The organism is Mesorhizobium sp. M0862 (assembly GCF_040319795.1).
GTDB lineage: Bacteria > Pseudomonadota > Alphaproteobacteria > Rhizobiales > Rhizobiaceae > Mesorhizobium.
In genome coordinates, this window is the sequence record NZ_JAMYOJ010000004.1 from 340602 (window position 1) to 384227 (window position 43626).

Annotated in this window: 45 protein-coding genes and 1 pseudogene (1 of these 46 cut by a window edge); 15 read left to right on the forward strand and 31 right to left on the reverse strand. The window is 63.6% G+C overall.

Annotated elements, in window-relative coordinates:
* The 12 genes and pseudogenes from NKI15_RS08705 to NKI15_RS08755 all read right to left on the reverse strand — a co-directional run.
* On the reverse strand, positions 1 to 457 hold the beginning of the coding sequence (locus tag NKI15_RS08705; RefSeq protein ID WP_023752948.1) for a vWA domain-containing protein. It extends 680 nt beyond the left edge of the window; only the first 457 of its 1137 coding nucleotides appear in the window; the start codon lies at positions 455 to 457; its stop codon lies off the left edge, out of view.
* A gap of 2 nt (positions 458 to 459) precedes the next feature.
* Positions 460 to 629: pseudogene (locus NKI15_RS31970) on the reverse strand (ABC transporter ATP-binding protein); the annotation flags it as partial.
* Between the two features lie 63 nt (positions 630 to 692).
* Complete coding sequence (locus NKI15_RS08710; RefSeq protein ID WP_023741753.1) at positions 693 to 1574, reverse strand: AAA family ATPase; 882 nt, start codon at positions 1572 to 1574, stop codon at positions 693 to 695.
* 7 nt (positions 1575 to 1581) lie between these two features.
* Positions 1582 to 2586 (reverse strand): xanthine dehydrogenase family protein molybdopterin-binding subunit, encoded by a 1005-nt coding sequence (locus NKI15_RS08715; protein ID WP_023699673.1) that lies wholly within the window; start codon positions 2584 to 2586, stop codon positions 1582 to 1584.
* Between the two features lies 1 nt (position 2587).
* Positions 2588 to 3955, reverse strand: coding sequence for a xanthine dehydrogenase family protein molybdopterin-binding subunit (locus NKI15_RS08720; RefSeq protein WP_352459569.1), 1368 nt, complete (start codon positions 3953 to 3955; stop codon positions 2588 to 2590).
* An 11-nt stretch (positions 3956 to 3966) separates the two neighbouring features.
* Positions 3967 to 4449, reverse strand: a complete 483-nt coding sequence (locus NKI15_RS08725; RefSeq protein WP_023707708.1) for a (2Fe-2S)-binding protein — start codon at positions 4447 to 4449, stop codon at positions 3967 to 3969.
* Between the two features lie 60 nt (positions 4450 to 4509).
* On the reverse strand, positions 4510 to 5304 hold the full coding sequence (locus NKI15_RS08730) for an FAD binding domain-containing protein (protein WP_023705625.1): 795 nt from the start codon (positions 5302 to 5304) through the stop codon (positions 4510 to 4512).
* A gap of 16 nt (positions 5305 to 5320) precedes the next feature.
* The gene (locus NKI15_RS08735) at positions 5321 to 5764 is read right to left on the reverse strand and encodes an SRPBCC family protein (protein WP_023696209.1); all 444 of its coding nucleotides are present in this window, start codon (positions 5762 to 5764) and stop codon (positions 5321 to 5323) included.
* Between the two features lie 113 nt (positions 5765 to 5877).
* Positions 5878 to 6705 (reverse strand): AraC family transcriptional regulator, encoded by an 828-nt coding sequence (locus NKI15_RS08740; RefSeq protein WP_023690785.1) that lies wholly within the window; start codon positions 6703 to 6705, stop codon positions 5878 to 5880.
* Between the two features lie 149 nt (positions 6706 to 6854).
* On the reverse strand, positions 6855 to 7625 hold the full coding sequence (locus NKI15_RS08745) for an SDR family oxidoreductase (RefSeq protein WP_031194897.1): 771 nt from the start codon (positions 7623 to 7625) through the stop codon (positions 6855 to 6857).
* Positions 7626 to 7663: 38 nt separating this feature from the next.
* The gene (locus NKI15_RS08750) at positions 7664 to 8662 is read right to left on the reverse strand and encodes an ABC transporter permease (protein ID WP_023673048.1); all 999 of its coding nucleotides are present in this window, start codon (positions 8660 to 8662) and stop codon (positions 7664 to 7666) included.
* Between the two features lie 41 nt (positions 8663 to 8703).
* Positions 8704 to 9444 (reverse strand): ATP-binding cassette domain-containing protein, encoded by a 741-nt coding sequence (locus NKI15_RS08755; RefSeq protein WP_023682237.1) that lies wholly within the window; start codon positions 9442 to 9444, stop codon positions 8704 to 8706.
* A 466-nt stretch (positions 9445 to 9910) separates the two neighbouring features.
* Between NKI15_RS08755 and NKI15_RS08760 the strand changes: the two genes are divergently transcribed.
* Complete coding sequence (locus tag NKI15_RS08760) at positions 9911 to 10900, forward strand: sugar-binding protein (protein WP_023673050.1); 990 nt, start codon at positions 9911 to 9913, stop codon at positions 10898 to 10900.
* 180 nt (positions 10901 to 11080) lie between these two features.
* On the forward strand, positions 11081 to 11863 hold the full coding sequence (locus tag NKI15_RS08765; protein ID WP_023690787.1) for a FadR/GntR family transcriptional regulator: 783 nt from the start codon (positions 11081 to 11083) through the stop codon (positions 11861 to 11863).
* Positions 11864 to 11882: 19 nt separating this feature from the next.
* Here NKI15_RS08765 and NKI15_RS08770 read toward each other — a convergent pair whose 3' ends face one another.
* Positions 11883 to 12821 carry an NAD(P)-dependent oxidoreductase gene (locus NKI15_RS08770; protein ID WP_023705623.1) on the reverse strand — a complete coding sequence of 313 codons (939 nt, stop codon included), beginning with the start codon at positions 12819 to 12821 and terminating at the stop codon, positions 11883 to 11885.
* A gap of 117 nt (positions 12822 to 12938) precedes the next feature.
* Here NKI15_RS08770 and NKI15_RS08775 point away from each other — a divergent pair, with 117 nt between their 5' ends.
* Complete coding sequence (locus NKI15_RS08775) at positions 12939 to 13829, forward strand: NAD-dependent epimerase/dehydratase family protein (RefSeq protein WP_023705622.1); 891 nt, start codon at positions 12939 to 12941, stop codon at positions 13827 to 13829.
* A gap of 107 nt (positions 13830 to 13936) precedes the next feature.
* Positions 13937 to 14713 (forward strand): FadR/GntR family transcriptional regulator, encoded by a 777-nt coding sequence (locus NKI15_RS08780; RefSeq protein ID WP_023705621.1) that lies wholly within the window; start codon positions 13937 to 13939, stop codon positions 14711 to 14713.
* 140 nt (positions 14714 to 14853) lie between these two features.
* Here the strand turns inward: NKI15_RS08780 and NKI15_RS08785 are convergent, their stop codons facing one another.
* The 6 genes from NKI15_RS08785 to NKI15_RS08810 all read right to left on the reverse strand — a co-directional run bounded on the left by NKI15_RS08785 (position 14854) and on the right by NKI15_RS08810 (position 20392).
* The gene (locus NKI15_RS08785) at positions 14854 to 15960 is read right to left on the reverse strand and encodes a Gfo/Idh/MocA family protein (RefSeq protein WP_023705620.1); all 1107 of its coding nucleotides are present in this window, start codon (positions 15958 to 15960) and stop codon (positions 14854 to 14856) included.
* A 33-nt stretch (positions 15961 to 15993) separates the two neighbouring features.
* Positions 15994 to 16830 (reverse strand): ATP-binding cassette domain-containing protein, encoded by an 837-nt coding sequence (locus NKI15_RS08790; protein WP_023712088.1) that lies wholly within the window; start codon positions 16828 to 16830, stop codon positions 15994 to 15996.
* A complete protein-coding gene (locus NKI15_RS08795) occupies positions 16827 to 17942 on the reverse strand; it encodes an ABC transporter permease (protein ID WP_023687958.1) in 1116 nt (371 codons plus the stop codon). Before NKI15_RS08795 ends, NKI15_RS08790 begins: the two co-directional genes overlap by 4 nt.
* Before the next feature lie 157 nt (positions 17943 to 18099).
* On the reverse strand, positions 18100 to 19068 hold the full coding sequence (locus tag NKI15_RS08800; protein ID WP_023705619.1) for a rhizopine catabolism ABC transporter substrate-binding protein: 969 nt from the start codon (positions 19066 to 19068) through the stop codon (positions 18100 to 18102).
* A gap of 63 nt (positions 19069 to 19131) precedes the next feature.
* Entirely contained in the window at positions 19132 to 20043 is a 912-nt protein-coding gene (locus NKI15_RS08805) for a polysaccharide deacetylase family protein (RefSeq protein WP_023705618.1), read from the reverse strand.
* Positions 20018 to 20392: a hypothetical protein gene (locus NKI15_RS08810; RefSeq protein ID WP_352886015.1), complete on the reverse strand. Its 375-nt coding sequence runs from the start codon at positions 20390 to 20392 to the stop codon at positions 20018 to 20020. Before NKI15_RS08810 ends, NKI15_RS08805 begins: the two co-directional genes overlap by 26 nt.
* Before the next feature lie 26 nt (positions 20393 to 20418).
* On the opposite strand from NKI15_RS08810, the gene NKI15_RS08815 reads away from it, so the two are divergent.
* Complete coding sequence (locus NKI15_RS08815; RefSeq protein ID WP_023705616.1) at positions 20419 to 21663, forward strand: DegT/DnrJ/EryC1/StrS family aminotransferase; 1245 nt, start codon at positions 20419 to 20421, stop codon at positions 21661 to 21663.
* Between the two features lie 21 nt (positions 21664 to 21684).
* Here the strand turns inward: NKI15_RS08815 and mocR are convergent, their stop codons facing one another.
* The 4 genes from mocR to NKI15_RS08835 form a co-directional block, all read right to left on the reverse strand.
* Complete coding sequence (mocR, locus tag NKI15_RS08820; protein WP_245261866.1) at positions 21685 to 23151, reverse strand: rhizopine catabolism transcriptional regulator MocR; 1467 nt, start codon at positions 23149 to 23151, stop codon at positions 21685 to 21687.
* Position 23152: 1 nt separating this feature from the next.
* Positions 23153 to 23359, reverse strand: coding sequence for a LacI family DNA-binding transcriptional regulator (locus NKI15_RS08825; protein WP_023705614.1), 207 nt, complete (start codon positions 23357 to 23359; stop codon positions 23153 to 23155).
* 214 nt (positions 23360 to 23573) lie between these two features.
* Entirely contained in the window at positions 23574 to 24485 is a 912-nt protein-coding gene (iolE, locus tag NKI15_RS08830; RefSeq protein WP_023752959.1) for a myo-inosose-2 dehydratase, read from the reverse strand.
* A 208-nt stretch (positions 24486 to 24693) separates the two neighbouring features.
* On the reverse strand, positions 24694 to 24981 hold the full coding sequence (locus tag NKI15_RS08835) for a DUF3175 domain-containing protein (protein ID WP_023673065.1): 288 nt from the start codon (positions 24979 to 24981) through the stop codon (positions 24694 to 24696).
* A 231-nt stretch (positions 24982 to 25212) separates the two neighbouring features.
* Between NKI15_RS08835 and NKI15_RS08840 the strand changes: the two genes are divergently transcribed.
* The 7 genes from NKI15_RS08840 (at position 25213) to NKI15_RS08870 (ending at position 33198) form a co-directional block, all read left to right on the forward strand.
* On the forward strand, positions 25213 to 26385 hold the full coding sequence (locus NKI15_RS08840; protein ID WP_050589864.1) for an MFS transporter: 1173 nt from the start codon (positions 25213 to 25215) through the stop codon (positions 26383 to 26385).
* A 159-nt stretch (positions 26386 to 26544) separates the two neighbouring features.
* Positions 26545 to 27573 (forward strand): HTH-type transcriptional regulator GntR, encoded by a 1029-nt coding sequence (gene gntR / locus NKI15_RS08845; RefSeq protein WP_023682222.1) that lies wholly within the window; start codon positions 26545 to 26547, stop codon positions 27571 to 27573.
* A gap of 324 nt (positions 27574 to 27897) precedes the next feature.
* Positions 27898 to 29022 carry a sugar ABC transporter substrate-binding protein gene (locus NKI15_RS08850; RefSeq protein ID WP_023682221.1) on the forward strand — a complete coding sequence of 375 codons (1125 nt, stop codon included), beginning with the start codon at positions 27898 to 27900 and terminating at the stop codon, positions 29020 to 29022.
* A 93-nt stretch (positions 29023 to 29115) separates the two neighbouring features.
* Positions 29116 to 30681 (forward strand): sugar ABC transporter ATP-binding protein, encoded by a 1566-nt coding sequence (locus NKI15_RS08855; protein WP_023714808.1) that lies wholly within the window; start codon positions 29116 to 29118, stop codon positions 30679 to 30681.
* Positions 30678 to 31658, forward strand: coding sequence for an ABC transporter permease (locus tag NKI15_RS08860; protein ID WP_023725417.1), 981 nt, complete (start codon positions 30678 to 30680; stop codon positions 31656 to 31658). The genes NKI15_RS08855 and NKI15_RS08860 overlap by 4 nt, the downstream gene beginning before the upstream one ends.
* Positions 31655 to 32641: an ABC transporter permease gene (locus NKI15_RS08865; RefSeq protein WP_023673071.1), complete on the forward strand. Its 987-nt coding sequence runs from the start codon at positions 31655 to 31657 to the stop codon at positions 32639 to 32641. The genes NKI15_RS08860 and NKI15_RS08865 overlap by 4 nt, the downstream gene beginning before the upstream one ends.
* A 2-nt stretch (positions 32642 to 32643) precedes the next feature.
* Positions 32644 to 33198 carry a gluconokinase gene (locus NKI15_RS08870; RefSeq protein ID WP_023725416.1) on the forward strand — a complete coding sequence of 185 codons (555 nt, stop codon included), beginning with the start codon at positions 32644 to 32646 and terminating at the stop codon, positions 33196 to 33198.
* Here NKI15_RS08870 and NKI15_RS08875 read toward each other — a convergent pair.
* A complete protein-coding gene (locus NKI15_RS08875; protein WP_023725415.1) occupies positions 33193 to 34341 on the reverse strand; it encodes a hypothetical protein in 1149 nt (382 codons plus the stop codon). The genes NKI15_RS08870 and NKI15_RS08875 overlap by 6 nt on opposite strands.
* Positions 34342 to 34427: 86 nt before the next feature.
* Here NKI15_RS08875 and NKI15_RS08880 point away from each other — a divergent pair, with 86 nt between their 5' ends.
* Positions 34428 to 35996, forward strand: coding sequence for an acyl--CoA ligase (locus NKI15_RS08880; RefSeq protein WP_352446066.1), 1569 nt, complete (start codon positions 34428 to 34430; stop codon positions 35994 to 35996).
* A 65-nt stretch (positions 35997 to 36061) separates the two neighbouring features.
* Here NKI15_RS08880 and NKI15_RS08885 read toward each other — a convergent pair whose 3' ends face one another.
* Entirely contained in the window at positions 36062 to 36511 is a 450-nt protein-coding gene (locus NKI15_RS08885; protein WP_023673075.1) for an RrF2 family transcriptional regulator, read from the reverse strand.
* 258 nt (positions 36512 to 36769) lie between these two features.
* Complete coding sequence (locus NKI15_RS08890; protein ID WP_023746962.1) at positions 36770 to 37756, reverse strand: sulfate ABC transporter substrate-binding protein; 987 nt, start codon at positions 37754 to 37756, stop codon at positions 36770 to 36772.
* A 241-nt stretch (positions 37757 to 37997) separates the two neighbouring features.
* Here NKI15_RS08890 and NKI15_RS08895 point away from each other — a divergent pair, with 241 nt between their 5' ends.
* Together NKI15_RS08895 and NKI15_RS08900 are read left to right on the forward strand one after the other, a co-directional pair.
* Positions 37998 to 38270: an AbrB/MazE/SpoVT family DNA-binding domain-containing protein gene (locus NKI15_RS08895; protein ID WP_023746961.1), complete on the forward strand. Its 273-nt coding sequence runs from the start codon at positions 37998 to 38000 to the stop codon at positions 38268 to 38270.
* Complete coding sequence (locus NKI15_RS08900; protein ID WP_023696188.1) at positions 38270 to 38668, forward strand: type II toxin-antitoxin system VapC family toxin; 399 nt, start codon at positions 38270 to 38272, stop codon at positions 38666 to 38668. Before NKI15_RS08895 ends, NKI15_RS08900 begins: the two co-directional genes overlap by 1 nt.
* Positions 38669 to 38675: 7 nt before the next feature.
* Here the strand turns inward: NKI15_RS08900 and NKI15_RS08905 are convergent, their stop codons facing one another.
* The 5 genes from NKI15_RS08905 to NKI15_RS08925 form a co-directional block, all read right to left on the reverse strand.
* Positions 38676 to 39716, reverse strand: coding sequence for a sulfate/molybdate ABC transporter ATP-binding protein (locus NKI15_RS08905; RefSeq protein WP_023739911.1), 1041 nt, complete (start codon positions 39714 to 39716; stop codon positions 38676 to 38678).
* Between the two features lie 73 nt (positions 39717 to 39789).
* Complete coding sequence (gene cysW / locus NKI15_RS08910; RefSeq protein ID WP_023690809.1) at positions 39790 to 40674, reverse strand: sulfate ABC transporter permease subunit CysW; 885 nt, start codon at positions 40672 to 40674, stop codon at positions 39790 to 39792.
* Positions 40667 to 41518, reverse strand: coding sequence for a sulfate ABC transporter permease subunit CysT (gene cysT / locus NKI15_RS08915; protein WP_023687973.1), 852 nt, complete (start codon positions 41516 to 41518; stop codon positions 40667 to 40669). Before cysT ends, cysW begins: the two co-directional genes overlap by 8 nt.
* 18 nt (positions 41519 to 41536) lie before the next feature.
* Positions 41537 to 42565, reverse strand: a complete 1029-nt coding sequence (locus tag NKI15_RS08920; RefSeq protein ID WP_023673082.1) for a sulfate ABC transporter substrate-binding protein — start codon at positions 42563 to 42565, stop codon at positions 41537 to 41539.
* 229 nt (positions 42566 to 42794) lie between these two features.
* A complete protein-coding gene (locus NKI15_RS08925) occupies positions 42795 to 43478 on the reverse strand; it encodes a M15 family metallopeptidase (protein ID WP_023746960.1) in 684 nt (227 codons plus the stop codon).
* Positions 43479 to 43626 lie beyond the last annotated feature (148 nt).

The window sequence follows — 43626 nt, forward strand, 5'->3', positions numbered from 1 at the left end:
AGGAGCGGCGGGCGGGCAGGGCAGCCGACAGCTTGCGGCGAAAGGCGGTCAGCCTGTCATCGTCGCGCTGAAAATCGCGCGTGCTCAGTTGCTCCAGGCCCGACGACAGCTCGCCGCCTTTCTCCTGGCGCGTCGTCTGTTTCTCCTCCTGGCGCGTGCCGTGATCGTCTTTGATGCGGGTTTCCTCGTCTTCCTCGCCTTCGATCGAGGGTTGGCCATCGCCATGGAAGTGATTGCGAAAATGCGCCTCGAATTCGCCGCGGCGATCGGGCGGGGGGGCAAGCGTTGCGAGCGCCGCCTCGCGGATGTCGGCCATGGAGCGCGGGCCGAGCAGGGTTATGGCCTGCATGAAGCTGCAGACCTGCTCGGGGGCGACGGCAAAGGCGTGGCGGCGCAGCAGCCGGGCGAAGTCGAGGAAGGGCGCGGAGGCGAGAGGAAGGGTTCCCTGACGCATCATTCCTTCGCGCCCCCCTCTGTCCTGCCGGATATCTCCCCCACAAGGGGGGAGATCAGCAGCTTTGGCGCTTCGGTTCTTTCTGCGCCGCTGGAGATTGGCGAAAACCAGGATGACGGCTGATCTCCCCCCTTGTGGGGGAGATATCCGGCAGGACAGAGGGGGGCGCTGTCCCGCCAGCGTTGCAGAGTGCCCAGGTGAGGCCACCTCGCTATGAACGAGCTGTTGACCTCACACGTCACCCCAGCGCCTCCTCGACAATCTGGCCAAGCTCCGGCGCGATCGCGGACAAATCCTCCTCGTCCTTGATAAGCACACCGATGGCTCGGCGGAAGGCTTGCGGCCATGGGCTGCCGCCTTTCTCCAGTATGGTGGCGGCGTTGGCCCATTCGACGGCCTCGGAGATGCCGGGCGGCTTGGCCAGTGGCCGCGCGCGGATCGACTGCACGGCATTCGCCACGGCGCGCGCGGTGGTCTCGGCGACATTGCCGGCGCGCAGCATGATGATGGCGGCTTCGCGCTCGGCGTCGGGATAGCCGATCCAGTGATAGACGCAACGCCGACGCAGCGCCTCCGCCAGTTCGCGGGTTCGGTTCGAGGTCAGGATGACGATCGGCTGCGCCTCGGCGCGGATCGTGCCGCGCTCAGGGATGCTGATTTGGAAATCGGAAAGGAATTCGAGAAGCAGCGCTTCGAATTCGTGGTCGGAGCGGTCGATCTCGTCGACCAGCAGCACGCGCTGCTCCGGCGCCCGCAGCACCTGCAGCAATGGCCGCGCGATCAGAAAGCGGTCGTCATAGATGTCGATCTCATGCTCGCCGGCATGGCGGATGGCGAGCAGCTGGCGCTGGTAGTTCCATTCGTAGAGCGCGTGTGCTGCGTCGATGCCTTCATAGCATTGCAGCCGCACCAGATCGCGGCCAAGCAGTTGCGCGATCGCCTTCGCAGCTTCGGTCTTGCCAACGCCGGGCGCGCCTTCCAGCAGCAGCGGCTTGCCGAGCCGTATGGCCAGGAAGATGGCGGTGGCCAGGCTGTCGTCGGCGAGGTAGCGCGATCCAGCGAGGTGGCGTGCCACCGCCTCCGGCGAGGTCGCGACAGTCTCGGCATTCGGCTCCTGCATGTCGTCCTCAGTTCGCCGCTTGCGCCTTCAGCGCGCGCAATATGCGCTCCGGTGTGATCGGCAGCGTGTCGATGCGCACGCCGACGGCGTCGAAGACGGCATTGGCAACCGCGGGGATCTGCGGGTTCGCGCACATTTCGCCTGGTCCTTTGGCACCGTAAGGACCATCCGCCGACGGCCGCTCCAGCACGATGATCTCGGTTTGGGCGAGATCGCCCGGTCCCGGCATCAGATACTGGTTGAAGTCGGTGCCGCCATGGTCGCGGTTGGGATAATAGGGCTCGGTCGTTTCGTAGAGCGCGTGGCTGATGCCCATCCAGGAACCGCCGACCAGTTGCTGCTCGACCATTTTCGGGTTCAGCGCGCGGCCGATCTCAAAGACGTTCTTCACGGTCAGCACCGTAACCTCGCCCGTCTCGTCATCGACCTCGACTTCGGCCACCGTGCAGGCATGGGCGTAGCAGGTCGACGGCTTCATCGCGCCGGTCTCTTTCTCCGGATAGGAGCGCGGGATCAGGAACATGCCGCGCCCGGATATCGAGCGCCCGCGCTTGAAATGCGCCGACAAGGCGACATCGAAGATCGAGATCGACTTTTGCGGCGCGCCCTTGACCAGAATATTGCCCTGGCCGTCAGTCTCAAGGTCGGAAGCGTTGACCTCCAGCTCTTCCGCCGCCACTTCCAACATCACCTGGCGCGCTTCCTTGGCCGCCTGGATGACGGCATTGCCGGCGCGGTGGGTGCCGCGCGAGGCGAAGGTACCCATGCAGTGCGGGCCGGTGTCGGTGTCGGCGGTGTCGATGGTGACCCGGTCGGTCGGCACGCCGATGGTCTCGGCGCAGATCTGCGCCATGATCTGCTTCAGGCCCTGGCCGAGATCGACCGACGAAAGTGTGACCATAAAATTGCCGGTCGGCGTCGAATGCACCAGCGCCTGCGTCGGGTCGCCGCCAAGATTCATGCCCGTCGGGTAGTTGATCGCGGCGACGCCGCGTCCGCGCCTTATCGCCATCTCAAGCTCCCTTCTTGTAGGAGGACATCGCCATATACTTCTCCGCCACCGGCCAGTTGGCGGCGCGCGACGCCTCCTGCATGCACTCGATCAGCGCCGCTCCTTCGGTCGGCTGGCGATGCGCCTTCATGTCGCCATCGCGATAGGCGTTGATGAAGCGGAATTCGAGCGGGTCCATGCCGATCAGCCGCGCCAGCTTGTCCATCTGCACCTCAAGCGCGAAGTCGCCGATGGTGACGCCGAAGCCGCGCATGGCGGAGGAGGGGGTGCGGTTGGTGTAGACGCAATAAGTGTCGATCCAGACATTGGGAATGGTGTAGGGCCCGGGATAGTGCGCCGCTCCCTTCTGCGCGCCATAAGGCGAATGGCGCGAATAGGCGCCGGCATCGGTATAGCCGGTCACCTTGCGAGCCACGATGCGGCCATCGTTCATCACGCCATCCTTGATGATTATCTTTTCGGCGGCGCGCGGTGAGGAGATCTGCATCTCCTCTTCGCGGCTGTAGATGAAGGAGACGGGACGTCCTGTGAGCTTGGCGCCAAGAATGGCGATCGGCTCGACGATGACGTCGACCTTGCCGCCAAAGCCGCCGCCGACGGTGCCGCCGACGAAATGCAGTTTTGAGCCGGGCATCTGCAGGATGATCGAGGCGTTGTCGAGGGTGAAGAACATCGCCTGGGTGTTGGTGTAGCAGGTGAAGCGGTCATTGCCTTCGGGCACCACGACGCAGCCCGTGGTCTCGGTCGGCGCATGCTCGATCGGCGAGGACTGGTAGCTCTGTTCCAGGATGTGGTCGGCGCCGGCAAAGCCCGCCTCGACATCGCCGAAGCGCACCTTGCGGCATTCGCCGCTGTCATAGAGGTAATAATTCTGGCCGTGATATTCGTTGACCAAAGGCGCGCCGGGCTTCAGCGCTTCTTCCATGTCGAAGACGGCCGGCAGCACCTCATAATCGACCTTGACCTTGGCTGCCGCTTCCTGAGCCGCGCGCTCGGTCTCGGCCAGCACCGCCACCACGGCCTCGCCCTTCCAGCGTGCCTTGCCGTCGGCCAGCACCGTCTCGTCCTCCGGCCCGACCTGGATCAGGATCAGGATGGTGTAGACATTGTGCGGAACGTCCCTGGCAGTGAGGATTTTCACCACGCCGGGATGCTTCTCCGCTTCGGAAGTGTCGATCGAACGGATGCGGGCATGGTGGTGCGGACTGCGCACCATTTTCAGGTGAAGCATATTCGGGACGTTGCGGTCGGCGAAATAGGCGGTCTTGCCCGTCACATGACCCGGCGAATCCAGCCGCGGCCGCCCATGGCCGATCTCGTGCAGGCCGTCCTTGCGCTGATCGGCGAAATAGTTTTTGCGCAGTTCCATTCTTTTGGTCCTTAGGCCGCGTTCTGCGAATTGGCTCGGGCCGTCGTCAGCACCGCCTCGATGATCGGCTCGTAGCCGGTGCAGCGGCAGATGTTGCCGGACAGCGCCTCGATCACGTCCTCGCGGCTCGGATTGGGCGTGTGGTCGAGCAGCACCTTGGCGGCCATGATCATGCCCGGCGTGCAGAAGCCGCATTGCGTGGCGAAGGCGTCGAGGAAGGCACGCTGCAGCGGATGCAGGACGCCGGCCTCAGCGAGGCCCGATGTGGTGCGGATGTCGGCGCCGCTGCAGGTCTCGGCCACGGTCAGGCAAGAGAGCCGGAGTTCGCCGTCGATGATCACCGAGCAGGCGCCGCAGGTGCCCTGGTGGCAGCCGCCCTTGGGCGAGGTGTCGCCGATCTTGTCGCGCAGCGCGTGCAGCAGCGTCGTGCCGCTGTCGACAAATTCGGCCTTCTCCGAGCCGTTGAGCGTGAACTGAACCGGAACCTTTGCCATGTTTTCCTCCCAGCGCGCCTGCCCGATTGATCGGACAGACGCGCGCCCCCCAAGCGGTGGTTAAGTAAGCAGCAGCCGGCCGAGATGGACCGGGAGAACCTCGGCGCGATACCAGGCGCTGGCGATCGGATCGGTGATTGGCGAAGTGCCTTCACCGGCTGCAGCCAGCGCCGCTGCGACGCCGTCCTGGTCAAGCCTGCTGCCGATCAGTGCCTTTTCCGCAGCGCGGGCGCGCATCGGCCGGTCTGCCATGCAGCCGAGCGCGATCCGCGCCGAGGAGACAGTGCCGTCGCCGGCCTGTTCGAGAACGGCGGCGATGCTGAGCACCGAGACGCCCTTCGGCTTGACCCGCGACACTTTCAGGAAGCGGAAATTCTCGGCCCTTGGCAGTGCGAAGGCGACTGACGTGACGATGGCGCGGCTGCCGTCCCGCCTGGCCAGAAAATCCTCGATAGGCAATTCCCCATCATCGGTGCCAACCGTCGCATCCAGCGCCAGCAACACCACGGCGAAATCGCCATAGGGCGCCGGCGCAAACAAATTGCCGCCGACAGTCGCCATATTGCGGATCGCCGGGCCGCCGACGGCGCGCGCAGCCTTGGACAGCGCCGCAAGCTCGGGATGGCGGGCGATAGCCGCCATTGTCACCGAAGCGCCGATGCGGACCTTGCCGCCGGCAACGGTGATCCCGGAGAGGGTCGGATCGGTCGAGCGGACGAGGCCGGTGACGGAGACATCGCCTTCATTGGCGGCGCGCACGACCAGCGTGCCGCCGCCGAGATAGCGGGTGCCGGGCGCCTTCAGCGCCGCGTTGGCATCCCTGACGGCCGAAAAGGTCTGGAGGGCAAGCGCCATGGCAGTCTCCCCTGACTCAGCTCTGGCCAGAAAAGTGGCTCTTCAACGCATTGAAGCCACCCTGGAAGACATTGGCGGCCATGCCGGCGGCGATCTTGTCGGCCTCTTCGGGCGCCGCGTCGAAAGTTGCTGTCCATTCGGCATAGGTGCGGTCGCCGTCGGTAACGCGGCGCAATTGCAGCGTCGCCTTGTGATTGGTCAGCGGCTGCGGCGTCTCCAGGATGGAGTAGCTGACGCGGAAATTCGCGTCGGAGAAGTCGAGCAGTTTTTCGCGGATACGCGCGCCGCTGGCGAGCTCGAAATTACGCACGCAGCCGATGGTTTCGGCGCTCTTGCCGTCTTCGATATGGCTCTTGACCATGCGCGGATGCCAGCCCGGCAGGTCATTGAAGTCGCGTATGCGCGCCCAGACCTTTTCGACCGGCGCGTCGATGACGCTGGAGACGGTGACTTCAGCCATATGATCATTCCCCTACGAATTCGATACGCAGCAGGGTAGGGCGGCGGCCGGTGCTGCGCTTATCAATGGGTCTTGCGGCCCTATCAAGGAGTCTGAAAAACGAGCGGCTTGGCTCAGGCCATGGCCCGCGCCGCCTCGCGGTAAAGCGTCGGCGGCACGCCGACATGGTCGCGGAAGAAGCGCGAGAAATTGCCCTGGGTGGTGAAGCCGAGATTGCAGGCGACCGAGATCAGCGGCTCCTGCGACCACTGCAACTGCCGCACGGCTTCCTCCATGCGCAGCGTGTTCCAGTAGACATTGGGCGTGAGATTGGTCTGTTCCTTGAACAATGCGAAGAAATGCGGCCGCGACAAGCCAACGCTGCGGGCGACGTCGTCGAACGAGATGCGTTCGCAGACATTGGCCTTCATCAGCTGGATTGCCTTGCGGACGCGAAAGTCCTGCATTGTGTTGACCCGGATGCGCGCCTCCTGCGGCGCCGAGGCGTCGGCGGCGTCGAGCACGCTATCGATGAAGCGCTCGATCTCGTAATTGGCGACGTCGTCGATGCTTTCATTCTCGCTCAAATGGTCAAGCAGGTTGGCGGCGGCCCGGTGCAGCCATGGTTCGAGCGTGATTGCCGCCTGTGCAAACAGCGGCGCCGACGAAGGCAGGTCGCGGCGCCGGCGCGCCCAATCCGGATCGATGTAGAAGGCGAGGAACAGGCCGGGCCTGCCGTTCTGCGACAGAATGTGGCTGTGCGGCTGGTAGGAATTGATGCCGGCGGCGGTGCCGGGTCCCAGAAGCACCGTCTCGCGGCCGACGGTCATCTCGCCGGCCGTGCCCTCCAGCCAGATGATGATGTGGGCCTCGACATGCGCATGGGTGACGAAGTCGCTGGCGACATTCAGGACAGAAACATGTCCGAACCGGCCCCAATAGAGCCTGATCGCGTCCGTCATGGGTATACCTCCCGCAGACGACTGGCCTCCCTTCGCCTGCAACGGGATTGTGCGGCTGAGTTCGGGGTCGCGTCAAGGCTAGGAGGTGTGGTGAGCTTGGGGGGCCGCTTATGCCGACGGATTTTCAGACTGAGCGATAGGGTTTCTCGTCAAACCGAAGCCGTCATGCCGCCGTCGACATAAAGCGTATGGCCGTTGACGAACGATGAGGCGTCGGAGGCGAGGAACACGGCGGCGCCGATCAGTTCGTCGACATAACCCCAGCGGCCGGCCGGCGTTCGCTTTTCCAGCCAGGCGGAGAATTCCTGGTTGTCGACCAGCGCCTGGTTCATCTCGGTGCGGAAATAGCCGGGGGCGATGGCATTGATCTGCAAGCCGTATTTCGCCCAGTCGGTGCACATGCCCCTGGTCAAATTGCGGATTGCGCCCTTGGTCGCCGTATAGGGCGCGATGTTGGGCCGGGCGAGTTCGCTCTGCACCGAGCCGATGTTGATGATCTTGCCCTTGCCTCGCGCGATCATGTTGCGGGCGACCGCCTTGCCGGCATGGAAGGCGCCGGAGACATTGGTCTTGAACAGCCGCTCCCACTGCTCCTCGGGAAAGTCCTCGAGCGGGGCGCGGAACTGCACGCCGGCATTGTTGATCAGGATGTCGATGGCGCCGATCTCGGCCTCGATGCGGGCGACATCGGCATCGACCGCGCGAAAATCCGTCACGTCGAAGGTCGAGGGGTGCGCTTTGAAGCCGGCGTCGCGCAAGCCGGCGACGGCACCGGCAACCTTGCCGGCATCGCGGCCGTTGAGCACGACACTTGCGCCATGCTCGGCAAGGCCGCGCGCCAGCGCCAGGCCGATGCCCTGGCCGGAGCCGGTGATCAGCGCCAGCCGGCCGTTGAGCTCGAACAGGGATTTCGATGTCAAGGCAACGGTTCCAGCCGGAAGGTTCAGTCCAAAAACATTCAGTCATTGCGCCTGAAGTTGCGGATCCGGTCGAACAGCACCGCGAGCAGGATGGCGCCGCCGATGAACACGCCTTGCCAGAAAGCATTGATGCCGAGCAGACCAAGGCTGTTGCGGATCACTTCGATGAGCGCGGCACCGACAATGGCGCCGAAGGCGGTGCCGACGCCGCCGGCGAGATTGGCGCCGCCAATGACCGTGGCAGCGATGACCTGCAGTTCCATGCCGGTTCCGAGATTGGTGGTGACGGCACCCAGCCATCCGGTCTGGATGATGCCGGCAATTCCCGCCGCCAGCGCCGAGATCATATAGACGGCGACCTTGATCTGCTTGACGGGAACGCCGGTCAGCGTCGCCGCGTGCTCATTGCCGCCAATGGCGAAGATGTGGCGGCCAAACTTGGTCCAGCGCAGCGTGAATCCGGTGATCAGCGCCAGAAGGATCATGTAGAGGACCGGATTGGCGATGCCGAACACCCACGCGCCGCCGCCCAGCGCCAGAAGCTTGTCGTGATCCGGGCCGAACTGGAAGACGACGGTGTTGTTGGAGGCGACCATGGCCAGGCTGCGGGCAATCGACAGCATGCCGAGCGTCACCACGAAGGGTGGAAAGCCGAGATAGGCGATCATGATGCCGTTGAAGGCGCCTATGGCGAGCGCGGTGGCGATCGAGGCGAGGATGCCGACTTCTATGGAGTAGCCGGCATGCATGGTGACGGCCAGCACCATCGACGACAGGCAGAGCACCGAACCGACCGACAGGTCGATGCCGCCGGTGATGATGACGAAGGTCATGCCGAGCGCGATGATGGCGACGAAGGTGATGTTGCGGGTGATGTTGTAAAGGTTCTTCGACGTGGCGAAGGCGTCGGTGGCAAAAGACAGGAACAGGCAGGCCAGGATGACCGCGATCACCACCCAGAAGGTCTGGCTGGCAAACAGTCTTGCCGGCAAGGATTGCTGTTTTTGTTCGATCGGCTGGTCAATTGTCAGTGCCATCGTCGACCTTCATGTGCTGTGCGTGGTGAAATTCGCTGAGATCAAACCTGTTCGATGGCGCCGGTGATCAGCCCGGTGACTTCCTCGGGCGAACTTGACGCAATCGTCTTGTCGGCGACCTTGCGGCCGCGCCGCATGACGATGACGCGGTCGGCGACGGTGAACACGTCAGGCATGCGGTGGCTGATCAGCACCACTGCGATGCCTTGGTCGCGCAAATGGCGGATCAGGTTCAGCACTTCGGCGACCTGGCGCACCGAGATCGCGGCCGTCGGTTCGTCCATCAAAACGATCTTGGCCTGCGACAGCATGGTGCGGGCAATCGCTACTGCCTGGCGCTGGCCGCCCGACATCTGCTTGACGAGGTCGCGCGGACGGGTCTCGGACTTCAACTCGGCGAAGAGTTGGCCGGCGCGCTTGTACATGGCGGCATAGTCGAGGATGCGTAAAGGGCCGAGGCCGCGGCGCAATTCACGGCCGAGATAGACATTGGCGGCGGCGGTCAGATTGTTGCACAGCGCCAGGTCCTGGTGGACGATCTCGATGCCGTGCTGGCGAGCTTCCGCCGGCTTGTGCAGGATCAACTCCTTGCCGTCCATGCGCATGACGCCATGGCTGGGGCGGAAATTGCCGGCGATCATCTTGACCAGTGTCGACTTGCCGGCGCCGTTGTCGCCCATCAGGCCGACCACCTGTCCGGGCTCGATCGACAGCGATACGTCGTTGACCGCCTGGATGGCGCCGAAATGCCTCGAGATATTGGTGAGTTCGAGAACCGCCACCAGTCTTTGCCTCCCCGTGTTTTGCGACCCGCTGCTGTTCCCGGCGTGAATGCCGGCGCTGCTTTGGCCCCGCTCTCCCCATCTCCTCCCGGAAACAGCGTCAGCGTTCTTTTACGCAAAAGCCGGCGCTCGTCAATCAATTGTCGGACGAATTGAAGCCTTGGTTATCCAAAAATCCGTTTTGTAGGACAAATAGCATTGACGTTGGCCGCAAGCCGATATTAGCTAAGCGTCGGAGGAGATTATGCCGATGCCGCTGGCGGTTAGCCGGGCGGAATCGGCGGAGGTTTATCGGTCGAGGTTGCGGCGCCACCCATGTGTTGAGCCGGGCCAATGCCGCATCTGGAAATGCTTATCGATCTGTCTTGGCGACACGAGTGCTCGTGAAACGAACCTCGGTCATTAAGCATCCGGTCGATCTGTGTGGCGGGCACGCCGTGTCCGTCTGTTTCAAGGGAGGACTGACATGAGAAAAACACTTTTGCTCGCCGCCGTCGCCGCCATGGCGCTGGGCGCCGGGCCGGCTTTGGCCAAGAAACAGCTCGTCATCGTGGTGAAGGGTCTCGACAATCCATTCTTCGAAGCCATCCACCAGGGCTGCGAGAAATGGAACAAGGAAAATGCAAGCTCGGAATATGAATGCTTCTACACCGGCCCGGCATCGACCTCCGACGAGGCCGGCGAAGCGCAGATCGTTCAGGACATGCTGAGCAAGGCCGACACGGTGGCAATGGCGATTTCGCCATCCAACGCGCCGCTGATCGCTCAGACGATCAAGACCGCCAATCCGACGATCCCGATCATGACGCTCGACGCCGATCTCAGCAAGGAAGATGCCGCGCTGCGCAAGACCTATCTCGGCACCGACAACTATTTGATGGGTCACAAGATCGGCGAGTACATCAAGAAGGGCAAGCCGAACGGCGGCACGATCTGTACCATCGAAGGCAATCCCGCGGCCGACAACATCCTGCGCCGCGCGCAGGGCATGCGTGACGCGCTGTCGGGCAAGGAAGGCCTGGCGGCACTTGCCGGCGAAGGCGGCTGGACCGAAGTCGCCGGTTGCCCGGTGTTCACCAATGACGACGGCGCCAAGGGCGTGCAGGCGATGACCGACATCCTCGCCGCCAATCCCAAGCTCGACGCCTTCGGCATCATGGGCGGCTGGCCGCTGTTTGGCGCACCGCAGCCCTATCGCGACCTGTTCGGGCCGCTCAAGGACCGCATCGCCAGCAACGACTTCGTCATCGGCGCCGCCGATACGATCGGCGATGAAGTGGCGATCGCCCGTGACGGCCTTGTAACCGCTCTGGTTGGTCAGCGGCCGTTCGAAATGGGCTACAAGGCACCGTCGGTGATGATCGATCTGGTCGAAGGCAAGGCCGTCGCCGATCCGGTGTTCACCGGCCTCGACGAATGCACAAAGGACACGGTCGACACCTGCATCCAGAAGTAGGTTCTCGATTTCGGGGCGCCCTTTGACGGGCGCCCCGTCTCTTCCCGAACGGACGCAACGGTTGGGGCAGCAGGCTCCGGCTTTGACGCGCCTGTAGTTTGGATTTTTCGGCAACGAGATCGGCGCGCCGTGCAGGTTCGGACCAGTCCGGACGCAGACGGCCGACGCATTGGAACGTGAATGCCGGACGAGAAATCAAAGAAGCGAACCGAGCGGGCCAAGGCACAAGCCAGCCGCGGTCCGGCTGTCATGCGCAGGGCCGGTGCCGCGCATTTTCCGGGAGCGAGCGTCCATGTCTCGCTGGCCGGCGAGATCGGCCTCAGGATCGTGCGCGGCGATTATCCGCCCGGCACGATTCTGCCCAACGAGGCCAAATGGGCCGAGACCTTCGATGTCAGTCGTTCGGCGGTGCGCGAAGCCATCAAGATGCTGATGGCCAAAAGCCTGCTGGCTTCACGGCCCAAGATCGGCAGCTGGGTCGAGCCCAGGGAACGCTGGAACCTGCTCGACCGCGATGTGCTGGCCTGGTACGCGACCGGGCCGGACCGGGAGGCCTTCCTGCGCACGGTGCAGGAGTTCCGTCACATCATCGAGCCGGAAGCGTCGGCCTTTGCCGCCACGCGGCGCAGCGACGAGCAGATGGACGAGATCAGCCAGGCCTGTCGTGAGATGGGCGAGGCTTTGAACCTGCAGGAGCGTATCCGCGCCGATACGCGTTTTCACCTCGCCATATTGCGCGCCTCGGGCAACGATCTGCTGGTGCCGCTTGGCGTTCTGATCGAGTCGGCGCTCGATCATCTCTTTGTCTTCGTCACACGCGAGACCAGCGATCAGCGGCGGGCGCAGGCGCTGCATGAGGCGATCGAGAAGAACATCCGCCTGCAGCGTCCTGCGGCCGCGCGCAATGCGGTGCACAAACTGCTCGCCAACACCGACGATGTTATCGGCCGGTCGAGGCGCTGACACAGGCTTTTCGCCGCCTTCAAATCGTCTGCTTCTTGCCGTCCTTGCTGGGCATCAGGTCGACGCCGTTGACCTTGCCGATATATGTCGCCAGCATCGGCACGAATTGCTCGGCCGGGCCAGTGGCATAGGCACCGGCGAAGGAGTTCTTGGTGGCGTTGCCGAGCGGGTTGGCGATGCCGGCCGCACCCGCCATCGATTCCAGATAGGTCAGGTCCTTGAAGGCGTTGGCGATGGTGAATTTATGCGCGTCGCGGTCGCCCTCCAGCGTCCAGCGCATGAAGGTCTGGTAGAAGCCGCAATCCATGCGGCCGTTGCGGATGACGCTGTCGAAACGCGGTGGCGAGATGCCGACCTTTTCGGCCAGCGCCAGCGCCTCGGAATAGATCGCGGCATAGCCCAGCGAGATGAAGTTGTTGAGCAGCTTCATGCGGTGGCCGTCACCTGTATCGCCAATATGGACGATGCGGCCGGCCCAGGTTTCGATGACCGGCTTCACACGGGCAAACAGCGCGTCGGGCGCGCCGACCATGGCGTCGAGCGTGCCTTCCCAGGCTTCCTTCGGCGTGCGGCTGAGCGGTGCATCGACGAAGTCGACGCCGATCTCCTTCAGTTCCGCCGCCAGCGCCACGGTCGAGACCGGATCGGCGGTCGAGCAATCGACGACAACCGAGCCTCTTTTCAGGCCCTCCTTGAGGCCGCCGGGGCCACGGATGATGGCTTCGACCTCGCGCGAGCCGGTGACGCAGATGAAGACGATATCGGATGCCGCTGCCACCTCACGCGAGGTGGCCACTTCCTTCGCACCGCGGCCAGCCAAGTCTTCCGCCGGCTTGCGGTTCTTGCGGCCGAGGAAGGTCAGGCCATAGCCCTTGTCGACGATGTTCTTGGCAATGCCGTGCCCCATCAGGCCAAGGCCGATAAAGCCGATCTTTTCGCTCGCGGCGGTCGTGGTCATGTCTTGAAGTCCTGTTGCGATGATTGATATTGGGCGCCGCCGTCTTGCGGGCGAGGGTGGTTGCAGAATGCCATATTGTCTGACAATACACAGAAATCCTAGGCATTGGAGACGAAAATGACGAAGCGGATCATGTTCACCGGCGGCAGCGGCAAGGCCGGTCGCCATGTCGTGCAATATCTGATCGAACAGGGCTGCCAGGTGCTCAACATCGACACCAAGCCGCTCGACAATCCCAAGGTACGCACGCTGATCACCGACATCACCGACAGCGGCCAGGTGTTCAACGCGCTGTCGAGCTATATGGGTCTGCACGAATTCGACCCGTCGCTGCGCCCGCAGCCGGTCGATGCCGTGGTGCATTTCGCCGCCATACCGCGCATCATGATCACGACCGACAATGAGGTGTTCCGCATCAATGCGATGGGCACCTACAACGTCATCGAGGCGGCGGTGAAACTCGGCATCCCCAAGGTGGTGATCGCGTCCAGCGAGACCACCTATGGCGTGGTGTTCGCCAACGAACCGCGCGACCCCAAATATTTTCCCCTCGATGAAGAATACGACGTCGATCCGATGGACAGCTATGCTCTGTCCAAGGTCGTCAACGAGCACACGGCGCGCGCCTTTGCGCAGCGCAACGGCACCGATATCTATGCCTTGCGCATCGGCAACGTCATCGAGCCGCACGAATATTCGCTGTTTCCGAAGTGGTTTGCCGATCCGGGCTTTCGCAAGCGCATCGCCTGGAGCTATGTCGACGCGCGCGATCTCGGCCAGATCACGCTGCGCGCCGTTGAAACGGACGGGCTCGGCTTCCAGGTGTTCAACGCGGCCAATGACGATACCTCGTCCGACCTGCCGACAGCGGAACTTTTGAAGCGGTTTTACCCCGACGTGCCGGTCAAGGCGGAGCTCGACGAACACGAGACGCTGCTTTCCAACCGCAAAGCCAGGGACATGCTTGGCTTCCGTCCCGAGCACAGCTGGCGCAAATACGTCAAATAGGCCGGCCGGGGGCAAGGTTGCGACCTGATCTGTGCACAGCCGCAGCCTTTGCCGTCAACGCCCCGCCCTTTGCTTGACAGCTTCCGAAATCCGGACTTTGTGGAGGCATGAGGGACGGAAAGCCGAACAAGGGAAAGATGCCTGAAAAGGCGGCATCCGCAGAGCGCCCGGCGACCCTTCGCCGGGCTGACGCGGCCCGGATGCCCGGCACCAGCGTGCATGCGTCACTGGCCAGCGAAATCGGGCTTCGGATTGTGCGCGGCGACTATCCGCCGGGCACCATCCTGCCCAATGAAGCCAAATGGTCTGAAACCTTCAACGTCAGCCGCTCGGCGGTGCGTGAGGCGATCAAGATGCTGATGGCCAAAAGCCTTCTGGCATCACGCCCTAAAATCGGCAGCTGGGTGGAGCCCAGGGAGCGCTGGAACCTGCTCGATCGCGATGTGCTCGCCTGGTACGCGACCGCGCCCGACCGTGAGGTGTTCCTGAAGGCGGTGCAGGAATTCCGCCACATCATCGAGCCGGAAGCGACTGCCTTCGCCGCCATGCGACGCACCGAGGAGCAGATGGCCGAGATCAGCCAGGCCTGCCGCGAGATGGGCGAGGCGTCGAGCCTGCAGGAGCGCACGCGCGCCGACACGCGCTTTCATCTCGCCATCCTGCGCGCCTCCGGCAACGATCTGCTGGTGCCGCTCGGCGTGCTGATCGAATCCGCCTTCGATCATCTGTTCACCTATACGACGCGCGAACTCGACGATCTGCAGCATGCACAGCAACTGCACGAGGCGATCGAGAAGGCCATCCGCCTGCAGCGGCCGGATGCGGCCCGCAACGCGGTGCGCAAGCTGCTCGCCAATACCGACGGCGTCATCAACACCCGGTAGGATGTGCTGATATTCAGGTGAGGCCGGCCTGCAAACGCCGGCTTTCGCGCTTCACGTACTTAAGTACGCTCCGCTCCGGTTCTCGAAACCCAATGTTTTCGGCGCGGCCTGACCTGAATCTCAACACATCCTGCGAGCGCTCAGCCGGCCTGCGAAGTGGCCAGGTGCTGCTTGGTCAGCGCGATCAGCAGCGCCTGGTCGCGCGCGGCGTGCTCGGGGCGGTTGATCACCTCGTCGCCATTGACGATCGCACCCCAGAAGCCGCGCAGTTCCTCGATGAAGGCTTTGCCGTAGCCGGCGCGCAGATCCTTCGCCGACAGTGTGTGGCCGTCCGAGGTCTTCACAGTCAGCCGGGTCGGGTGATGGTTGAGCCAGGGCGAGGGGAATTCGAGCTCAAGGCTGGCATCGTCGAAGAAGAGCGTGATGCGTTCCTTGTAGTCGGCGAGCTTCGGCACGGTGAGATGCGTCATCGTCCACAGCGCCTGGCCGTCGAGCAGTTTTACCGCGCCCTGGCCGCCATCGCCATTGGCGAAGATCTGCGCGCCGACGACCTCGCCATCCGGCACGCTGAGCGCGTCGAGCAGGCCGTGCACGGCATTCACATCGTGAATCAAGGCGGAGCTGTAAGCGCCGGTAAATCCACGGAAAGCCAGATCGGTTATTGGCTGGCCGAGCGCGCGCTCGACCTGTTGTTTCTGCTTGCTTTGAGCTGCGGCAATCAGCTCCTCGGGAATGTCGTTGCCGCGCTTGTAGCGCTGGTGGGCGATGAACGGCCAGGCATCGGGATCGTTGACCTCGACGGAGACGGACCGCAGCGTCTTTGCCGTGCCGGGCAGCGAGGCCAGCGCCAGCCGGTAGCTCGGATCGAAGCGCTTCATATAGCCGACCTGCATGACCTTGCCGGCCTTGTCGCGCGCGGCGATGATCTCGGCGATTTCCGCCGGGGAATAGCAGAGCGGCTTTTCGCAGAAGACATGCAGGCCGCACCCAAGGGCGGCCAGCACCTGCTCGTAATGAAGCGGGTCGGGCGAGCCGATGACGACGGCGTCGAGCTTCTGGCCGAACAGTTGCTCCGGCGTTTCGAAATTGGCGATGCCGTGAACTTCGCTGACATATTCCCGCGAAATCCTTGACGGGTCGGCAACGCCGACCAGTTCGAACAGGTCGCCGAGCTGCAGCAGGTTTGGTATATGCTCGACCTGCGAAATCATGCCGGCGCCGATAACGCCGATGCGTATCCTGCTCATGCTTTTATTACTCTCTGCAAAAGTGTTCCAGGCTCAGGGTGCGGCGGCCGGCCGATTGCCGATCTGCGCCAACAGCCCGGCAATCTCAGCTTCCACCGCCTTCAAATCCTCGCCGCCCGACATGATCGAAATCACCTCGTCGCGCGAGATCTCGGACTTGGCGTATGTGCCGCGATTGCGGCCGCGGTTTAGCAGCGTGAAAGTGTCACCGACAGGGTAGGCGTGGTGGATGTTGTGGCTGATGAAGATCACCGCCAGGCCGCGCATGCGCGCCTCGATGATGAATTTCAGCACCATCGCCGCCTGATGCACGCCGAGCGCCGAGGTCGGCTCGTCGAGGATCAGCACCTTGGCGCCGAAGTGGACCGCGCGCGCGATCGCCACCGATTGGCGCTCGCCGCCCGACAGCGTGCCGACTGCCTGTGTCGGGTCGCGCACGTCGATGCCGATATCGGCCATCGCCTGACGGGCAATTGTGTTGGCGCGCTCCTTGTCGAAGCGCGAGAAGGGCAGGCGACTTCTCGTCGGCTCGCGGCCGAGGAAGAAGTTGCGGGTGATCGACATCAGCGAGATCATGCCGAGGTCCTGGAAGACCGTCGCGACGCCGAGGTCCTGCGCGTCGCGCGGGCTGCGGAAGGTGACGGGCTTGCCGTCGACGAAAATCTCGCCCTTGGTCGGCCGGTGCACGCCCGACAGAACCTTGATCAGCGTCGACTTGCCGGCGCCGTTGTCGCCCAGCAAGCAGTGCACCTCGCCGGGATAGACCTTGATGTCGATATCCTGGAGCGCGCGCACCGAGCCGAAATTGACCGACACACCACGCAATTCCATGGCTGGCTGGATGGCCGGGGACGGGTTCGGGTAGGTCATTTGCCACCTCCGCGTCCGAGCGCCTTGAGGCGGATGTAGTTGTTGACCAGCACGGCCATCAAAATGACGATGCCGAGGAAGACCTTGAACCAGTCGGTGTCGATGCCGGTGTAGAAGATGCCCATCTGCACCAGGCCGAAGATCAGCGCGCCGAACAGCACGCCATAGACGGTGCCATAGCCGCCGGTCAGCAGCACGCCGCCGATGACCGCGGCGATGATCGCCTCGAATTCCTTGAGCAGGCCGCGCGTGGTGTCGGCGGAGCCGGCCTCCATCACCTGGATGGTGGCAAGCAAGGTCGCGGCACAGGCGGTGTAGATGAACAGCGCGATCTTAACCCGGTCGACCGGCACGCCGACATTGCGGGCGGCATTGAGGTCGCCGCCGGTGGCGAAGATCCAGTTGCCGTATTTGGTCTGGGTCAAGACATAGCCGGCAAGCGCTGTCAGTCCGAGCCACCAGACGATCGACATCGGAATGCCGACGACGAAGGGAATGCCGTCGGTGCGGGTGGCGATCCAACCTTGCGTGCCCATCCATTGGAAGAAGCCGGTCAGGAGATGGCCGTTGAACAGGCCCGCGGTTGCCGGGTCCGGCGCGCCGTCGAGGATGTAGGGGATCTGCGTGCGGCCGGTGACGGCGCGGGTGATGCCGATCGACAGGCCGCGCAGGATGTAGAGCGACGCCAGCGTCACGATGAAGGAGGGCAGGCGGGTCTTCACCACGATCAGGCCGTTGACGTAGCCGGTGAGGATGGCGACAGCGAAGGCGCAGGCGATGCCGCCCCACAGCGGCAAGCCCCAGTATTTGACGGTCAGGCCGATGACGACGCCGGCGAAGCCGACCATCGAGCCGACGGAGAGATCGAACTCGCCGGCGATGATGAGAAGGGCTGCGGCCGTGGCGATGATGCCGAGTTCGGCTGCCAGCGTCAGGAAGGTCATCGACCCCTGTAGCGAATAGAGGTTCGACGCACCCGGCAGCAGGGCGAAGATGATGACGGTGGCGATGAGGCCGCCGGCGGCACCGGCTTCGGGCCGGCGCAGCCATTGCGTCAGCCGGCCGGTGCTGGCCAGCCGCTCGTCAGTGCCGGCAGCCCGTTTCGACGTCATGCCGAAACGGTCCTTGCCCAGTACCCCGGGGGCCGGCGCTTCTGGAGGTATCGCGTTGTCTTCCACAACAGCCATTAGGCTCCCCAATCGCTCACTTCGCAATCTCGACCAGAGACGGGGAGCGCATGGCGGCTCCCCGATCCGTTTTGGTCTTGCCTTAGCGGATGCCGTCCTTGGCGAGCGCCAGGATCGCCTTGGCCTTGTCGGGCGAGTCGATGAACAGCGGCCCGGTGTAGGCGTTGTTCTGCGGCCAGAAGCCATGTGTGGCATGCTCGACCAGATAGATCACCGGCAGGTATCCCATCAGATATTGCTGGGCGTCCATGCCGAAGCCCATTTCGCCGGCGACGACGGAATCCAGGACTTCGGGGCTGATGTCGAAGGTGTAGAGCTTGATCTTGCCGAACAGTTCCTTCTGCCGGAAGAACGGGATCAGCGGATTGGCGGCGGTGGCGCCGAGCGCAAACACCGCCTGGGTGTCGGGATGCGCCGACAGATAGGCCTCGGTGCGGCGCTGGATGTCGGCCGGATCGGGCGACACGGTAAGCACCTCGGTGCCGCCGCCTGACGGCTTCAGCCCGTCATTCAACCCCTGGCAGCGCTGGTCGAGGCTGACATTGCCGACCTCGTGGTTGATGCAGACGACTTTGAGCGTGCCTTCCTTGGCCAGCCGCTCGCCGGCCTTCTTGCCGGAATCATATTCGGAGACTGTGCCGACGTAGAGAGAGGTGCCGAGTTCGGCGCCTTCCTTCTCGCCGGAATCCAGAACGACCATCGGAATGTTGGCGGCAAGTCCGGCCTTGACCGATTTACCAAGCGCATTGGCGTCGGCAATGGAGACGGCGATGCCGTCTGGATTGGTGGCGATGGCCGCGTCGAGCAGGCGGGCCTGCTCGACCACGTCGAACACTTGCGGCGCATAATATTCGACCTTGGCGCCGGTGAGCGCCGCCGCATCGTCGACGCCGCGCTTGACCACCGACCAGTAGGGATCGGAGGCCGAGCCATGCACCACGAAGGTGATGCGGACATCCTTCGGGTCCTTCAGGCCCGCGGCTTGCACGACATCCGCCAGCATACTCATCGAGACAAGCGCGCCGAGCGCCAGTTTCAGAACAGTCTTCATGTCATTCTCCCATTGTCGTTGCAGTTCCAATTCCCTCTTTGCGCCTCGGCCGACCGGATCGGCTTACGGTGCTGCCCGGGTGGCCGCTTTGCGGGCCTTTGCCGATGTCGATGCCCCGAGCCGTGCACGAAGCTCCTCGCGCAGCGGCTTCATGCCGATGATGTCGATGTCCTGCACGCCGAGCCAGTCGCGAAAACCCTGGTCCCGGAAGAGTTCATATTCCTCGGTGCGGACATAGGCGGAGCGCGGCTCGATCAGTTCGAGCTCGCCCGGCGCGTTGAAGTGCAGGCAAAAGAAGGTCAGGCCTTCGCGCACCCCTTCGACCAATGCCTTGTAGGCGGGCTCTATCGGCTTGGAGCGTGGACGGCCCCAGGTCGTCTGAATGGCGGCGTCGAAGATGACAAAGCCCTTAGCGCGGGCTTCAGTGACGCCGCGCTGGAACGCCGCTTCGGTGACGCCGACGAGATTGTCGTTGGGCGAATAGGCCGACAGCGTTTTGGTCAACAGCACCGGCAGCCGATATTCCAGGCCGAGCTTGATGTAGACGTCGCAAAACTCGGGCGACAGCGCTGCCCCCATATGGGCATCAAGATGAGTGACGTCGATGCCGGCGCGGTAGGCGGTGTCGATCTGGGCGCGAAGCTCGGTTTCCACCGCTTGCGGTGCTGCCTTGCGGCGGGTGGTCGCGACATCGGGCCAGAAATAGCCGAACTCGTCCGTCAGGCCGGCCGCGCGCGACGGCGACGTCAGCGGCCGCCATTTGTAGTGCTGCTTTTCGCTGTTCAGCGTCAGGTGGACGCCGAGATCGAGCCGCGGATTGGCGGCTGCCGCTTCGGCCATCTCAGGGAACCATGGGCACGGCACCATCACGGCGCCGGAGCTGCAGGCGCCCAATGCGGTCAGTTCGAGGAAGGCGCTGTTGGCGCCATGGCACATGCCGACATCGTCTTCATGCAGGACGAGCTGTCGCGTCATGGACGGCCACCGTTTTGCCGGCCACCATCTTGCCGGCCACCATCTTGCGGGCCACCATCTTGCCGGCACGCCGGTTTCGAGGGTCTTCCAAAGTGTGTCCCGTGCTGCATGGAACCGACCGTTTGCCCAACTGGACGCGATGGAACGCCCAATGCGGGCTTTCCGACAGGGCCACTTCGACGAATTCGGATGGGTACGATTTTTCCGCGGGCCTGCGTTCTGGAATGCCGATTTCATTCGCTATGCCCACAGTCGGCGCTAAACGCCGCTCCGACGTGAGCAGGATGGCTTGGTCAGATCGCAGCGGAGTGGTTCTTTCAAACGGCGGCCGCAGGCGTACTGCTTTCATACCATCAGCGATGTGGGAGACTTGCCATGTACACTGCCGGCGAAGAAGAGATCGAAGCCATTGCCAGGGTGATCCGCTCGGGTGCGCTGTTTCGCTATGGCAAGAACAGCGAGTGCAACCGCTTCGAGGCGCGCTATGCAAGGCATCTCGGCGTCGAGCATTTCGCGCTTGCCGCCAGCGGCACCTATGGGCTCGCCGCCGGCCTGATCGGCCTCGGCATCGGCCCGGGCGATGAGGTGCTGGTGCCGGCGCACACCTATATGGCGACCGCCACAGCAGTGCTGTCGGTCGGCGCCATTCCGGTCATTGTCGATATCGACGAGAGCCTGACCATCGACCCGGCCGCTCTGCGCGACGCCATCGGCCCGCGCACCAAGGCGGTCATCCCGGTACATATGTGGGGTGCGGCCTGCAACATGAACGCCATCATGGACATCGCTAAAAAACGCGGTCTGCTCGTGCTGGAAGATGTCTGCCAGGGCATTGGCGGCGGCTATGAGGGCAGGAAGCTCGGCTCCATCGGCCATGCCGGCGCCTACTCCTTCAACTACTTCAAGAACATCACGTCGGGCGAGGGCGGCGGCATCGCCACCAGCGATCCGAAAGTGGCCGAGCGCGCGCGCTGCGCCATCGACCCCTGCCACTTCTACTGGCAGGGCCGCAGCGACAGCATCAAGCCGTTCGCCGGCATCGGCGCGCGCGCCTCGGAATTGATGGGCGCGATGCTCAATGTCCAGCTCGACCGTCTGGACGGCATCATCGAGGCGATGCGGGCGGAGAAGAAGAAGGTGCTGGCCGGCACGCGCCATCTCGGCAATCTCGGCCTGACGCCGTCGCCGATGAACAGCCCCGACGACGATTGCGCGGCACAGGCAATGTATCTGCTGCCCAGCGAACAGGCGGCGCAGACTTTTTCGAAGACCATTCCGAGCGTCATTGCCGGCCAGACCGGCCGCCACAATTTCACCCAGTGGGACCAGGTGCTGATGCATGAGGGCGCGCATCATCCGGCGCTCAATCCGTACACGCTGCCGGAAAACAAGGGCCTGCGGCTGACCTATGCCGACGACCTCGGCAAGGGTTCTCTCGACATCCTCAACCGCACGGTGATGATCGCGATGAATCCGGCGCATGGCGACGCCGACATCGACGACATGATCCATAACATCGATGCGGCGGCCCGTGTGGCGCTGGAGAATGCCTCGCTGGACGATGTCGAGGTGCGCAAGGCAGCGCCCGTCGATCTGCAGAAATTCGATAGTGTGAATTGAAGCGCTCAGCGCTGGATCGGCCTATTGCCGGTCCAGCCGCATGAAGGCAGCGCGCAACGCCAGCACCGCGCGCAGGATCTGGCGTTCGTCCATCGCGGCATAGCCGAGCAGCAGGCCGTGTTCCGGCTCGCTCGAATGGTAGTTGATCGAGATGCCCTGCACGTCGAGGCCCTCCTTGACGGCAGCGGCGACGACGTCACTGTCCTTGTAGGGTCGGACAAAACTGGCCAGCAGTTGCATGCCGGAATCGTTCTCGGTCACTGTCAGCCATTCGGCCAGATGCTCCTGGCACAGCTTGACGAAATTGGCTTGCCGGCGCGCATAAAGGCGGCGCATGCGTTTCAGATGTGTGGCGAAATAGCCTTGCGTGATGAAGTCGTTGACCGTCGCCTGCAGGATCAGCGGCGCGAACTGGCCGGTGATCGAGACGGCACGGTCGAAGGGCACGGACAGTTCGCGGGGTACGATGAGATAGCCGATGCGCAGCGCCGGGATCAGCGTCTTGCCGAAGGAACCAATATAGACGACGCGGTCGGCATGATCGAGGCCGCGCAGCGCCGGCACCGGCCGGCCGCGATAACGATATTCGCCGTCATAATCGTCCTCGACGATCCAGGCGCCGTGGCGTTCCGCGATGTCAAGCAGCTGCAGTCGTTCCTCGATGCGCATGATGGTGCCGAACGGCCACTGGCAGGATGGCGTCACATAGATGAGGCGCGGCGGCGGCAGCTCTGGGTCTGCGAGATGCCATCCAAGGCGATCGACCTTCAAGGGCGCAAGCTGCGCGCCGCTGGCGAGAAAGGCGCTCTTGGCGCCGAGATAGCCGGGCTCCTCCATCCAGACATGATCGCCTTCGTCCATCAGCACGCGCGAAGCGAGGTCGAGTGCCGCCTGCGCGCCGGTGACGATGATGACCTGGTCGGCGGTGCAGTTGATGCCGCGCGACAGGCTGATGGTCGACGCAATGGCCTGGCGCAGACCGGGATGGCCGGCAAAGGAGATATAGCCGAGCAAGTTCTCGTCGCGGCTGCGCGCATTGCGCACCAGAAGGCTGGACCAGATGGTGAAGGGGAAGGAGGCGGTTTCCGGCACGCCGGGATGGAAGTTGATGACACCGGCATTGCGCGGCGGCTGCGGGCCGTTGACGATGGTCTGACCGCGCCGCGAGAGCTTTTGCGGAGCGGCAAGCCCGGCGCGCAGCGCGGCCGGCGGGCGTTTCTGCTGGATCGGCGCCACCCAGGTGCCGGACCCGGCGCGCGCCTCTATAAACCCTTCGGCGAGCAGCTGGTCGTAGGCGGCGATCACCGTGTTTCGGCCGACCTTGAGATCCTCGGCCAGCGAGCGTGTCGATGGTAGCAGCGTGTTCTGCTGGATCTGGCCGTCGAGGATGAAGCGCCGCAGGGCGCCATAGATCTGTCGGTGCATCGGTTCGTCCGAGCCGCGGTCGACCGACATGATGTCGAGGGAAAGGCGCATGTGGTCGGCCAAGCTAGTCTCCGACGAGCCTGGCTGCGCGCGCGATCTTTTCTTCGTTAAGCAGGCAAACGGTCTCGAGCACCAGCCGTCTGGTTGCGGGACGGACCTCACGGCTGTTCTTCAGCGCGCGGTGAACGGTTGCCGCGCCGAGTTCCGCCTTCTCGGCGATCTCACGGATGGTGCAAAGCCGTTCCATGCCGAGTGCCGCCTCGAATGCCATGTCGCTCCTCCATCCGCATCAAGGCATGCCTCGTCGCCAGCCTCAAGCTTGAAACGCCGGGCCGGCAACTCGGGGGCAAAAATTTCGATGCCAAGAACTGTGCGATCCGCGCCGCCAAGGGAGGGCGGCGGCGCGGATCGCCGGGCGCTTTCGCGTCGCTACCCCTACCGAGGCGCGCGCCCAACCGGCCCAACCACCAGCCCCCCGGCGGTGGTTAGGCCAAGTCTCGTATCGCGACGTCGAACCCGGCCGCGCAGGCCGATTTGAGAAGCGAAGCGTAACCTTTCGTGGCATAGGTCAAGGGGTGTGCCTTGGCCGGATCCTGCTCGGCCTCGACGACGATCCAGCCTTCGAAGCCGCGCTTGGCCAGCGGCTTCAACAGCGACAGGAAATCGACGGAACCGTCGCCGGGCACAGTGAAGATTCCTTCCATCACTGCCGCCATGAAACTCATGTCCTCGCGCCGTGCCTTCTCCAGCACGGCCGCGCGGACGTCCTTGCAATGGAAATGCACGATGCGGTCGAGATGCCGGTTCAGGAGGGAGGCCGGGTCGCCGCCTGAGAACAGACAATGGCCGGTATCGAACAGCAGGCCGACGCTCTTGCCGGTTGCGGCTATCAGCCTGTCGACCTCGTCATCGCTCTCGACGATGGTGCCCATATGGTGATGGAAAGCCATGCCGACGCCGAAGGCAGCCATGCGGTCGGCGAGTTCGGTCAGCTTCTCGCCATAGGCGGTCCATTCGCCGTCAGCGAGGCGCGGACGCTGTGAGATCGGCGCGAAAATGCCGTCATGACGGCCGCGCGAGGTGTCGGCATAGACGACGACCTTGGCGCCGAGGTCGCGCAGCAGGGTCAGATGCGAGGTGAGGGCGGCGAATTCCTCGTCGACCGTGCGGTCCAGAATGCGGCCGTCATACCAGCCGGAGACGAGCTCCAGTCCGTAAGAAGACAGGATCGGTCCAAGCTCGTCGCTTCGCCTGGGGAATTTGCCGCCGAGTTCGGTGCCGCGATAGCCGGCCTGCCTGGTTTCCGACAGGCATGTCGCGAGCGGCGTATCGCCGCCGAGTGCGGGAACATCGTCATTGCTCCAGGTGATGGGATTGATGCCGATCTTGACCGTCATGCCGCTACTTCAAAGGGCTCGGGGAAACACAAAGCCGAGGCCGGCAAACTGAGGGGAAAGAGGACCTGTCACTAGGTCCAGTTGAGGTGAATTTGGTAGAGCCAATCGGGAGCGCTAAAGCGCGTCCCGTTTGAACGGACTAAGTCGACGCGCTTAGGTCTTTGCATGTCGTTGTCTCAAAACCGGCGCCACTTTTGAGCGACATGCATTAATCCTGCTGCGGCCTTCCGAAGGCCGCGCGCAGTTCGTCCTTGGCGTCCTCGAGCACTTTCCGGCGCGCCTGCGGCAGGTTCTTGCCGGCGCGGTTGATGTAGAAATTCAGCATCGACATGGCCGACTGAAACGGCTCGGCCTTGCGGCGGTCGCTGTGCTCGGCCGAGCGCTTGAGCGAGGCCGCGATCTTCCTGGCGTCGTCGGCTTCGAAGATGTGGTCCTCGAGGTCCATCGCATCGCTGTGCTCGGTCACCTCGGCCGACCATTTCTTTTTCGCGGTCATGACAAACTCCTTCCTGTCGCAAAAACTCGGGCAGGCCGCCGCCGGTTCCCGAGAAAGTCGCCGGGCCGCTGGAGCCACGGATCATGGCCCTGTGGCGCTGCCCGTCGCGGTGAATGCGCCGATAGTGGCGACACAACGGTCGACTTCCCAGGACCGTAGACAGGAAACGCCTTGACCCCGATCGTCGCCAATCAGGCGGATAGCCCCGGCATCGACAGCAGCTACGCCTGGATGCGGCTTGCCATCTCCATGCTGCTGGCGACGATCGGTGCAGTCGGCATGTGGGCCGTCGTCGTCGTGCTGCCGGCCGTGCAGGCCGAGTTCGGCGTTGACCGCGCCGCGGCATCGATGCCCTACACCGCAACCATGGTCGGCTTCGCCGCCGGCAATGTGCTGGTTGGCCGCGCGGTCGATCGCATGGGGTATTGGATCCCGGCACTGCTATCCTCGGTGGCTCTCGCCGCCGGCCTGCTGCTCGCCGCGCTGTCGACCTCTATCCTGCAATTCACCCTTGCCCAGGGCGTGCTGATTGGTGTCGGCACATCGGTGATCTTCGGGCCGCTGATCGCCGACATCTCGCACTGGTTCAACCATCGGCGCGGCGTCGCCGTCACGGCGGCGGCTGCTGGCAACTATCTCGCCGGAGCGCTCTGGCCAACCATCATGCCGACACTGATCAAGGCGGAAGGCTGGCGCTTCACCTATGCCGGCATCGGTGTCTTCTGCCTGGTCACCATGGTGCCACTGGTGCTGTTGTTGCGGCGCGCTGCTCCGACGGCGGCTGCCGCCGGTTCGCCCGGAAGCCGGCCAGTGCAGTCGATTTCGCTGTCGCCGGCGGCGTTACAGGTGCTGCTGATCGTTGCCGGTCTCGGCTGCTGCGTGGCGATGTCGATGCCGCAGGTGCACATCGTCGCCTATTGCATGGATCTTGGCTACGGCATTGCGCATGGCGCCGACATGCTGTCGATCATGATGGCGGCGGGCGTCGTCAGCCGGCTTGCCTCCGGCTTTGTCGCCGACCGCATCGGCGGCGTGAAAACCCTGCTTATCGGTTCCGTGCTGCAATGCCTGTCGCTTTTGTTTTACATCCCGTTCGACGGGCTTGCCTCGCTCTATGTGGTGTCGCTGGTGTTCGGCCTGTCGCAAGGCGGCATCGTGCCTTGCTATGCCATCATCGTGCGCGAATACCTGCCCGCCAAGGAGGCCGGCCAGCGTATCGGCATCGTCATGATGGCGACCATCTTCGGCATGGCGATCGGTGGCTGGATGTCGGGCTGGATCTACGACCTGACTGGCTCTTACGCCGCCGCGTTCCTCAACGGGATCGCGTGGAACTTGCTGAACATAGTGGCCATCGGGCTGCTGCTGTGGAAAGCAAAACGCAGTGCTGCCCTGATGGCTTAGGAAGGCAGGATTGCCCTGTTGCTTGACAAGGGCGATTGGCTGCGCGACGCCAGCAGGCGAGTGGGTGCGGCAGCAGCCGGTTGGCATGGTGGCAGTGGAAAAGCTGGACATGGTTTCGCAAGGGCGCAGCGGCCGGGGCCCGGCACGTGGAGGATGTCCATGACCAAGCCGCGCTCGCGTCGTGGGGGCGGCCGCCCGACCCTATCAGATGTGGCGCGCAAGGCCGGCGTCGGCGCCATCACCGTGTCGCGGGCGCTGCGCGAACCGGAACGCGTCAGCCAAGATCTGCGGCGCCAGATCCAGGCCGCCGTCGACGAACTCGGTTATGTCCCGGATCCCAATGCACGGGCGCTGGCCTCGGCGCGCGCCGATGTGTTCGGCGTGCTGGTGCCGTCGCTGACCAACAACGTCTTCGCAGAAGTGGTGCGCGGCATCTATGACAGCCTGTCGGACGGCCCGTTCCGCGTCCAGCTCGGCAACACCCATTATTCCGGCCTCGAGGAGGAGCGCCTGCTGCAGGTGTTCGCACCGCAGCGCCCGGCGGCGCTGATCGTGGCCGGCATCGACCAGACGCCGACCTCGCGAAAGCTGCTGGAGAGCGCGGGCTGCCCGGTGGTGCAGGTGATGGAGACCGGGCCCGATCCGGTCGACATGCTGGTCGGCTTCTCGCATTTCGACGGCGGCCGCACCGCGACCGAGCATCTGATCGAGGCGGGCTACCGGCGGATCGGCTTCATCGGCGCACGCATGGACCCGCGCTCGCAGCGGCGGCTTGCCGGCTATCGCGCGGCAATGGAGAAGGCCGGCCTGTTCGACCCGCGGCTGGTCACCACCACGCCGCTACTGTCCAGCGTGACGCTCGGCCGCGAGCTGCTTCGCGATGCGCTGGCCAAGATGCCGGCGCTCGACGGCGTCTTCTGCAACAATGACGACATCGCGCTCGGCGTTTTGTTCGAATGCCATAGCGCCGCGCTCAACGTGCCGAAAACAATCGGCATTGTCGGCTTCAACGACCTCGAAATGATGCAGGCGGCGTTCCCGCCGCTCACCAGTATCCGCACCCCTCGCTATGAAATCGGCCGTCGGTCTGTCGCCATGGCGCTGGCGGCGATCGCAGGACGAAGGCCTGAGCAGCGGGTCGTCGATCTTGGTTTCGAACTCAAGCCCCGCGAGAGCACCGCACGCTGAACACGCTTTGGCCGGCCTCAGCAAATGGTGCTTTACACAACGTCATGGTAGCGCTACCATTTTCGTCGGGCAGACGTTTTGATGAAAGGCCGCCCCTGTTTATTATACATAAGCAACAGCTCATGCTTGTTTATTATGTATAATATGCTAGTTTCGTTTCTCGCCTGTGAAGCGGCGAGGGGGAGGGGATCGGGCCGGCTTCGGCCCTTGAGACGTGGCGCCGGCCAGGCTGGAGGGCCTTCGGCAGGCGTGGAAACACACCACGACAAACAGCATCAAATAAACAAGCAGCAGCAAACAAAACTACAACTGGGAGGAATATCGATGATCAAGTCACTTGTTGGTGGCATCGTTGCCGCCACTGCATTCGTCATGCTGAGTTCGTCGGCCATGGCCGACCCGGAAGTTGTCAAGGGCCCGTCGGCTGAGCCGGATTGCTTTGCGCCCTGGGCGGCCGATACGCAGTTCTTCAAGTTCCCCAAGAAAGACGGCCCATACCGCATCGCGCTCGCCAATGGCTATATCGCCAACACCTGGCGCATCCAGATGGTGCAGACCGCCAAGGCCTATGCGGCCCAGCCGGAGGTCGCCGCTAAACTGAAGGAATTCAAGGTCGTCTCGACCGGCGAGGACGTGCCGGCTCAGATTTCGGCGATCAACAACTTCATCGATTCCGGCTATGACGCGATCGTCGTCAACGCCCAGAACCCGACCGCTTTCGGGCCGGTCATCAAGCGCGCCAAGGAAGCTGGCGTCATCCTCGTCGCCTTCGACAATATTCTCGATACCAAGGACGCCATCAACGTCAATGTCGACCAGAAGGGCCTTGGCGAATTGTGGGGCAAATGGCTGGTCGGCCATGTGCCGAATGGCGGCAAGGTGCTCGAAGTGCGCGGCGTTGCCGGAACTTCCGTGGACACCGACCGTCACAACGGCATCCATGAAGCGCTCGATGCCTCCGGCAAGAAATGGGACGTCACCGAGGTGGTCGGCAAATGGGACGACGGCGTGGCGCAGAAAGCCACGGCCGACGCCATTGCCACCAACGGCCCGTTCGACGGCATCACCGGGCAAGGCGGCGACACCGGCATCGTGCAGGCGATGATCGATGCCAAGCATGCTTTCGTGCCGTTCGGCGGCGAGACCGAGAACGGTTTCCGCAAGTTCTGCGCGGCACATGCCGGCGACGGGCTGAAATGCTCATCGGCCGGCACCGGTCCGGCGCAGGTCGCGGTCGCCATCAAGACGGCGATTGCCGCGCTCGAAGGCAACGTTGTGCCGCAAGCGGTGAAGCTGCCGCTGGCGATCGTCGAGGACCCGAACTTCAAGGCCGGTCAGGATTTCTTCCCCGACCAGTCCGACAATTTCTTCGTCGGCAATTCCTTCCCGACCTGCGGCATCAATTTCACCGCGCAGGAAATTATGGGCCAGACCAAAGCTGACCAATAGGGCTGACCAATAGGCGGCATATCCGGCGCCGCGGGATCTCCGCGGCGCCGGCCACTCGATATCCCTTGAAGTCAAACTGCCTCGGGAGGGCCGATGGACGGTGCGGTTCCGCTCTTCCGGATGGAAGGCATATCCAAGCGCTATGGTGGTGTGCGGGCGCTGGAAAAGGCCGAGCTTTCGGTCTCGTCCGGTAGCATCCACGCCATTCTCGGCGAAAACGGCGCCGGCAAATCGACGCTGATCAAGGTCATGGCGGGCGTCGTCGCGCCCGACGAAGGCCGCATGATGCTGAACGGCAGCGAGGTGACGTTCGCTTCGCCTGCTGCTGCAAACAAGTCCGGCATCGTCTGCATCTTCCAGGAGCTGTCGCTGGTTCCCGAACTCAGCGTTGCCGACAACATCGTCATCTCCGATCCGCCGAAGCGTTTCGGCATGATCGACCGCAAGGCGCAGCGCCGCATTGCCGAGGATGCGCTGGCACGCGCAGGTGCGGCCGACATCCATCCATTGGCGCTGGTCAAGGATCTTCCGCTTTCAAGAAGACAGATGGTCGAGATCGCCAAGGCATTGGCCAGGAAGCCGCGCATCCTGATCCTCGACGAGGCGACCTCGGCCCTGACCGCGACGGACGTCGCCAGGATATTCAGCGTGCTCAAGCGATTGCGCTCGGAAGGGCTGGCGCTGCTTTACATTTCGCACCGCATGAACGAGATCGCCGAGCTTGCCGACCACTGCACGGTGTTTCGCAACGGCCGCAATGTCGCCAGCTACAAGGCAGGCACAAAGAGCGACAACGAAGTCGTCGAACTGATGATCGGGCGCGAATACAGCCATATTTTCCCGCCGAAACCCGCGCGCGCTGCCGCCGCCGCCGTTCCTGTGCTGGAGGCGCGCAAGCTGTCCTGGACGGACCGGCTGGACAATGTCTCGCTGACCGTCGGGGCAGGCGAGGTCGTCGGCCTTGGCGGCCTGGACGGCCAGGGCCAGCGCGAATTGCTGCTTGCCTTTTTCGGTGTGCTGCGCGGCCTCGGCGGCCAGATCCTTATCGACGGCAAGCCTGTTTCGATCGCCAGCCCCCAAGCGGCGCGCGACGACCGCATCGGCATGGCGCTGATCCCGGAGGACCGCAAGACCGAAGGCCTGATGCTGCCGATGACGGTGCGCGAGAACCTCTCCTTTGCCGCCCTAGACCGGCTGTCCAAGGCCGGCATCATCGACCGCGCCGCCGAACAGCGGCTGATCGACGACATGGTCGGGCTGCTGGCGATCAAGACGGCCGGCCTCGACATTCCGGTCGGTGCGCTGTCGGGGGGCAACCAGCAGAAGGTGGTCATCGCCAAATGGCTGATGCGCCAGCCGCGGATCATCCTGCTCAACGATCCGACGCGCGGCATCGACGTCGGCACCAAGCAGGAACTCTATCAACTGATGCGCAAGCTGGCGGATGCGGGGGCGGCGATCCTGTTCTATTCGACCGACTATGACGAACTGATCGGCTGCTGCGACCGCGTGCTGGTGCTCTATGACGGCGCGGTCAAGCGCGAGCTGGTCGGGGCCGAGATCACCGAGCGGGCGCTCATTGCAAGCGCGCTCAACATCCACGGCGATGACGGCGGCGCGAGAGACGATGCCGGCGCAAGACAGGGAGCGGACGCGTGAAAGAGTGGCGCTACTGGCTGGCCGAGCAGCGCGGAACACTGATGGCACTCGGCATATTCATTGTCATGTTCGTCATCTACACCTCGAACCATCCGGCGGGCTTCACCGCCAATGTCGTGCAGACGGCGTCCAACAAGGGCGTGCTGCTCGCCTTCGTCGCCATGGCGCAGACACTGGTCGTGATCACCGCCGGCATCGACCTCTCCGTCGGCATGATCTTCACGCTGACCAATTGCCTCGCCTCCTGGCTGGTCATCGGCACCGGCCTCGAGACCGCTTTCGGCGTCATCGCCGTGCTCGGCACCGGGCTCCTTTGCGGGGCGATCAACGGCGCCATCGTCATCTACGGCCGCCTGCAGCCGATCGTCGCCACGATCGCCACGGGTGCGGTCTATTTCGGCATCGCGCTGCTGCTCAGGCCGTTTCCCGGCGGTTCGGTCAACGAAGGTCTCGCCGACGCGCTGACCGGACGCCTGTTCGGCGTGATGCCGGCGAGCCTGGTCGTGCTGCTCGCCGTCGTGCTCGTGGTCTGGGTACCGTTCAGCCGCTCGGTGCTCGGGCGGGCGGCCTATGCGGCCGGCTCGTCGGAGACGGCGGCCTACATGTCCGGTGTGCCGATAAGGCGCGGCAAGTTCGCTGCCTACGCGCTCGCAGGCCTGTTGGCCGCGATCGGCGGACTGTTCCTGACCTTCTTCACCTATACCGGCGATGCAGCCTATGCCAGCGGCAACGCCTATACGCTGTTTTCGATTGCCGCCGTGGTGCTGGGCGGCGTCTCGCTGTTTGGCGGCAAGGGCAGCGCCATCGGCGCCATCTTCGGCGCGCTGGCCTTCCGCACCATCGGCGACCTGTTGTTCGTTTTCGATTTCGATCCGCTATGGCAGCCGCTGTTCCAGGGCGTTATCCTGCTGGTCGCGGTCAGCCTTGGCGCCTTTGCGCTGTTTCGGGTCCGCAACCGGCTGGAGTGGTTCCTGTGAGCGAAACGACATTGGGCGGTATCGCCGGCCGCATGCCGAAATTCATCCGCCGCGCCGATCCGGCGGTGCTGACGGCCTTCGCCTGCATCGTGCTGTTGCTGTTCCTAGGCAGCCTCTATTCCAGGAGCTTTCTGTCGCCTGAATATCTCTTGCAGCAGCTCAAGGTGGCCTCGTTCCTCGGCGTCATCGCCACAGGCATGATGCTGGTCATCCTGCTAGGCCAGATCGACCTGTCGGTGCCGTGGGCGGTGGCGGCGGGCGCGATGATGGCGTGTGCGGCCGCGGCCTATGGCCCGATCGGTGTGGCGCTGGCCATCCCGTTCGGCATCTTCTGCGGGGTGCTGATCGGCATCGTCAACGGCTTTGGCGTCGCCTATTTGCGCATACCCTCGATGATCATCACGCTCGCCACCAACGCTGTCGCGCAAGGGCTCATGGTCGTTTATACCGGCGGCTACTCGCCACAGGATTCGGCCACCGGCGCCATGCGCTATCTTGCGACAGGTTTTACCATTCCTGGCGTGCCTAACGCCGTCATCATCTGGGCGCTGATTGGTGCCGCGATGGTGTTCGTGCTGTCCCGCACCAGCTTCGGCCGCACCGTCTACGGCATCGGCAACCGCGAGCGTGCCGCCTATCTCTCCGGCATCGATACAAGGCGCGTGGTGATGATCGCCTTCGCTATCTCAGGCGGGCTGTCCGCCTTTGGCGGGGTGCTTCTCGCCGGCTATGCCTCCAAGGCGGCGCAATCGATGGGCGATGCCTATCTCTTGCCGTCGATCGCCGCCGTGGTTCTGGGCGGCACCTCGATCCTGGGTGGCCGCGGCTCCTATCTCGGCACCGTCGCCGGTGTCATCCTGATTACGCTCCTGCAGTCCATCCTCTCGGTCATGCAGATGCCGGAGGCGGGGCGGCAGATCGTCTATGGCCTGGTCATCGTTGCCATGCTCCTGCTCTACGGCCGCGCGCCGGCAAGCCGCTGACCGTGGACGAAAAGACGGCACAGGCGCCAATGGGCGCTACCGGCTCAGTGCCTCGGGCCATTGTGGTGATGGGCGTCGCCGGCTGCGGAAAGTCGGCTGTCGGCAAAGCATTGGCAGCAGAGGAAGGGGCCGTCTTTGTCGAAGGCGACAGGCTGCACCCGCCCGAAAACGTCGCCCGCATGGCGAGCGGTGAGCCGCTCACAGATCAACTGCGTGAGGGCTGGCTCGATGCCATTGGCGAGCGGATCGCGGACCTGACCGGCAGCGGCCAAAGCGTGGTTGCCGCCTGCTCGGCGCTGAAGCGCAGCTACCGCGATCGTCTGAGCGGCTTCCGCCGGGACATCGTTTTCATCTATCTGAAGATCGATCCCGCTACCGCCAAGCAGCGTGTCGCCAGCCGCAAGGGGCATTTCATGCCGGCAAGCCTGGTCGAAAGCCAGTTCGCCATCCTTGAACCGCCTGGCGCCGACGAGCGGGCGCTGACGGCCGACGCCACACTTCCAGTGGCTGAAATCGTCACCGCCGTTGCCAGCCTGCTGGCCGGCGCAAAATCATGAACCACCCTCGTCGGGCAAGGCGGTTTCCGGCCGTTCGGTGAACCGGTCATGGCCTGACCAGACCATCATTTGCTCGGGATAGAGTTTCAGCGCCTCCAGCAAGCGGTCGCGCTTGAGCAATATGTACTCGGCCTGAAGCGCCATGTTCTTGGCGCCGCCGGCTCTGGTCGCGGGCTCGCCGGCCTCTGCCGGGGCCGGCACCAGTTCGGGACTTAGGACGGCGCGGTATTGGCGGAACGGATCGGTCTCGAAGGTCGACATGGAAAACAGCGCCGCCTTGCCTCTGGCAGCGAAATTCGTCGGCGCCGAAGCCAGGTGGGTCCAGCCGCTCTCGCCAAGGCCGACTTCGGTGAATGTCGAGCCGGCATGCACCGTGTTGGTCACCAACACCACGCCGTTGCTGCCAAGGATCTTCTGGATCCGGCCGGTGACCTGGTAGGCGTCACTGCGGTCGAACACGATCCGGCTTTTCAGGAAACGGTTCTCGACCCGAACCATCGGCGGGTTCAGGAAGCGCAAGCCGAAGGTCGAATCGGATATGCCGTGAGCCCTGACGCTGAGCTGGTGTGTCTCGATGCCGGCTTCATGGAGAGCGCGTTTGCCGATGATGGTCTGGGTCGTGAACTGATCGCACCAGATGATAGCGCCGTGGCCGCGCTTCAGCGCCGCTTGCAGGCCTTCCAGGCCCTCCAGCCGGATATCAGGTGACCAGCGGCGGCCGATGAGATGCGCGGCAAGTAGCAAACGCCGGCGGTGGTTGGCGCAGAGCAAGGCCCTGAACTGCCTTTGCGCATCGATGCCATTGCCGAGCACGGCGCGCGTCGCGGCAGCGTAGCGCACGAAATCCTTGCGGATATGGCGCTTGAGGCGCAGCCCCGATACGCGGCTGCAGATCGCGGCCCACCAATTGACCGGTAGCAATGCCGCGACCCCGAGATAAAAGGCGGCCAGCAGCAGCTCGCGGAGATCCCTGTTGTTGAAGGTGCGCAACTTGCCGGCGCGGACCTGCTTGCGGCTGAAGAAGCGAACATTCTCGGCGCGTTCGGGCACCAGGATGTCGGCGATGATTTCCGTATGATAAATGACGGCGGAAGATGGTGTCCGGTCGGCTTTCCGGGATTTTCCCAACCACGGCAGCCTCATCCGATCGGTGTCCACCTGTTCTTGCGTGCGTCCGGAAATCGCTTTACTGCGTCTGCCACGGGCGCGCAATCGGCGCCGACAAGGCCATGGTGAACGCCATTCAGGGTTCGAACTTGAAACAGGCCCTATCGGTAGCACTTCCCCAACTGGCGCCCTGGCGGCCGGCTGCGGTGGCGCTGATGGCGCCGGACCGGCCATCCCTGAGCTTTGCCGGCCTCGCCAATCTTGTCGACAAGCTCTGCGGCGATCTCGCCAGGCGTGGCGTTGCCCGCGGCACGGCCGTCGGCATCGTCTTGCCCAACGGCCCGGAAATGGCGGCCTGTTTCCTGGCGGTCTCGGCGTTGGCGACGGCGGCGCCGCTCAATCCGGCTTACGGCGAAGACGAATTCCGCTTCTATCTCGGCGATCTCGATGTGAAGCTGCTGCTGTGCGGACAAGGCATGGGCGATGCGGCGCGCAACGCCGCAAAGGGGCTCGGCATTGCGGTGCTCGACGTCGTCGTGACTGACGGCGCCAAGGCCGGCGAGTTTCTGCTGGCGGGCGACGCCGAGGTGGAGGCTGCCAGCGAGGCTCGCCTCGACGATATGCAGCTCAACGGGCCGGACGATTTCGCGCTTGTCCTGCACACATCGGGAACCACGGCGCGGCCGAAGATCGTCGGCTTGCGGCAGCGCAATCTGCTGGCATCAATGGCCAACATCGCCCGCACCTTGGCGCTTTCGGCAGACGATATCTGTCTCAACGTGATGCCGCTGTTCCACATTCACGGGCTGATGGCGGCGCTCAGCGCACAGCTGGCAGTCGGCGGCGCTGTTGTCTGCACGCCGGGCTTCAACCCGCTAAAATTCTACGGCTGGCTGGGCGACTTCAGGCCGAGCTGGTACAGCGCGGTGCCGACCATGCATCAGGCGATCCTGGCGCGCGCCGCCCGCAATGGCGAAACCATCGCGGCTGCGCGGCTGCGCTTCATCCGCTCGTCTTCGGCAGCGCTTCCCGACACCGTGTTCCGCGACCTCGAGCGCGTCTTCGGCTGTCCGGTGGTCGAGGCCTATGGCATGACCGAGGCGGCGCACCAGATGACATCCAATGGCCTGCCGCCTGCGCGCCGCAAGCCAGGCTCGGTCGGCCTGCCTGCGGGTCCGCAGGTGACGATCCTGGACGACAAGGGGACGATCCTTCCGGCGGGTGAAAAGGGCGAGATCGCGGTGCGCGGCGCCAACATCCATGATGGCTATCTCAACAATCCGGTGGCCAATGAAGCTGCCTTCAGCGATGGCTGGTTCCGCACCGGCGACCAGGGCCTGATCGACGAGGATGGCGATCTGAAGATCACCGGGCGGCTGAAGGAGATCATCAATCGCGGCGGCGAAAAGATCTCGCCGCTCGAAGTCGACAATGTCCTGCTCGATCATCCGCTGGTGGCGCAGGCGGTGACCTTTGCCGTGCCGCACGCCATGCTCGGCGAAGAGGTGGGTGCGGCCATCGTGCTGGCCGAGGGCGCCACCGCCGATGCCGAGCAGATACGCGATTTCGCGCGCAGCCGGATCGTCGAGTTCAAGGTGCCGCGCCACATCCTGTTTCTTCAGGAGATACCCAAGGGTCCCACAGGCAAGATCCAGCGCGTCGGCCTGGCCGGCAAGCTCGGCCTGGTCTGAGGACTCTCATTTGAGCATGATCTTGTCCGAAAACCGGTTCCCACTTTTCGGGACTATGCTCTAATTTAGATCTGCGATGTCAGCTCGACCGGAAAATCATCATTGTCGGCGTCGCGCATGGCGGCGAGGCTGCGATTGTCCAGCACTTCGGCGATCGCCTGGCGCACTTCCAGCATCATGTGCCGGACTTGGCAGGTCGCCTCGTCGCAATCCTCGCAGCGCTGGTATTGCGTGCGGCTGGCGCAGGGTATGGGAGCGAGCGGGCCGTCCAGCACGCGCACGACGTGGCCGATCTTGATTTCGGAAGCCGGCCGGGCGAGGCGATAACCGCCTTCCTTGCCCTTGCGACTGAGGACGAAACCGGCATTGCGCAGCTCGCCCAGAATGGCATCCAGGAATTTCTTCGGGATGTTGTTGGCGATCGCGATGTCGTTGACGAATGCAAGCTGGCCGACCGGCAGGCCGGAAAGATGCACGAGGGCCTTGAGGCCGTATTTGCCTTTTTTGGTAAGCATGCCCGCTTCAGTTCATGAAAACCCCAACCACCCGCATCTGGCGGTTGTTTGTGTGCAAATCATGACGTTTCGCCTGAACAACCCGGTTTCGCGTAGAACAAGCCGCCCGATTGCACGTTGGGCACAAAGGCGTTGATTCTTTGTAACGTTTTTCGCCGATCGCGACAGATTCCGCCTGAAGCCGTTTGTCGGCGCGCGAAAACGAAGAAGCGGCAAAGCGCCGGCTTTCTTGTGAGGTGAGGTCGAACGCTGCTGATATCAGCGGCTGCCATAGGTCTGGTCGAGCAGACCGCCGGCGGCGAAGTGCTCCTTCTGTACCTTGTCCCAGCCGCCAAAGACGTCTTCCACAGTCAGCAGGCGGACATCGGGGAAGTCGGCCTTGTATTTTGCCGCGACTTCAGCGTTGCGGGCGCGCAGGCCATTTTCAGCCGCGATGGTCTGGCCCTCGGGCGTGTAGAGGAAATCGAGATAGGTCTTGGCGAGGTCACGGCTGCCGTGCTCGTCGGCGACCTTGTCGACGATCGCCACCGGGAATTCGGCGAGCAGGCTGACCGTTGGCGTGACCTGTTCGAACTTGTCGTTGCCATACTCCTTGCGGATGCCGCGCGTTTCCGACTCGAAGGTGATCAGCACGTCGCCGATCTCGCGTTGCACGAAGGTGGTGGTGGCGGCGCGCCCGCCGGTGTCGAAGATCGGCACGTTGTTGAACAGCTTGGTGACGAACTCCTTCACCTTGGCGTCGTCGCCCTTGAAGGCTTCCTTGGCGTAGGCGGTTGCGGCCAGATAGGTGTAGCGCGCATTGCCCGAGGTCTTGGGGTTGGGGAAGATCACCTGCACGTCGTCGCGCACGAGGTCGTTCCAGTCCTTGATGTGCTTGGGGTTGCCCGCGCGGACGAGAAAGGATGGGAGCGAATAGAAGGGCGAGGCGTTGTCGGGGAAATCCTTCTGCCAGTCGGCGGCGACGAGGCCTTTCTTGACCAGAAAGTCGATGTCGGTGACCTGGTTGAAGGTGACGACATCGGCGCCGAGGCCTTCGGCAATGGCGCGCGCCTGCGCCGAGGTGCCGGCGTGCGACTGGTCGACGGTGACGCCCGGATGGCCGGCGACGAAAGCCTTGTTCACCTGGGCGAACAATTCGCGGCCGACATCATAGGAAGCGTTGAGCAATTTGTCGGCCGACCAGGCCTGCGAACAGGCGAGGATCAGGCCGGCGACAGTGGCGACGCTGAGCAAAAAACGCTTCATGAAAACAGGCTCCGATGTGCAATGCGTTGCCAGAACATAGCCGGGCCGGAGGGTGTACTGCGAGGCACACGGGGCAGACGTATGGCGTTGCAGCGAGAAAGAAATCGCTGAAGCAGGTTATCGGCGAAAATTCATTCCAGCCGAAATGCCGGTGCGTTGGGGTTTTCTGTGGGTTTGCAATTCGAAGCCGAGTGGCATATACAAATGGCATATACAAGTGGAACAGACAGGGGAGGCTGCCATGCCGCGGCACCGTCACTCAATACCACCGCCCAGGGAGGCGAAGTTGTTTCGCAACAACCGCAGTCAGGCGGTTCGCATTCCTGTCGAGTTCGAGCTGCCTGGGGAGAAGGTCCTGATCAGCCGCGATGGCGACCGGCTGATCATCGAGCCGGTCCGTAAACCGGGACTTGTCGCGCTGCTTGCCCAATGGGCGAAAGAGCCGCCGCTTGGTCCTGAAGACGACTTTCCCGAGATCCATGATGCGCCCGTGGGACCCGAGGATATCTTCTGATGCGGTTCATGCTGGACACCAACATTCTCAGCGACATGATCCGAAACCCTGCTGGCAAGGCTGCCAGTACGGCGGTTTGCGCGGGAGACGGTGCCCTCTGCACCAGCATCGTTGTCGCCTCGGAGTTGCGTTATGGCTGCGCCCGCAAGGGATCGGCCAAGCTGCTAGCCAAGGTCGAGCAATTGCTCGCCGAGTTACCTGTGCTGCCGCTCGACGTGCCGGTGGATGCCGAATACGGCGCACTTCGTGCCGAACTGGAAGCAAGGAGCCAGGTCATCGGCCACAATGACCTTTTCATTGCTGCCCACGCCTGCGCGCTGGGGACGACGCTGGTTACGGCCAACACCGGTGAGTTCAGCCGGATCAAGGGCCTGAAGGTCGAGAACTGGCTGGAGTAGCGCCGGCTCAGGTCGCCGGGAAAAGCTTCCAGCGCCTTGGCCTGAACGCCACCCGGCTCTTCTGCGCCGCAGGATGGTCCACAGGCAGTTCGATCTCGACGCGCTGGCGCTCGCCGCCGATTTCCAGTTCGACGCGTCTTGTGCCGGCGACGCGGCGGCTGGCGGCGACCGTGCCGGCGATGCAGCCGCTGCAGCCGTCGAGCAGTTCGATATCGTGCGGGCGGAAGTACAGCGTCGCATCGCCCTCGGGTGCGTGCGGCGCCGACACGCCGATCGGACGGTCGGCGAGCCAGATCTCGCCATTCTCAACCTTGACCGGCAGCATGCTCGATTCACCGATGAAGGAGTAGACGAAGGGCGAGTTCGGCGTGTCGTAGATCTCGTCGGCGGAGCCGACCTGCTCGATGCGGCCCTGGCTCATCACCACGACGCGGTCGGCAAGCTCGAGCGCCTCTTCCTGGTCGTGGGTGACGAAGACGGTGGTGTGGCCGGTACGGTCATGGATCTCGCGCAGCCAGCGGCGCAGTTCCCGGCGCACCTGCGCATCGAGCGCGCCGAACGGCTCGTCGAGCAACAGCACCTTGGGCTCGATGGCCATGGCCCGGGCGAGCGCCACGCGCTGGCGCTGGCCACCCGAAAGTTGCGCCGGATAGCGCTTTTCCAGGCCGGAAAGCTGAACGAGATCGAGCAGTTCGGAGGCGCGTCGGCGGATTTCGGCCGCCGGTGGTCGCGACGGTCCATGCCGCACCTTGAGGCCGAAGCCGATATTGTCGGCGACCGTCATGTGCCGGAAGAGCGCATAGTGCTGGAAGACGAAGCCGACATTGCGCTCCTGGATCGAGCGGTGCGAGGCGTCCTCGTCGCCGAAGAAGATCTTTCCGCGCGTCGGCCGCTCCAGGCCGGCGATAAGCCTCAGCAGCGTCGTCTTGCCGGAGCCGGATGGCCCAAGCAGCGCGATCAGCTCACCCGACTTGATGTCAAGCGATACGTCATGGAGGGCCGGAAACCGGTCAAACTCCTTGCGTACGTTGGCAACGCGAACTTCCATGTAGATCCCTCAGTAATTTGGTGCATGTCGTTGTCGCAAAACCGGTTCCCAGTCTTGGGCGACATGCATTTAGTCAGTGCCCGCGCGTCGCGGCGATCTCGGCGCCGTAGCGCATCTCTAGAAGTGTTTTCAAGACCAGCGTGACCAGCGCCAGGCCGGCAAGCAGCGAAGCGACGGCAAAAGCGCCGACGGCGTTGTACTCGTTGTAGAGGATTTCGACATGCAACGGCATGGTGTTGGTCAGCCCGCGTATGTGGCCCGACACGACCGAGACCGCGCCGAATTCGCCCATCGAGCGGGCGTTGCACAGAAGCACGCCGTAGAGCAATCCCCATTTGACGTTGGGCAGCGTCACGTACCAGAAGGTCTGCCAGCCATTGGCGCCCAGAGAGAGCGCGGCTTCCTCGTCGCCGTTGCCCTGTTCCTGCATCAGCGGGATCAGTTCGCGGGCAACGAAGGGGAAGGTGACGAAGATGGTCGCGAGCACGATGCCGGGCACGGCGAACAAGATCTGGATGCCGTGCGCCTTCAGCCATTCACCGAACAGTCCCTGAGCGCCAAACAAAAGCACATAGACCAGGCCGGAAATGACCGGCGAGACCGAGAAGGGCAGGTCGATCAGCGTGGTTAGAAAAGCCTTGCCCTTGAACTCGAACTTGGCGATCGCCCAGGCAGCCGAAATGCCGAAGACGACGTTGAGCGGAACGGCGATCACCGCCACCAGCAGCGTCAGCCGGATCGCCGAGCGCGTATCGGGATTGGAGAGCGATTCCGTGTAGGCGCCAATGCCTTTCGCCAGCGCCTCGTGGAAGACGATGATCAGCGGCAGCAGCAGGAAGATGGCGAGGAAGGCGAAGGCCACCGCCATCAGCAGCAGCCGCACCGGCCGGCTTTCGGTCACCGCCGCCGACCGGCTCTCGTGATGCGGTTCGTAGGATTTGATCTCGGGGTCAGCCATAGCGCTTGCGACTCCATGACTGCGCCAGGTTGATGACCAGCAGCATCACGAACGACAGCAAAAGCATGATCGCCGCGATCGCGGTGGCCGCCGGATAATTGTACTCCTCGAGCCGGATGACGATCAGAAGCGGTGCGATCTCCGACTTGTAGGGAAGGTTGCCGGCGATGAAGATGACCGAGCCGTATTCGCCGACGCCGCGCGCGAAGGCGAGTGAGAAGCCGGTGATGATGGCCGGCGCCAGGCCGGGAAACAGGATGCGGGTGATGATCTGGAAGCGGTTGGCGCCGAGCGTCGCGGCGGCTTCCTCCACTTCCTTGTCGATCTCTTCCATGATCGGCTGCACCGTGCGCACGACAAACGGCAGGCCGATGAAGACAAGCGCCACGACGATGCCGAGCGGCGTGTAGGCGACCTTGATGCCGAGCGGCGCCAGGAGATGGCCGATCCAGCCATTGGGCGCATAAAGAGTGGTCAGCGCAATGCCCGCGACCGCGGTCGGCAGCGCGAAGGGCAGGTCGACCATGGCGTCGACGACGCGGCGGCCGGGGAAGCGGTAGCGCACCAGCACCCAGGCGACGAGCGTGCCGAAGACGACGTTGACGGCGGCTGCGATGAAGGCTGTGCCGAAGCTGATTTCGAGTGCGTTGATGGTCCGGCGGTCGGTGGCGATCGCCCAGAAATCGGTCCAGCCGAGGGCTGCCGAGCGCCAGATCAGGCCCGACAGGGGGATGAGGATGATGAGCGTGAGGTAGGCAAGCGAGAAGCCGAGCGTCAATCCGAAACCCGGAATGACACTCGGCTGTCTGAATCGCCACCCCGCCTTGGCGGGTGCTATGGTCATGTCGTCCTGATCTAAATCCTACTGGGCCGGCTTGTAGATCTGGTCGAATATACCACCATCGCCGAAATGATAAGGCTGTGCCTTCTTCCAGCCGCCAAAAAGCGGATCGTCGATGGAGATCAGCTTGATTTCGGGCGTCTTCGGAATGTCAGCCGCATCCACCAGCTCGGGCTTGGCCGGACGATAGTGGTTCTTGGCGATGATCGTCTGGGCTTCCTTGGAATAGAGCCAGCCGAGATAGGCTTCGGCGACCTTGCGGGTGCCCTTGGCATCGACATTGGCGTCGACGATCGCCACCGGCGGCTCGGCCAGGATCGAGGTCGGGGGATAGACGATCTCGAAATTGTCGGCTCCGAATTCATTGAGCGCCAGATAGGCGTCGTTTTCCCAGCCGATCAGCACGTCGCCGATGCCCTTTTGCGCGAAGGTGACCGTCGAGCCGCGCGCACCGGTGTCGAGCACCGGAGCATTGGCGTAGAGCTTGCCGACGAATTCCTTGTTCTTGGCTTCGTCGCCGCCATCATTGGCGTTGGCATAGGCCCAGGCGGCAAGGTAGTTCCAGCGGGCACCGCCGGAGGTCTTGGGGTTCGGCGTGATCACCTGGACGCCGTCCTTGACCAGATCGCTCCAGTCGTGGATGCCCTTCGGGTTGCCCTTGCGGACCAGGAAGATGATGGTCGAGGTGTACGGCGCCGAATTGTTCTCGAACTTCTTGCGCCAGTCCGGGTTGATCTTCTTCGACTTGGTGACGATGGCGTTGATGTCGCCTTCGAGCGCCAGCGTGACCACATCGGCATCGAGGCCGTCGATCACGGCGCGGGCCTGGGCGCCGGAGCCGCCATGCGATTGCTGGATGGTGACCGTCTCGCCGGTCTCGGCCTTCCAGTGTGCGACGAAGGCTTCGTCATAGGCCTTGTAGAGTTCGCGTGTCGGGTCGTAGGACACGTTCAGAATGGTCGTATCGGCAAACGCGAAACCGAGCGTTCCGAACTGGATCGATGTGGCGACCAGTGCGCCGAGCAGTTTCTTGAAATGAGGTTTGGTCATTCCCGCCTCCGTTGATGACGGCTGAACTCTATCGAATTGATAGAAATTAGATGCATTCAACGTTGCCTTTTTTGTCCATTCGAAGGAAATTTTCGCCGATATTGGGTTTCGGAAGGAAATATTTTCCTCATATTGGTCTAACCCAAATCCGCCGGTTTGACGCTATCTAGGAGCCGACACCGCAGAAGCAAGGCCGAGCGAGGGAAGGCTCGGTGTTGCACCGGGCGGTTCAGCCCGCAGTGATAGGAAAATCGAAGCGCAGCTTTGGAAACGGCTCATCCCGAAGCGTGTAGTGCCACCACTCTCGCGCATAATTCTTGAAGCCGCCGGCGCGCATGGCGTCGAGCAGCCTTTTGCGGTTTGCCGCCGCTTCTGCCGCCAATGGGCGATGTGCGGTTTCGCTTGCCGGGTCGAAACAGTCGAAGCTGGTGCCGAAATCGAGCGTGCCGGCGCCGGCCGCGCCGCAAGCGGCGGATGACTTATTCTTGCCGTCGCTGCGGGCGATGGCGATATCGACGGTCGAGCCGCGCGAATGGGTGGACAATTCGCCGATATAGCCCTTGGCGATGAGGTCGCCGCGCTGCACCTGAGGGTACCATTGCGGATCGGGCGGGCCGCCCTCTCTGGTCCATTTGCCCATGTCGGCAACGGCGCGGGCCGGGCGGTAGCAGTCGAAGACGACCAGCGTCAGGCCATCGGCGGCGAGCGCTTTCTGGACACCGGACAGCGCTTGCGCAGCTTGCTTCGTGAGGATGCAGATTGGGGCGTCGTAGCCATCGGCCTTGCGATGCAGGAAATTTTCCAGGCCGGCATAGCGGATGTCCTGGCGGATCGAGGGATCGACATCGGCCAAGCGGACGAAGCCGGCGGGCAGGGGATCGGCGTCGGCGGGGGAGCAAGTCGAAACGAACATGGATAGGGCTAAGGCCAATCCTCGATGCAAGCGCTTCGGCACACCCCCCTCGGGGGGGGGGGGGGGGGGGGGGGGGGGGGGGCGGGGGGGGGGGGGGGGGGGGGGGGGGGGGGGGGGAGCACCCCCCCCCCCCAAACGGAGAGGGGGG

What these genes read in the sequence shown, in the direction of transcription:
- NKI15_RS08780 (WP_023705621.1), top strand. Translation starts at nt 13,937, where the DNA reads ATGAGGGACGGAAAGCCGAACAAGGGAAAGATGCCTGAAAAGGCGGCA.
- gntR (WP_023682222.1), top strand. Translation starts at nt 26,545, where the DNA reads ATGACCAAGCCGCGCTCGCGTCGTGGGGGCGGCCGCCCGACCCTATCA.
- NKI15_RS08905 (WP_023739911.1), bottom strand. Translation starts at nt 39,716, where the DNA reads ATGGAAGTTCGCGTTGCCAACGTACGCAAGGAGTTTGACCGGTTTCCG.
- NKI15_RS08730 (WP_023705625.1), bottom strand. Translation starts at nt 5,304, where the DNA reads ATGGCGCTTGCCCTCCAGACCTTTTCGGCCGTCAGGGATGCCAACGCG.
- NKI15_RS08895 (WP_023746961.1), top strand. Translation starts at nt 37,998, where the DNA reads ATGCCGCGGCACCGTCACTCAATACCACCGCCCAGGGAGGCGAAGTTG.
- NKI15_RS08880 (WP_352446066.1), top strand. Translation starts at nt 34,428, where the DNA reads ATGGTGAACGCCATTCAGGGTTCGAACTTGAAACAGGCCCTATCGGTA.
- NKI15_RS08920 (WP_023673082.1), bottom strand. Translation starts at nt 42,565, where the DNA reads ATGACCAAACCTCATTTCAAGAAACTGCTCGGCGCACTGGTCGCCACA.
- NKI15_RS08785 (WP_023705620.1), bottom strand. Translation starts at nt 15,960, where the DNA reads ATGAGCAGGATACGCATCGGCGTTATCGGCGCCGGCATGATTTCGCAG.
- NKI15_RS08835 (WP_023673065.1), bottom strand. Translation starts at nt 24,981, where the DNA reads ATGACCGCGAAAAAGAAATGGTCGGCCGAGGTGACCGAGCACAGCGAT.
- cysT (WP_023687973.1), bottom strand. Translation starts at nt 41,518, where the DNA reads ATGACCATAGCACCCGCCAAGGCGGGGTGGCGATTCAGACAGCCGAGT.
- NKI15_RS08885 (WP_023673075.1), bottom strand. Translation starts at nt 36,511, where the DNA reads ATGCTTACCAAAAAAGGCAAATACGGCCTCAAGGCCCTCGTGCATCTT.
- NKI15_RS08720 (WP_352459569.1), bottom strand. Translation starts at nt 3,955, where the DNA reads ATGGAACTGCGCAAAAACTATTTCGCCGATCAGCGCAAGGACGGCCTG.
- NKI15_RS08770 (WP_023705623.1), bottom strand. Translation starts at nt 12,821, where the DNA reads ATGACCACGACCGCCGCGAGCGAAAAGATCGGCTTTATCGGCCTTGGC.
- NKI15_RS08890 (WP_023746962.1), bottom strand. Translation starts at nt 37,756, where the DNA reads ATGAAGCGTTTTTTGCTCAGCGTCGCCACTGTCGCCGGCCTGATCCTC.
- NKI15_RS08815 (WP_023705616.1), top strand. Translation starts at nt 20,419, where the DNA reads ATGTACACTGCCGGCGAAGAAGAGATCGAAGCCATTGCCAGGGTGATC.
- NKI15_RS08805 (WP_023705618.1), bottom strand. Translation starts at nt 20,043, where the DNA reads ATGACGCGACAGCTCGTCCTGCATGAAGACGATGTCGGCATGTGCCAT.
- NKI15_RS08810 (WP_352886015.1), bottom strand. Translation starts at nt 20,392, where the DNA reads ATGAAAGCAGTACGCCTGCGGCCGCCGTTTGAAAGAACCACTCCGCTG.
- NKI15_RS08760 (WP_023673050.1), top strand. Translation starts at nt 9,911, where the DNA reads ATGAGAAAAACACTTTTGCTCGCCGCCGTCGCCGCCATGGCGCTGGGC.
- NKI15_RS08725 (WP_023707708.1), bottom strand. Translation starts at nt 4,449, where the DNA reads ATGGCAAAGGTTCCGGTTCAGTTCACGCTCAACGGCTCGGAGAAGGCC.
- NKI15_RS08790 (WP_023712088.1), bottom strand. Translation starts at nt 16,830, where the DNA reads ATGACCTACCCGAACCCGTCCCCGGCCATCCAGCCAGCCATGGAATTG.
- NKI15_RS08715 (WP_023699673.1), bottom strand. Translation starts at nt 2,586, where the DNA reads ATGGCGATAAGGCGCGGACGCGGCGTCGCCGCGATCAACTACCCGACG.
- cysW (WP_023690809.1), bottom strand. Translation starts at nt 40,674, where the DNA reads ATGGCTGACCCCGAGATCAAATCCTACGAACCGCATCACGAGAGCCGG.
- NKI15_RS08765 (WP_023690787.1), top strand. Translation starts at nt 11,081, where the DNA reads ATGCCGGACGAGAAATCAAAGAAGCGAACCGAGCGGGCCAAGGCACAA.
- NKI15_RS08750 (WP_023673048.1), bottom strand. Translation starts at nt 8,662, where the DNA reads ATGGCACTGACAATTGACCAGCCGATCGAACAAAAACAGCAATCCTTG.
- NKI15_RS08855 (WP_023714808.1), top strand. Translation starts at nt 29,116, where the DNA reads ATGGACGGTGCGGTTCCGCTCTTCCGGATGGAAGGCATATCCAAGCGC.
- NKI15_RS08710 (WP_023741753.1), bottom strand. Translation starts at nt 1,574, where the DNA reads ATGCAGGAGCCGAATGCCGAGACTGTCGCGACCTCGCCGGAGGCGGTG.
- NKI15_RS08740 (WP_023690785.1), bottom strand. Translation starts at nt 6,705, where the DNA reads ATGACGGACGCGATCAGGCTCTATTGGGGCCGGTTCGGACATGTTTCT.
- NKI15_RS08800 (WP_023705619.1), bottom strand. Translation starts at nt 19,068, where the DNA reads ATGAAGACTGTTCTGAAACTGGCGCTCGGCGCGCTTGTCTCGATGAGT.
- iolE (WP_023752959.1), bottom strand. Translation starts at nt 24,485, where the DNA reads ATGACGGTCAAGATCGGCATCAATCCCATCACCTGGAGCAATGACGAT.
- NKI15_RS08850 (WP_023682221.1), top strand. Translation starts at nt 27,898, where the DNA reads ATGATCAAGTCACTTGTTGGTGGCATCGTTGCCGCCACTGCATTCGTC.
- NKI15_RS08875 (WP_023725415.1), bottom strand. Translation starts at nt 34,341, where the DNA reads ATGAGGCTGCCGTGGTTGGGAAAATCCCGGAAAGCCGACCGGACACCA.
- NKI15_RS08900 (WP_023696188.1), top strand. Translation starts at nt 38,270, where the DNA reads ATGCGGTTCATGCTGGACACCAACATTCTCAGCGACATGATCCGAAAC.
- NKI15_RS08735 (WP_023696209.1), bottom strand. Translation starts at nt 5,764, where the DNA reads ATGGCTGAAGTCACCGTCTCCAGCGTCATCGACGCGCCGGTCGAAAAG.
- NKI15_RS08775 (WP_023705622.1), top strand. Translation starts at nt 12,939, where the DNA reads ATGACGAAGCGGATCATGTTCACCGGCGGCAGCGGCAAGGCCGGTCGC.
- NKI15_RS08825 (WP_023705614.1), bottom strand. Translation starts at nt 23,359, where the DNA reads ATGGCATTCGAGGCGGCACTCGGCATGGAACGGCTTTGCACCATCCGT.
- NKI15_RS08840 (WP_050589864.1), top strand. Translation starts at nt 25,213, where the DNA reads ATGCGGCTTGCCATCTCCATGCTGCTGGCGACGATCGGTGCAGTCGGC.
- NKI15_RS08795 (WP_023687958.1), bottom strand. Translation starts at nt 17,942, where the DNA reads ATGACGTCGAAACGGGCTGCCGGCACTGACGAGCGGCTGGCCAGCACC.
- NKI15_RS08925 (WP_023746960.1), bottom strand. Translation starts at nt 43,478, where the DNA reads ATGTTCGTTTCGACTTGCTCCCCCGCCGACGCCGATCCCCTGCCCGCC.